We start from the raw sequence: 57,671 nt of genomic DNA on the forward strand, positions 1-57,671 counted from the left end.
GAATGGACGGCATGGCTAGCAGGTATGATCGCTGCTACGCCAGCTCACATTTCTCTGAGTGCACAGCTAGTGCCGATGAAAAAGGCGGCAAAGGATTGGGGACACACCGAAATTCAAAACGCGCTTAACTCTGGTACATTGATTGCCGTTCGTGATGGTGATGTGTACCTGATTGAAAGTGCGGTCAACACCTTAACGACATTAAAAGCAGCAGAGCGTGAGGATTTTGGCAAAATTCGCGTCTCTATGACCCTTGACCAAATTGTTAATGACATTACCTCTGTTGGCAAAAAGTATAAAGGCAAATTGGACAATAACGATATTGGCGGTGCGACGTTCGTTGGAGCGGTTAAGACCTATCTCGAAGTGCGTGAAGCGCAAGGAGCTATTGATAAAGGCTGGATTTTTGAAGATAAGAAAAATGGAATTGGTGACAAACGCGGATTCCGCTTAGCCGCCAAGCCACTAGATGCTATTGAGCTTTTCGATATTGAATGGGAGGTGCTGTAAGCATGCGTCAAAGTGATATTAAATTAAAAAATTGTCAGGTATATGATGAAAATGGTGATCCAATCTACGGTACATTGGAAGGAAAGGCCGTCTTAAAAACAGAGTATGGCGATGTAAAGCGTCTGCAAAAGGGCTCGGTGCAAACGATTGACTCTTGGCATGTAGAGGTTACTTTAAAGGTATCATCTGTTAACGCTCTGCTCAAATATTTTTGCGTGGACCAAATTACAGAGGGTAAAACTCCTGTCATTCCACAGCTTTTGGGCGAAATGGTCGATAAGGAAAACGGCAATACAGAACGTGTTCGTTTAACGGATATTTATTTAAACCCAGAAGAAATCACATTATGGGAAGCAAAGGCAGATGGAACCGATAACGCAACTTATGAAATTAAAGGCCGCAGTAACAAGAAGCCAGATTATCTTGATAAATTACCAGAATATACAGAAGAATAGGGGGTCTTTTCATGGGGAAATTAGAAAAATTCTTAGCGCAAGCAAATGAAACAACACCACGTCATGAGGTAGAAGTCAGCATTGATGGCGAAGTATGGAAGGTACGTCAGCTAACCTTAATGGAAAGTCGGATTTGTGAGCGTGAAGCTGATAAAGGTGATAAATTCGACTGGTATCGCTACAATGACGCTCGCATTGTGAAGGCGACTGAACACGATTTTAATTGGAACGATCCAGAGCTAAAGAAAGCCTACAAAGCAGGGGACAAATTTGAGCTTCCTGGCAAATTATTTGATCGCAACCCAGACGCATATGCACTCCTTATAGAAACCGTGCGCAAAGCAAATCAGGGTCAGACAGAAGAAGAAGCGATTGAAGAAGCAAAAAACTAATTCAATCCGACGCGGAGGCTTGGCATGTAGCGAAGGCTTATCTGCATGGCAGAGGTCTCCCGGCGGAAATCGTAGAGTACGAAGTAGATAGTTATAAGCAAAAATTATTTATTATCGCATGTCAGATCATTGAATTAGAGGCGGGGGAGAAATGATATCCTCCGCCGTTTTTTTGATGAAGAAAAGATATAGCATGAACGGAGGTGAATGCAATGGGCAACGATATGGTTGTTGAGCTACTTTCTGTCCAGAAAGAGATGTTTAAGGTAAGGCAGGGCATGCTGGAATGGAAAAGAGACTCGGATTCGTTGCAAGTAGCTCTGGGACAACTGGGACGCGGATTTTTACAAGAAGCTGATAGGATGGAACGGCGCATTAAAGAGGTACGTTCTCAATTACAACAACTGGGAACCTCCGTACAAGCCAAGCTTCGTGTAAAAATAGACGATCAGGCGACACAAAAAATTTCGCAAATGCGCAGGCAATTTAGTCAACCCGTGGGGGTGAGTGGTAGAGGAGATGACGGCGGCTCTGCTAGCCCCTTTGTTGACCTCGCAGGGCAGGGGGTGAGCTGGTACAAAAACTCAATCCCTGAATCTCAAACTGCGGCAAAAGAACGCGGATTATTTATTGCCAAAGGAAAAACGGATGCCGAGGTCCAAGATTTAGATCGTAGTGTTGAGAAAATCATCCAAATCAACCCGAAACTAAGTAAGACAGAAGCTATAAACATCTATAACAAAAGTGACGATGTAAATGCAAAGGATAAGGCTGCATTTGCCGAATATGCTACCAAATTAAGTATGACTACAGGGTTTTCTTCTGACCAGAGCTTAAAAATGATGGCTCTATTACGCGACAGCACAGGAGTTACTGATCCTGAGCGACTGGCAAATTCTCTTCAATATATGAGTAACAATATGAAGGATTTTAGCGGTGATTTTGTACCCTCTATGATCAAATATACCTCCCAGCTAGGGATGGTAATGGATACACCAGAGAAAATGGCGATGATGGTCGGCGAAATTGGCAACATGGGTATTCCATCAAATGACATGCCGCTAGGCGCGTTAAAAGATATTGCCTTAAAAATGTCTTCTCAGGGTGAGCTGAGTAAAGTATTACAAAAAGGCTATGAGGCGGACGGGAAAAGTCCTGAGGAAGCCAAACGGCTAGCTGACATAGAGGCCATTCAAGTAACCCAGCTCTTGCATTCAGATAATAAAAGCGATAATCAGCAGGCGATGGGACGTATTTTTATGAATCTTGCTTCTATTAAAGATGATAATGTACGTCAAGAGATGCTAAATGCAGTAGGCTCAGGCTCTGGTAAGGAGCTATTACAGCATCTAGTGCCGCTGATGGAGAAAACAGGTAAAATTTCTGCTGGCGAAGTGGAAAATAAAGTGGCTAATAACGAAGCAAATAAATCCTATAAGGCTGCAATTGACCAAAATCCTTGGTTTGAATATATGCAAGCCCAAAGTGAAGCCAAGGCAGCCATGGTGGACTTAACAGCTACAGTAGCCAAGGATTTAACACCGGTCATAAAAACGTTAGCTGGTATATTGACTTTCTGTATCAAAACTTTTAATGAATTACCAGAGTTGGCTAGATATACCATAGAGGCGATAGGTATCTATACTCTTGCTAAAATGGCGAAGGGAAAGTCAGAGGAAGAAGAAGATTCAGATGACAGTCCAGATGCAGGTGGGGAAGAACGTAAGAAGCGTAAGGGCTCGAAGAAAAAAAGAGGAGGCAAAAAGGGGAAAAGAAAGCTAGGGCCCTTTACTTTCGGTGGAAAAAACACGGGAGGACCCAGCAAATCAACCAAAAATAATCCAAGTAGCCCAAGTAATAAGAAAAAAACTACGAAACCAAAAGCTAAACCCAAACCAGCCAAGCCAGTTACTCCTAAGTCTAAACCTCCTACTACAGTCCCCAAAAAAGCTGGCAAGCCCACTACCGGATTCGGCAAATTAAAGGACATTGGTGGTAAAGCTTTTGAAGGGATAAAAAGCTTTGGTGGTGCCGCGTGGGACGGATTAAAGAATCTGGGCGGCAAAGGTTTTGGTGGGGTGAAATCCTTTGGAAAAGGTCTGTTGAAAAAAATTCCTTTTGTAGGAGAAGCAATGGGCCTCGCCTCATTGGTTACCTCTGACAACAAACCGATGGAGCTATTAAAGCTTGGTGGAAGTGCCGGGATGAAAGCGGCAGGTACTATGATTGGTGCTACAGTTGGCTCGATTGTGCCAGGATTAGGCACAGCGGTTGGCGGAGTAGTGGGTGGATTTTTAGGTTCGGTTGGTGGAGACTTCCTCATGGAAAAATTGCCTGATTGGTTCGGATGGGGCAAAGAAAAGCCAGAGACACCACCCGCACCAGTACCTCCAGCACCCGCACCGACTCCAGCTAGTAGTGATGCTAGCCCTAGTCAAATCAAGCCTGCGAGCAGTAAGCCACAAGATACGTTAACGACGACACCAGCACCACAAGTAACGCCGGCAGCTACTAATGCCGCAAATAAGAAGGATACAGCTCAAAATCTATCGGTAACGGTCTCTTCCATGCCTATCACGCTACATGCAGATGGTGTGCTTCAGGATGTTGTAGGTATGATTCGATTATTGAAGGACCCTACTGTTACGAATGAAATTAAACGTATCATCGAGACTGCTTTCGTCAATGCATTAGAGACTAGAGGTGGAAAAGCATGATTCGTATGCAGGGAAAGTATCGGCTGACGTTTCCCGTAACCCCAGCAGAGGTGCAAATAAAAGGCTACGGAAATGATGCAGAAACATCTACCAGTATTTCGCTTGTTACCAAAAACAGACTATCTGCTAATCGAGCGAAGTCAATTTCCTTTGAGTTTTGGCTTCCAGGCGATATAGAATCTCCTTTAATCGAAGTGCAAGGCTATCAGGGACCACGTGAATGGTTAGCCGGTCTAGATCGTATCTCAGGGAAAGAGGTTCTGCTTACAATTGACGAGTTAAATTTAGCATGGAATGTCTTAATCGGCCCTGTGGATGGCACGTTTAAAGGAATGAATGTAGATTATTACGGGTCCATTGAATTACCGATTTTTATTAAAGATGAGTTCGTAGAGTGGTCTAGCAATAAGGAGCTTCTACAGCCACCTGTGATCATGGCTAAGCAACAAAAGGCTCGTGCCAATACGACAGGAAAAACCGCAAAGAAACAGCAATCATCCCCATATCTTTTAACACCAGCCAAAAACATGATTCATCAGGATAGAGAGATACGTAGCAAACAGCTTACTCGTATCCAAAAGAAAAATGCTGAATATAAAAGCAAAGCCTAGGAGGGAGCGGCTATGCGTGTGATTTATGGAAAAGATGCTACCCGACTTGATGTAACACCAGCCGTGACGGATGTTTCTTGGTCCTCATCCAGAGGACAGATTGCCCAGGTGTGTCAGATTCAGCTACGTAATCCTCCTGTATTAGCTGCTGCTGGCTATCTCATGATGTTTCCTAATGAAGCCAAGGAAAGCGAACAGCTCTTTCACGGCCCCTTAGTCGAATGGAATCGGGACGAAAAAACGAAGGAGCTGAGCGGAACTGCTTACGAGCTGTCATGGTATTTACAAAAAAATGATTGCTCAAGGCCCTATTTGAAAGGCGATGCAGGGAAGGAGATGGAGAGGATTATCCAGGGAGCAGGCATTTCGTTTCAATGCCCAGCCTTTGGATTTACGGTAAAGGAACGGCTCCCTTCCCAGCCGTACACCTCGTTGTTTACAGATATAGCGGAGAGAGCCTTTGAACGGACAGGACTTCGCTATTTTATCCAGCACCAACGGGATAAGCTGATTGTGCTAGCAGAGGGAAACAATCCCTATGTCCCCGTGTTTCAGGCTACTATGCTGGAGGCTAGCTCTACTGGGGAAAGCTTGGAGGAGGTGTACACGGCTGTAACAGTAGAACGCTATGAAGGAGATCGGGTAGCAGGCAGAGTCACGAGGGAACATCATGATTTGATGAAAAAGATCGGACGGATGCAAAAAATCATTGATGCAGGCGAGGAGAAGAATCTCGCCTCTTTGGCGTCCAAACAGCTTGCTACGTTAGCTAAAATACCGCGAACACGCTCCATAACCGTTCGTCACACAAATTCACTCATTGCTAGATTGCGGGCAGGCTGGCTGGTGAAAATTCAGGAGATAAATGGTCAACAAAGCAGTTGGATCGTAACCTCCTGCAATACCCGATGGAAAAACAGGGAATTTGTGATGGACTTACAATTGGAATGGAGAGGATAGGATGCAACAAGCGATTAATAGATTGTTTACCCAAGCAAGAAGTGGCATTAGTGATACGCAGATCGAATTTGGCACGCTACAAAATTATGCCCCGGTGGTCATTAAACTAGATCAGGACCCAACGCCCCTAAAAGAGGTAGAGGATGATCTAGTATTCTTTAAAGATGAGCTATTTACAGAGCCTCAACTAGGAGCTACCTATGCTCTAATGAGATGTTCTTCGGGGCAATATCTGGTGCTGGGTGAGGTGAAATAAATGTTTCCTACTTTAGAAAGTAATCGAGAGTTAACAGATACTCCTTCCCCGATACCCTGGACTTATAAATTGGATTGGACTACGTTTCAATTTATCAAAGGAACAGATGGCCGACATGTAAAGACTAGTAATTATGCTGAGTATTTGGAAGAGATTGCGAAAAAAATCCTGCATACCAAACGATTTCAATATGCGATTTACAGTGATCGGATTGGGGTAGATTTTTTTGAGCATATTGGCAAGCTCCCTAAGCATGTACCGTTAGCCCTGATTAAGCGGGATATAGAGGATGCGCTGGAGGCTCATTCAGAGATTGAGCGAGCAGAGGTTATGGATATTCGATATCAGGAGAATCGAATAGGTCTGAGACTAGAGATTGAAGGGGTACGGGGAAAGACTAAGGTGGTGGTAGATATATGGAAACGATAGAGAAACCGAAAATGCCTATTCTTCAAGAAAGCCCAGATCATATTTATCAGCGAATAGCCAATCGTGCAATTGACTATGCAAGAGAAAATGGACAATCTCCTCCTGCTACGGAAGAAGGTGAGATTTTTTATGATTTTTGGTATCCGTTAGCAAAAGAAATTTCGGAACAACAACAATTATCTCAATATAGTCTTTTACAGGCATTTGTGGTTTGGAGTGATGGAGAGTTTCTAGATGCACATGGATATGCAGAAGGAGTAGACCGTAAAGAGGGAGAGGAAACAGAAGCTTATCGGCAACGAATTCTCCAAAAAAAAAGAACCGAGGAGGGAAGTGGACGCGCAGAGGACTATATAAGATGGGCTTTAGAAATAGAGGGAGTTGGTGGCGCAGTTGCCATTGAACACGAGCGTCATGATGTATCGATTGATTTATATCTGACTGATTTGCAGGGTCAGCCTGTTACATTAGAGTTTGCTTCTTTCATACAGAATCAGCTTGAGACAAAGCGTATTGCAGGTCATGATCTGAAATGTTTTCCTGCTGAAATTTTCAACCTTAATGTTAGGGTAAAGCTCCAATTAGCTGATGAATCGAAGAAATCGGAGATAGCTTCACTTATTACAAGTCGAATTCAAGAATATATAAAGGGCAGCACTTGCATTGTTTATCATTTGCTAGGTGCACTATTTTGGGTTGATGGCGTAAAGGACTATTCAAACTATACCCTAAATGACGGAAGAGAAAATCTGAGTAAACCTATAAAGGCTGTTCCGTGTGTTAATTTGGTGGTTGAACTATGATCCCTTTTCGATATCGCCGGCAATTACCGCCCTATTGGTATGATAACGAAGTAGCTAGGCTCCACTTGATGTCAACTGAAGAAGAGACTTTGTTTCAAACAAAGAAAATAAATGAGCTGGGAAATCAGTATCTTTTGCCTTATGCTACTACCTTTGGATTAGATATATGGGATTGGATATATTTTGGAGGCAAACGGAACGGTACAATAGAAGAAAGAAGAGAAGAGATACGTAAAAAGAATGTAGCAAAAGCCAGTTTTACATTAGATACATTATACTTATTAGGCAGAATGGCAGGAGATCTAAAGAAAGTTACAGAGGATTTCACTAATAAGGAAATCATATTTGAATTCTCGAGTTATCAATCAATAAATTTAATGCAGCTAGCAGTTGATTTTGAAAAAATACGACCTGTCCACGTTCTGAAAGAGAAAATTATTGCAAGTAGTCATGGAGGAATTATCTTTACATCAGGTCCGCCAAAGTTCTATGAAACACAAAAAAGGGATTGTGGTGCTTTTTTCAGCGGAGGAGAGAATGATTTATGCTAACTGACCATCTATTTGAAGTGCAAGCAAATGTCCTAGAATCTGCTTTTAATTCGGCAGAGATAGAACTAAATGATAAAATCGTTCCCGTTAGTTTGTTGAAAATACGACAAAGTGTTAATAAGGTTATTTTTCTGATTCGTCTCTCAGCTTCCATGACAGGAATAGTAACGAAATGTATTGTGAAAGATGTCAATGGACAGGCAGTTTGGGAAGGTCACTTGCAAATGGAGAAGCCTAACCGTGAAATAACTTTGAGCATACCGATTGAACTGCAATGGAAGGCAGGTGAATGATATTGGCGTATGAAAAACAACTGCATGTTAACCGTTTGGTGGATCGACCTAACACGTATACCCTGCAACAAAATACAGACGGCACAGTTTCCATTGTGCCTGCATGGGAGCAAATTGCAGGTACTCCTGTAGATGAAATTCGATTGAACCACATTGAGGATGGGATTTATAATGCCCACTTTTTAATCGAAAAAGCGAGTCGCCGTATTTCACGTATTGAAGCACATTTAGACATTGATAGCCGAGGAGTCTCAGGAGCACAGGCAAGATTTGCAGATACCTATGATGGGCAGACTGACCCAGTTTTACAATTGGATGAAACAAAAACCTATGCCACAGCGGCACTATCCCCTAGTACAACTGCTGTAGCTATTTCTGTTGCTTCTATAACAGGTTTCGTGGTTGGCCAAGAAGTTACGATTTGTGATGATGTAGCTTTTGAGAACCAAACGATTACAGCAATTGGATCAGGGAAGCTAACCCTTTCTAAGCTGGTCAACAGCTACAAAAAAGGAGCCATGATCGCACGATCAACGGTGAATCTGGATACATCTGCTCAAAAGATGCGAATCGGTGGCTGGAATACACATACGATTACGATAAAACAGGCATAAAGGAGGGATACCATGGCCAATTTGCTCACACCTAATCAATCGTCCGGCGCAACCGGTACTGAAGGATTAGCAGCCATTGCTCTATATTCTCAGTTAGCAAGAGTAACAGATGCTGGAGTTACTGGAGGAACTGCTGTAAGGTGCAGTTCTAGGGGTAAAATAGATGGGTTTGCAGCAGAGATTAGATCTACCAAAATACCTGTCATTCAAGGGAAAGAGTATGAGTTTATTGTTTGGCTAAAAAAATCCGAACTAGTAGGTAGGTTAGAATCCCGCATCTACTGGTATAAATTTAAAGAAGACTCTTGGGGGGAAAAAATCGGGACGACCTACGGAGTAAACCAATCCTCTGGAAATGACAAAGGAATCTACTACAAATTTATAGCAAGAGGTGTGGCGCCACCAGGTGCTTCTTATGCCGAGGTTTCGGGAGAACAGTACGCTGGCACTTATCAAACCAGTTATGATTTTTATTGGTCCGAAGCATATTTTGGTGTAACAAATACGAAACCTACAATTTCTGTTACAACTCAGAACAATCAATCTTTAACAGAAAGTAAAACACTCACATTACAAGGAACTACGATTGACATTGACAACGGTAATGTCGTCACAGTCAAATACCAAATCAATACAGGAACGGCAAGGGCGGCGCAATCCGGAGTATCAAACGGTAGCACGCCTCTTTCTTTTTCCAAGGTACTAACTTACCGGGGTGGAAGACTGTACGACGGCTCCATAGATGTCTCAGGATTACTGGCAGAGGGAACCAATTACACGGTAACTATATGGGCAGAAGATGACCAAGGTGGTAAATCCGATGTCGTCACCCGTACTTTTACCGTTAAGCACAATAAGGCTCCTATTATTACTGTTGGTACTTTCCCTGCTGTACAATCTGGTTTGATACCACCCGATTCTATTACTCTCTCAGGTACAGCGTCCGATCCAGACGGAAATACCCTCACGGTAAAGGCAAAGCTCAACAGCAGCACAGATCAAACGTTATTTAATGGTGTTACATGTGGCAACTGGTCTTATACATGTAAAGTTAGTGATCTTAAAACTGGAGCTAACACCATAACCATAACGGCAACAGACCAGTTTGGGTTATCGACAGTTAAGACCTTCAATGTAACCAACGCCGTAACAGAAACACCTATGAAGAAGTCTGTTGCCCGTTATAAAATCCTAGCACCGAAAGGATCAGCTAGAGAAATACTAGCTTGGCTAAAGAGAGAAAAGGGCAATTTAGTCGTTGATGCTGAAGCTTCTTTTGTAGATAAAGGACTGCCTGAACAATATACAGCAATGACCAAGGAAAGTGTTGATCTTACTACTTCTATCACAGAAGATGAGTTGATTAGTACGGTAGCAACAGCAAAGTCAGACGTTACATTCAAGCTGACATTGAGCAAGACCAATGTAAGTGCAAAAGAAGCAGCTGTCATGCTAGTGGGGGTGCTTAGCTAGTGGAATATATAAAAAGAAACCCGGACGGAAAGCTTGGCAAGGTTGTAGAAACTCCAGGGCATCAAATTCTATTACCGGAGGAATTGATATCTATTTTGGAAGCAATTGTACAGTTGGACAAGCAGAACGTATCGTCACAAGAGACAATAAAACAGCTAAATGATCGAATTTTAGCTTTAGAAGACGAAGGGAAATCAATGAAAGGTGACAAATAAAACATGGTAAAACCATACATGATCCCTGTCTATGCATACCTAGTAAAATCAGGCGAATGGACAATAGAAACGGTGAAAAACGCAAAAAAAAATTCTCCCAGAAGCATACAGACTGCCAATTGCAGAATTCTTAGCAGATCAAGTTAATAAGAAGTAGGAATCGCCTCTCGTGTAGATGAGTAGGCGTTTTTTCATGGGAGAGCCGGACTATACGGCTCTCCAATTACAAAGGCGGTGACAGAGATGCCAGAAGTAAAAAAACCAGACATGCCGCTGTTACGCGAAACAGCCGAAGAGATTTACCAACGGATGTATAATCGAGCGAGTGAACTTGCTAAGGCCCGTGGTGAGATGCCACCTTCCCCAGAAGAAGGCGAAATTTTTTACGATTTTCACTATCCACTCGCATTAGAAATATCTGAGCAACAACAATTGGACGAATATCGCTTTTTGCAATGGTATCTACCTTGGGCAGACGGGGAATTTTTGGACGCGTGGGGAGTGTTTTTAGGTGTGAAGAGAAAAAAGGCTGAGCCCGATGAGCTGTATCGCCAACGCTTGATTGCTAAAGCGGGGGAAGAGGAGGGATCAGGGGCTGAGTACGATTACAGGCGGTGGGTAAAAGAAGTGCCCAATGTAGGAGAGCTGTTTATCTGGGGTGAGGCACCAAACACAGTGCATATTGCGTTAACCGACCAAACAGGGCAACCAGCCGATGAAACTTTAGTAGAAGCAGTAACAAAGCATCTAGCACAGCCAAATAAGCATAGTTTAAACGACAAGCTAGTGGTTCAGGCAGCAAAAGCATTGGAAGTGACTGTCAGCGGAGAATTGCTGGAGTGGGAGTCCTCTGCATCTGTTGACGAAATAAAACAGCAAATACAAGCTGAGATTGTGGAATATATCAATAAGCAGAGTGAAAAGATTCTTTATTCTGAAATCTACTGCTTGTTTAAGGTAGCTGGTGTGATTGATTATCGGAATGTTTTGCTAAATAATGCTCAGGAAAATATTGATCTCACCTTTTCAACCATACCGATTGTGAAAAATGTGACGGTGAGTACGCCATGACGATGATTCCAGAAAAATATCGGACGATGCTGCCACCCTATTGGTATGAGAATCTGGCAGCAGTGCATCATTTTGAGGCAGGAGAAGCTGAGAGAGAGCATCAACAGGCTCGCAAACTAGACTTAGAGCGGCAAATGATGATCACAACGGCTACATGGGGACTGCCCTATTGGGAGGATATGTTTCGAGTTACCCCCAAGCAAGGTGATTCTTATGAGACACGACGTGCACGTGTGATGGCAAAGTATCGGGAGCGTTTACCCTTTACGCCAGCGTTGGCAGAGAGTATTACCAGACTTTTTATCAAAGAACAGGCAGCTGATCACGTTCTCTTAGAGGAAAACCCAGATACAGGCTATTTCTATATCTCGGTTCCCCTATGGTCAATTTATGACGTAGCCTCGTGGGTGCATGATATTCATAAGCGAAAGCGAGTCCCACATGTGTTTATGCCGCAGTTGGCAGTATCAGACGAGATGGTGTTTCATGAAAGAATTACAATCAACCAGAAACGTTACCACAGGGTACATGAGTTTCGAGCTGGTATGACTCCTCTTAAAGATCAAGACGAGGTGGTGATTTAATGGATAAAGCTTATTTGGCACGAGTTGTGGAGGACTTATCAACTCGTGCCGCAAGTCTGATCGTAAATAATCAAACGGTGCAATTGAGGTCTGCCAAAAGAGAGGGAAGAAAGCTTGTAGTCATAACGGAGCCGGTTAGCGGAATCACAAACGTATCTTCCCTAAAACTACTAGATGAGGCAGGCAATCTTATTACGGAAAGAACGGCTAATGTAGATGTGTTAAGTGATCAATCATTAGAATTTCGGTTTGAATTTGAAGTGAGAGGAGCGAACGACTGATGCCTTATAATCCTAAACTAGATTGGAACTATGATGATCCTGTCACGGAAACGGATATCAATAGGTGGGAAAAAGGAATAGACGATGCGCACAAGCTACTGGAACAGCATACAGTGGCTATTTCGGCTTTGCAGATTGATGTGAAGACGATAAAAGATGCGGTGTTTAATAACTTTACGGCTAATGTTTTTTTTGAAAATTTTTCTACCTTAAACGATATCACACTAACAGATGGCTGGTATGACGAGGCTAACAAAAGGTTGGTGATTTTGTAGATGGCAGCCATAAAACAGCAAGTAAAACAATTCAACGAATCGACATCCAGTTCGCAAACGCACACTTTAACCATACCGGGATTGAATAGCGTTAAGTCTGTAGTAGTTAATACGGGGACCGTTTCATATAAAGTTAGTGGTAACACTGTGACGTTTACATTCTCTAGTGGTTCCTACACAAGGAGGGTACAAACTGGAGGCTCATATGAATCATCCCAAACCAAAGTGGTAACCACTTCTAAGACAAGCGCGTCAAATTCCTTTCCAAGCAGTACTTCCTATAATAGTGATGGTTTTAGTGGTACGTTATATAAAGACGGCAGTCCAACACAAGCGCTAATAAGTAGCACCCCCGGCAGAACTAAGACCGTCTCCACTGAAAGAAATGTAACGAGTCCCGGCGGTAATTCTTGTGAGGAAGCATACAATTATGTAGTGAACGCTTTGCCTAACAGCATATCATACAATCAAGATGGATACAGTGGAACCTTACAACTTAGTTCTAGGTCTATCGGTACTTGCAAAAGGCGAGTGGACTATCGTTGGATAGATGCAACTGGCTATTATTCTGGTACAGTCTCCGAACCCTCAACAAACGTGTATAACTATACTCAAAACTACCGTGGCTCTGTTACGAAGCCGGGAAGTGATTCGAGAACCTATTCCTATTACTATCGGTATGAGGTAACTATCGAGTATTCCGATAACTCTAATCCGACTATCGTACTCACGTCCCCAACCGACAACCAAACCCTAACCGAAAACGCTACGTTAAACATCCAAGGCACAGCCTCCGACACCGACAAAGACAACGTAGTCACAATAAAATACCGCATCAACAACGGCACCACAAGGGCGTTGCAATCCGGAGTATCCAACGGCAGCACGCCTATTTCTTTTGCCAAAACCCTAACATTCCGAGCTAAACGTCTCTATGACGGCACCACCGATCTCACAGGCTCTGACCTAGCCGAAAACACCGATCACACCCTAACCATCTGGGCAGAGGACGACCAAGGCGGTAAATCAACCGAGATGACCCGCAAGTTCCGAGTTGTCCACAATCGCCCTCCTGTTATCAATGGTCAAAACGTAGACCTCGGTGTATTAAACGCTATCCCGTCGAAAACATACACCGTCACAGAGCCAGAGGGTGACGCATTTACCATCACAGAAAAAATCAACGGCAAAGTGATCCGCACGTTCGCTGGAACTGACAGCAAAGAAAACACTGCAACAATCCCACTGGACACATGGTTACGCCTCTCCTTGACAGCGGTACACACCCTTACAATCGAGGCAACCGACAGCAAAGGGATGACCTCGACTCGATCGTATACCTTCCGGCGATCAGCCGACAAGATAGCGTTTGCTCTAAGGAACCCATTCGGTACCGACATAGCTGCCAAACGCATCCTAGTGACAATCGACGCGACGATTCCTGCCGGTGCCGATTACAAAGCCGAGGTATGTAACAACGCATTCGACGAGTTACCGACATGGGAAGACGCGAGCAACCATGTCAAATTCAACCGAGGCTTCATCTTCACCAACAAGGAAAAAACAGCAGAAAAATGGGGCGTTAGCGTACGCTTTTCATTCACCAAAGGAACAGCAACTGAGCCTATTATCGTAAGAGGATTCGGAGGTGCATTCGATTGATCCTGACTAAACCAAAAGCATTATCTAAGATCCAAGCTGACCGTGAGCAAAAGGAAATGTCTTTAGAGCTGGTAATAGCCTATGAAGCGATTGCACAGCTGTATGAAAAAATGACTGCTCTTGAGCAAGCGCTTGAAGAATGGAAAGGGGGTGAATAGAAATGGTCAGAGAATACATGATTCCCGTTTATAGCTTGCTTGTTAAAGCGAAACGACGTACCATCGACTCGCTCCCAAAAGATTATCAAATTCCTGTAGCCGAGTATCTAGCGAAACAAAATGAGGAATAAGGGAACGCCTGCTCATGTTGAGTGAGGCGTTTTTGTTTTCATCAATTAGAAAAAACTCACACATTCCGGGCATCTTCAATCATGAAGATGCCTTTTCTTTTACACAAAACCTGCCAAGGAGGGAAAAATGGCATGGAAGAGAGCGTAATGAACGCGTTGCTTCAGCAAGGTCCGTTTGCTGCTCTATTTGTCTGGCTGTTATTCTCTACCAAAAAAGAGGGGAGAGATCGCGAGGCTCTTTTGGTTAAACAAGCTCAAACACGGGAAGCAAAGCTGATGGAACACAATGAACGCATGGTGATTCAATTGGAGCGAAATACGTCAACCCTACAGCAGATTGAACGAAGTCTATCGGGGTTGGAAATGGAACTGCAAGAATTAAAAGAAAAGGTAGAATAAAAGGAGGATAGGCATATGGCAAAGCCGATTTTAATAATTGATGCAGGGCATGGGGGAGTTGATCCGGGAGCAATTGGGAATCAGATGCAGGAGAAGGTTTTGACGCTACAAATTAGCTTGTACCAGCTACAAAGGTGCAGAGAGTTAAACCTTCCTGCTGCGATCACTCGGACGACAGATACCACACTTACCCCATCTCAGCGCACTACGCTCGTCAAACAAAGCGAGGCCACCTACTGTATTTCCAACCACATCAACTCAGGTGGCGGGGAAGGTGTGGAAGCGATTCATTCTATCTTCACTACCAATCAGCTAGCAAATGCTCTAGCACAAGCCGTAGCTGCCGAGGGACAAAAGTTCCGTAGAGTCTATACACGAGTAGGTGCTGACGGGCGAGACTATTATTTTATGCATCGTGAAACAGGTGCAGTAGACACGATCATTATGGAATATGGATTTATTGATCATGCTTTAGATTCACAAAAACTAAAAAATAATTGGAAACGCTATGCTGAAGCAGTGATCAAGGCGTTTTGCGGTCATATTGGCCATCCGTACTCTCCTGCTGTAGAAGCGCCTAACGACGATTTTGAATTAGCTGTGGATGCTCTTGTTCAGGCAAAGATCATTACCTCTCCTGACTATTGGAAACAGAATGCTGTCTCTACTAGAACGGTGGCTGGTGAGTATGCTGCTCAATTGATTAAAAATATGGCAAAGTATCTGAAAGCAGGTGCGTGAGTGAAGGAACAGGGAAATATACCACTACTAGTTGCTGGAATAATCGGTTCCATAAAGCTACTAGCCGATACACTAGGCTACCAAATCATTACAGACGATCAGGTGAATGCCATTTCAAACGGGGTTTCGGCTGTCGTGACTATCCTTGCTGTGCTTTTAAATAACAGACAAGCAAAGCAACAATAGTATTTATGCACTCTATCATAATTTCTTTATCATCATGAATTGAGTTAACCTAAGCCTTCCAGCAATTTTGTAAGCTGGGAGGTTTTTTTGTTTTGTTACAGGTACGATTAGTACTAAAAGTAAGTAAGTTTTTTCCAGGACGAAAGAAGTTAGCCCTTCTGAAAAACTTGCATCTATCCTTTATCTTTTGTAAAATAAAAATAAGAACATACATTCTGTTGTGTCATATCATTCACTATCGAGAGGTACTTATGCACATAAGACAAGCACATCCCTTAATGACTCAAGAAATTGTTCAGTTCTTCCAAAAATATATTGCTGAAAATTCTGATTCGATTGCTAATCGTGAATACATCTGTCCAGATGGTACTAGAGCTGCAGTCCGTAGAAATCAAATACTTGTGGCGCTTGATGGAGATGTGATTGTAGCAGCACTTCGATTTTATCCTAAAAAGTCTACACAAACCATCTCACTTTATCAATTTGCAGTGGCCAAGATCTATCGGGGCAAGGGAGTATTGTATACCATGCTACAATACCTCAGTGAGTATCCTATCGAAGTGCTTTGTCCAATTCATGCCAGTTTAAATACCTACTTTTCTAAGACTGGTTGGCAGCATACAGGTCAGTTTAAAGGCTGTAACCGTTGGGAGTGGAGCGTGGGAGACAGATGCAGATAGGATGCTAAAGCACTCTGCTTGTCCAGGTTTTATCACTGTAGATTTATTGTATAACTGCTTCCTAATTTTATACCGAAACATATTCGCCATGCTTGATAGCAGTAACAGCTATGGCCTACTTCCCCATCCTTTTCGCGAGGAATTTTCTAAGCGACTATGCTAGTCATTCCACCAGTCAATCCGCAAATTCAATATACTGTAATAGCAAAGTTATGTTCATTTACCTTCCACATTTCAACTACATGAGACACATAAAAATTATTTCTTCGTTTCTACTCGTCTTTTCTTTCACCCAACAGCTCCAGTACGATTTGCCACTTTCCAAGCTTGTCCTGCATGTTTTTTATGTAACGACTAGGTGTAGGACTTGTTGAAGGCAATGTCAAATAGAGACGACCGTCAGAAAATCCGCGATATTTTTTATAGCTTTGATATGCTTTTGTTCCATTAAATAAGACAGCTTGGATAGCTGGATATTGTTCATATAAGCTGTCAAAATCATTAATCTTCTCATATTTGATCGCTGAGTCGAGACTGCCTTCCCGCTCGCAATTTTGTATAACATCCCAGAGGGCAATCCTTTTATTTAATAAAAATGCTAGACGTTGTTCATATGATTCTGCAATAGGCTCATGAAATAGTGCATACATAATGGGCCAAAAATGATTACGTAGATTTCCGTAATACTCATGTTTACGTAATGAGACGGCGCCGGGCATACTGCCAAGGATTAAGATTGTACAGGATTTGTTAATAACAGGTGGAAATGATTGAAGCATGAGACAAAATCCTTTCTGTAGGAATGTAAAAAGATCAGTCTTCTTTTTCCTATTATAAATTAATTCAGGATCCAACTCCTAAGAGACAAGAAAAACCTCGGTTTCTATATTGTAAATGTAAAGTACCAAAATAATCGTTTCCCTACCATGATTATTGCTTCTACATAGAAAAATTACATAGGAAATAGTTGGACATCCAGAATGATCGTCTTCAAAGTAGCCTATCAGAAAGATGCTGCTGAAAATAAAGATTAAATAGCCATGCTCGATTCCCTTGGCGATTAAGGAGGTACATCGATCCACTGTTGATTCGTGGAGAGCTTTTATCAAAGAAACTCAGTTGTTAAATGGAGTAAACCAGATCAATGCTTCTTTGCTCAAACAGTTACTATCCTGAAGGTTTCCATTTTCTAGCTTTTAGTTTTGAAGAAGAGTACCCCTAGTATGGCTTTTTTACAATCTACAAGGAGATGAAACACCGAGCATTAGGAGGAGTAATAAATCACATAAAAAAATCTAAAAGCGTCAAAAGCATTTAAATTCCACAAAAGGATAAAATTAATTTTTATGCAAATAAAATCTCCAGTAAACAACTATTTACAAGTGAAGAAAAAATCTACATAATCAATTCTTGGGGTTTCTTGTCACTTGTCGAATTGTTAGGGGAATACTCTGTTTTTATTCCGTTTTGAGGAAAAAACACTGCATTTGTAAAAATGTAAAATCGTAAATTTTTTGTAACGATTTACTGGTAAGAGCGTCTTATAATCATGGTAGTTATTGTTGTTTGATCAGGAGGGAATGGGGCATCAGAATAGCGTAGGCCCATCATATAGAGAACCATTTTTTTGTTGGTTTTTGGCTGTTTGTTTGTCTACATATGAGTGCTGTTTTTGTCTACATAAGGCGAATGAAGACGCTGAATACAACGAACGAAATGAAGTAAGAGATCAGAAACCAGTATGATTTGGATAGTGAAAGGGTAGTGTGCATCATGGGCATCTGGACAGGTAAGATCGTAGACAGAAGTAGAGAATGGATAGAAAAAGCGAATAACATAACGCCAAAAACAACACAAATCAACACATCCGCAATGAAGGAAAAACAGTACGGCATTGGGGGTGGATGTAATGCCTAAACCGCTTCAAGGTCATGGCCGTTATATGCCGGGACTAGATGGCTTACGTGCCCTTGCCGTATTTGCTGTCATTCTTTATCACCTCAATGTCAATTGGGCACCAGGAGGCTTGCTGGGTGTTGGAGTTTTTTTTGTACTATCTGGATACCTGATTACGGATATATTGATATCACAGTGGAAACAGAGAGGAAAAATTGATTTAAAGGATTTTTGGATCCGTCGAGCGAAACGATTGCTACCGGCTATGATAGTCATGCTGATAGCAGTAGTGGTTTGGTTAGCGCTATTTGATCGAGCTCAGCTACAGGCATTGCGAGGAGAAATTGTAGCAGCGCTTCTCTATGTAAGCAACTGGTGGTTGGTTTTTCACGAGGTGTCTTACTTTGAAAGCTTTGGTCCAGCTTCACCTTTTGGTCATTTCTGGTCTTTGGCAGTTGAAGAGCAATTTTATCTTATTTGGCCCTTATTATTACTCTTGGGGCTGCGCAATACGCCACGTCGAGGCAAGCTGCTAGGTTTAACGTTAGCTGGAGTGGTTGTATCCGCTTTCGCAATGGCTCTATTATATGAGCCAGGTGTTGACCCGAGTCGTATTTATTATGGAACAGATACGAGAGCGTTTGGTCTATTGATTGGAGCGGCACTTGCAATGGTCTGGCCCAGCTCTAGGCTTTCTGAAACGGTTTCACTTCCTGCACGCATTACGCTTGAGGTTTTAGGGATAGCAGGACTGGCAACCATTCTTTGGATGATTTGGTATACCAATCAATATGAGGACTTTTTGTATCAAGGCGGTCTTGTATTGTTGTCGATTGCTACAGCAGTAGTCGTAGCAGTGATTGCTCATCCAGCGAGTAGTTTTGGTAAGCTGATGGGAGCTAAGCCCCTGCGTTGGATCGGTGTTCGTTCGTATGGAATGTATTTATGGCACTACCCGATTATTGTCCTAAGTACGCCCGCCATACATACTAATGGAACAGACATTCCTAAGGCCATATTTCAAATAGGAGCAACCATTGCGCTTGCTGGTTTATCCTTGCGCTTGGTTGAGGAACCAATTCGTCGCGGTTCATTTGCAAAGCCTGCAAAATACCGCAGAATGCAAGATGGGCGCTGGAGATTTGTTTTGTTTGGTCGTTGGGTTGTTTCTATGGTTGCTATTTTGGTTTTTAGCTCCACTTGCATTGCGATAGGAGGATGGGGAGGGAATGTGACAGCCAGCTCTATTCCAGTAGCTAGTACGGTAAATACTGAGTCGAAGCAGCAGATTGAACAACCGAATGCTGAGGAAGCTAATTTGTTTATACCGAAAAAAGAAGATGTCGCTTTAGGAGAAACACCTGATAGAACTGAGGAAAAGATAAAAGAAGCAGACAAAACAAAAACAACAGCATCATCAACACAAAAAAATAACTCTTCACAGCAGGAGCTGGCAAAACAAGACACAAGCGGAAAGCATAATGCTACACAATCTGTTGCTGATGGAGAGCAGAAGCCGGCAAAGTCAGAGGAAAAACAATCTGAAACCACAACAGAGGGCGATGAAGCTGAGCAAACAAAATCCTCTAAGGAAAACGAAAGCGGCTCCTCTGCTCGAGAAACAGATAAAGATGATTCTACTGCTCATCAATCGAAAGAAAACAGCTCAAAAGCAGAGAAGCCTTCTAAGACAGATACAGAAGAAAAGGCTACTCCTTCTACGAAAGCTGGTAAAGGCATCACCGTGTTTGGAGATTCCATTATGCTAGACGTAGCTCCACACCTGCAAAAGCTACTGCCAGGGATCACGATCGACGCCAAAGTTGGTAGACAATTGCGTCAAACTCCTGAGCTAGTAGCCCAATATAAAAAGAGAGGGAAGCTTGGAAGTCGGATTGTTCTTGAGCTTGGTACAAACGGAGCGTTTACCAAGATACAATTGGAGAGCTTATTAAAATCGCTTGGAGATGAAAAACAGATTATTCTCGTCAATACTCGCGTTCCGCGTCCGTGGGAGAGCGTAGTAAACGCTACACTGGCAGAGGTAGCGAACAGTCATCCCAATACTCTACTAGTAGATTGGTACACGGCAAGCGCTGGGAAAGACTCTTATTTCTCACGAGATGGTGTTCATCTGGAGCCAGAAGGAGCAAAGGCATTTGCCGCTTTACTCTCTGGTGTACTCAAATAAATCTTTATAAGGCAAAAAAGCCTCTTTTTCTAAACGGGAATCAAAGAGTTGTTACCGGTAGATGAAAGGAGGCTTTTTTGTACCATCCAGAATTTTGCATGAGCAGGAGGAGTGTTGTGCGACTGGAAAAAAACTTTCTATGATTTAGAAAGGCTTTTGTGCGATGGAGAAACTTCTATGATTAGAAAGACTTTTGTGCGATGGAAAAACTTCTATGATTTAGAAAGGCTTTTGTGGGATGGAGAAACTTCTATGATTAGAAAGGCTTTTGTGCGATGGAAAAACTTCTATGATTAGAAAGGCTTTTGTGCGATGGAAAAACTTCTATGATTTAGAAAGGCTTTTGTGCGATGGAAAAAACTCCTATGATTAGAAGGGCTTTTGTACGATGGAAAAAACTTCTATGATTAGAAAGGCTTTTGTGCGATGGAAAAACTTCTATGATTTAGAAAGGCTTTTGTACGATGGAAAAAACTTTCTATGATTAGAAAGGCTTTTGTGCGATGGAAAAAACTTTTTATGATTAGAAAGGCTTTTATACGACCGCAAAAACTTCTATGATTTAGAAAGGCTTTTGTACGACCAGAAAAAACTTCCCATGATCAGAAAGGCTTTTGTACAATCAGGACAAATCCTACATGTATTAACCTGTATAGAATGAAGGAATCTTTCACAAATAGAAGGGGAGCAATACTATTCCTCCAACAAGGAATTTTATCCGCTTTCCTACTAGGATGAATGTAATCAATTTTATGCCGGTAGATTTATTTTTCCTCCTTTTAAACAGGAAAACAAGGTTATGACTTCTAATAAGTATTGTGACTATCACTTTTACCTTTGCGCAAAGGGAGGCGAAGCAGTGGAGACGATCTATAGTCAGCTACACAAGCTGGGATTTTCCCAATATGAGAGCAAGGCCTACGTTAGTTTGATACAGCAAGCGCCGGCTACTGGATATGAAGTGAGCAAACGTTCAGGGGTTCCGCGTTCGATGATTTATGAAGTATTAGGCAAATTAATCGACAGAGGAGCCGCTTATTTGGTACCGACTGACCCAGTTAAATATGCGCCTGTTCCTGCTAAACAGATGCTGGAGCGTTTAAGAAATAATATGGAGGAAACGATTCATTATCTGGAGCATTCGTTAGAAACATTGGAGAAAGATCCTGCTATTGATGTGATTATGCATCTGAGTGGGTATGATCACGTGATACAAGAGCTGTCAGATACGATATATCAGGCGAAAAGTGAGCTGTGGTTGTCCATTTGGGAGCCACAGGTAGGCGAACTATATGAGCAAATTCAACAGGCAGTCAATCGGAATATTTCGGTATTTTCGATAGTGTTTGGTGCTGAGGGAGTTAGTCTTGGCTACACCTTTCCCCATAACTATATGTCACCAGAGGTTGTACAAGAGCGAATGGGAGGACAATTAACGATTGCAGCAAGAGATGGGGAAGAGGTTATTATAGCCAACTTTAATGAACGTGGTGTGCCATGGGCTATTAAAACAAGGAATCCAGCACTTGTACTTGTAGCCACCGAATATGTAAGACACGACATCATGATTGAAGAGGTTACACGAGAATACGGGGCTGATAAGGTAGAGCGGCTCTGGCGTAATCGGCCTGACCTGTCTCATGTAGTAACAGGCTATAAAGGAGGAGGTACGCTATGAAACCAGGAGATATATTAACATGGACAAGAACCTTTACAGAGGAAGAAACGCTCCATTTTGCAGAGATTACGGGGGATAAAGGCAGGCATCATATGGAGCGTGATGAACAAGGTAGACTTATGGTGCATGGTTTATTAACTGCAAGCATTGGAACCAAAATAGGCGGCGATCTCCATTACATTGCGAGGGAGTTTAACAACGAATTTTTGCGTCCGGTGTTTACGGGGGATACGATCACCTGTGAGGTAACAATTAAAGAGATTACACCCATGGAGGGCTTTGACAAGGTAGCGTTATCGTTTGTCTATTACAATCAAGCAGAGAAAGAGGTATTAATCGGAACCAGTCACGGCATTATTCGAAAGGAGGCAGAATGAGACCAAAGTAAAAAAGCAGGCACGAATGAGCAGGAGGGCTACTCACGTGTCTGCTTGAGCTTTTATTGGCCAGGAGCCTCAACTGCTATATATATTTCAACAATGGCGTCATTGGGATTGCTAGCTCGCTCATCATAGTGTTCAAAATCGCCTGTGAAGGTGCGGGAAAGCTCACTATTCATAGACCATGCCCAGATGAATTGCCAAGCCTCTATGACCACCTCAGATAAAGGGCCACGTCTGGAAGTGAAGACAGCGTATTGAGCGGCGGGTAGCGTGATTGTGGTGATGCTTGGACTAGCAATCGCCGACTTGTCCGCTACTCTATTCCCAATTAGACTGGTATATTCCCCAATGGCCCCATTCTCGTACTCTGCATATACACCATAGATCTTCTGGGATAGACTATGCTGAGCTAGCTGTTTTGCTATATTTTCAGAGAAATACCGATTCCACAGCCCACTGATGACACCATTTCCAGAGAGCTCGCGAGCATTGGTTGTACGGGCAGAAATTCCCGCAATCGTGAACTCTTCAAGACGAACGAGTCTAGGTTCCTCAAGGGGGTGCTGGGAACTAGCTGTGTGATTTTCCTGTGCCCAACGTTTTAATTGAGGGAATAGTCCTGTTAACATGGTACGGGCCTGTTGCTCACTCATTCCATCTCCTACCATGTGAGGAATACATATTTCTATCATTTGTTCCATTGTGCAGTCGGGTGCAGTAAACGCTCCCTGATCATAGCAGTATGAGCAGTATTCCTGTGATTTGCTGTTGTCCTTCTCTGTACCTAGCACTTCTTCATGAAGCGGCATGCTACAGCTTTGGCAAAAGGTAATGGTCATTTCTATCACTCCTTCTTGGTTTACTAACAGTATAAGAAGCAAAACCTGACAACTCTCTGTCAGGTTTCCAAGAATCATTTTTATACATATTTTTCAACAATGGCGGCTGCTAATGTTTTTATTTTAGCTTTAATCGACTCGGGCTCTATTACCTCTACGGAGGGCCCAAAACTAAGAATAAAACCGTAAAGCCAATTATCCTCGGGAAAACTGGCGGATACGGTTACATATCCTCCCTCTTGCTCAAACAATTCCTCTACACCAAACCACTCTTCCGCTATATGACGAGAATCTGGGGCAAAACGTAAGACCAGATGAACCATCGTAGCAGAATCATTCCATTTCTGTACCCATGGGAGCTCGTCAGCTTGAATATTTCGCCTGATAAAAGTTGTATCAAGCACAGTAAGCTTCTTCATGCGATATAGCTTAAACAAGCGAAAATCGAGCTTGTTTTGACAGAACCCGTACAAGTACCAGGAACGTCCCTTTACAAGCAGAATATGAGGCTCAACAATTCGGTCACTCTGTTCCCCTCGTGCATTAGAATAGACGAAGCGTAGCAATTTATTTGCTTCGATAGCCTGTTTAACCGTTAAAATAGATTCTTCCAATCTTTCATTTTGCCCCCAAGGGGAGAGATCAACGAGAAATTGCTGCGTTTTCCATTGAAATTGTTCCTTTTGAGCATGTGGAATAATGCTATTAATTTTTTCCACTAAAAACTGATGACTTTCACTTTTATCCATGGTCGAGATACTTTGTAACGAGGTGACGATCGTGGCGAGATCATTATTCGTCAGCAATTGACGATCGAGTCGATACCCTTCAGCAAGACCAATACCTCCGTTTGCACCCTGATAGGTAACGATCGGAATACCCGCTTGATTAATCGTTTCAATATCACGATAAATGGTCCGAATAGACACCTCAAATTGCTCAGCTAAGTCCTTCGCTTGTACAAGATTACGGTTTAGCAAAATAATAATGATGGAAAGTAAGCGGTCTATTTTCAATGTACATTCTCCATTTCTACAAAAAATGATAGGTGGAAAAAATTTATGTGTACTGTCTGAGGAAGGGAAATCCTTCGTAGCCAATTGATTTCTTACTCATGTTCGGTATGCAAAGAATCGCTTTCCTTGTAGCTTTTTCCTATAATCAGCTTACCATAGTGCCATATGAAGAGGAAAAAGCATGCTCACAGCTTACGAGTAAGAGTGAACATGCTTTTTCATATAGAAATTATTTCATTTTTCGTACCAATAGAAATGATACCTAGACTAGATTTGTCTTTGTAAATCAGCAAGACGCACTTCTTCGGCTATTGCTTTCTTTTCTTCCTCTGATAGCACAAGGCTTACCAATGGAAAAATATAATGATCTTCTTTCTCAATATGCTTTTTCAATAGGTAAGCTAAGAAGTTCATTTTTTGCAGTAACAATTCACTGCATTCCTTTACTTGCTCTTGCTCAAACAGCTCCTTCGCTTCGTTATAATGCTTACGAATGATCACATGGTCCTGTACTAATTTTGCGATGGGGCCTACTTCTGTTTCAGCGATATGGTTCTGTAGCTTGCCTAAAATGAATGTTTCCTCATATAAAAAATGATGCTCCAGCTCCTCTTTTATCTCTTGTAGAGCGAGGCGATATACTTCTAAATCGTAACCTTCTCGTACCTTATCCATCAGATTTTCCAGCATGGCATGCTCAGCAACAAAAGAGTGTAGATGTGGATCGATGATCGAGGTCAGCTTGTTGTATTTATCCTGATCTGATTTAGTCCAATCTGTCATGTCCAACTGTGGTTTGTATATAGGAGTAGTCATAAGCGTATCAACTCATCTTTCGTTCTGATTTCCTACAATAGTAAATCTATCGAAACAAATGGACGAAAGGTGTGATTCAGATCACGTATTTTTCAAAAAATTCGAGAAGATAACGTCCCTGAGTGGTAAATCATGTAGAAATAGTGCCGGAACTAGACTATTTGATCTTACGTAAGTAGCCTGTTTTTACACAAATAACGCTGTTTTTTTATTATTTGCAGAAAATTTGTTACAATAGAAATGTTTACAGGTTCGGATTTGTAAGTGAGCAAGATTTTAATCGATGGAAAGAGGGCTGAATCGAATGAATAACGAGTACATAGTAGGGTGGGGAACGCTCGCTCTCATTAATGCTGGACTTGCACAAGGGAAAAATCGATCGGGACTTATCTGGTTTCTCTTGTCCTTGCTAGGAGGGCCGATTGCTACGTTCATTCTAGTTGTTTTACCAAAGGAATAAGGCATGCATCATTTTCTGAAAAGCGAAGGAGACAGCTAACATGGAAATCAAAATGGCATCAAAAGAGGATATGAAATTTTTATATGAAAAGACACCCCAAGCACTACAGGAAGGAACCCTGGGTTATATTAACGTGGATTTCGAAAGCATTGAGGAACCCATTCACCAATTGCTGGAGAAAGGGGCTTGGTATCTGGTAGGTAAGCAGAACGAGCAAATCGTTGGCTGGGTACTAGCGGGTAGCATCACCGAGCAGTTTACGAATAAAGAGCTCGGTTATATTTTCGAGCTCTATGTCATGCCCGAGTCACGTGGAAAGGGATATGCGAAACCACTAATGGAAGGGGCCATTCAGAGGCTAAAAGAACAGGGATATGCTGAAATCAGACTAAATGTTTATGTAGCTAATCGAGCAAAGGTGCTTTATGAAAAGCTTGGGTTTCAGGAACGCAATGTGATTATGAGCTTGAAGTAAACAGCAAAAAGTATCAAATTTTTTTATTTCCTCCTCGCTATAATGACAATACATCACATGTTACATATGAGGAGGAAATGTTATGCAAACCAGACAAGGCTACTTTACGTATCTAGAAGGTACAAATAAAGAGGTTGGTGAGCAGCAAGCTGAGATGCTACACCATATCCCGTACTTGTATCAGGTTTATTTTGTAGAGGAGACAGATGCAATTTCAGATCAGCGCCTTTGGAGTCAGCAGCAGATGCTTCAGCAGTATTCCCCGGGTATTTGGGAGGAGCTTGAAGCCTTTTGCAGCCAAGCGAAGATGCCGATGAATCGTTTGCGCTATCTACAGGAAAGCTGTATTGTGTCGGGATGCAGTCACTCTGTCGTACTTCCTAATAAGATGCGGGATGGCCATCTGTATGTTTTGCGAAATTACGAATTTACCCCTGACCTAGACGACATGACACTATGCTCAACTCGCGTACAGGGAACGTATGCACATACGGGCTTTAGCGGCTTATCATTTGGACGACATGAGGGTATGAACGATCAGGGACTCTGCATCACAATGTCATCCTGCGGTCTGCCAGTAGGAATTCATCCAGGCTTGCGTTCTCCAAAGGGAGAGGGTCTGCAATTCTGGACGGCGATTCGAGCCATATTGGAGCACTGTCGCAATGTAGACGAAGCGTTACAGCAATTGCGTGAAATGCCCATCGTATCAAACGTGAACCTGTTAGTAGCAGATCCGAGTGAAGACGCGGCTTTAGTCGAAATGATGGATGGTGAAATCGCGAGTACGAAAATAGGAGAGAAGAGCGACACTTCTTACCTGATTGCTACCAACCATGTGTTATTTTCAGAATTGGAGCATCTATCTACACACCGCATGCATAACTCGCTCATTCGTCAACAGCTAGTAGAGAGTGTACTTCAAGGCGATGAGCGATTAGAGAAAGCAGATTTGCTCGCTTTAATGAACCGGGAATATCCACAGGGCTTAAGCACGCATTACTATCAGGAGTATTTTGGGACGCTGCGTTCCATGCTCTTTGACGTAACAGCAAAAACGATAGAGGTCTGCTATGGCTCCCCGCTTCACAACGGCTGGCATACGTTGTCTGTGGGGGAAAAGCTTGCTTTTTCAGACATTGAGGTAGCTCTTCCGCAAGGGATTGTTCCCGCTCAATTTTGGTAGAAAAAATAATGTGATTGAGAGGAGAACGAGGCTTGGCATCCTATGGCAAAGAAATTGAAACGGCCATTGACTACATAGAACAGCATCTCGATAAACCCTTACAGGCAGATGAGGTGGCCCTCCTAGTAAACTTCTCGTACTATCACTTTCATCGAATTTTTTACGAATGCACGGGTGAGACAATCGGTGATTATATTCGGAAGCGAAGACTAACAGAAGCGGCCATCTGCCTTTTACAAACAGAGCGATCTATTTTCGAAATTTCACTAGACTACCAGTTTGATTCTCAGGCTTCATTTAGTCGTTCCTTTAAGAAGCAGTTTGGTATGTCACCGTATTTTTTTCGCAAACAAAGGCGACAGCCGATTTCCCTACAAAAAATGCCACTTGTCGATAAGCGCTTAAAGCATCGTTTGCAGCAGATCAGTCTACAGCCCAGCTTTGAACGAATTGAGACAGAGCGTTTCGTTATTGGTGTGAAGGATAGTAATAATCTGCATCAAAATCAGTTACACAAATATGGCAACGCTATTTCCTCCGAGAAAGGGAGATAGGGGAAAAGCAAATGATTTGCAATCCTGATATAAGATACGGAATTTGCACGGCTGAGATGCCCCTTTCCCTCCAGCAGTTGACAGAGCTAACTGCCTTTTATGGAATAGCAGCTATAGAGGTAAAGGAGATTGTAGAGGTTCCAAAAGGGATGGTTACTCACACGATTCAGCCTGGGGAGTATGCTGTTTTTCGTCATCAAGGGACCGGCAGTGAGCTTAGAACCACCTACGACTATATCTGGGGGACATGGTTTGCGAGTGTTGATTATGAGCTTGATGCACGAGACAATTTTGAGGTATATGGGACGGAATTTACTCATATAGCAGACAAAGACTCTATCATTTTGATTTATATTCCGATAAAAAAAAGATAAAGTCCCCTATGACAAAAGAAGAAAACAATCCAATGATGGAAATCGCAGGCAGTTGCTTGCGATTTTTTTGTTGGGAAAATACATGGAGCGTTTTACTAGTTTTAGGCAAAATGAAAGTCATTGCATTTTAGTAAAAATCAAGCATAATTCACCTACTTCATCCATAATTTGTTAGTAATCATGACGAATCATCAGTTGGTGAATCAGCATTATTTTCGATAACAGGCAAGTTACCTAGGAAATGTGGAGAATAAACAGTCTGTTTGATCGGCATGTTTAAATCTGAACAGACTTGCAAGCTAATTTTGATTAGGAAAAATATCTAAACCTGTTGGACAATGAAAGAGGAGGTTTAACATAGCAGGTGGTGAAAGGAGCAGATCGCATGCCAAAAATAAAAAAATGGGTAGTGGATAAAAGCAAAAGCTGGATAAAGCCAATTCTAATGGGAGTGGTACTAATCTCGCTTGTAGGTTGTTCTTCTCAAGCAGGGACAGATGCTTCGGCTCCAACAAGGGGGGCGGTGACAAAGCAGGGCTCCCAACAGCAGCTAGTAATTTACACGGGACGGGATAAGAGCGTTGTAGACTACGTTATTCCGAAATTTGAAGCTACTCATCCTGATATAAAAGTGGATGTTTTAACAATTGGGGCGCAGGAAATCCTAGAGCGAATTCGAGGAGAAAAGAGCAATCCTCAGGCTGATTTTTGGTGGGGAGGCACACAATCGAGCTTACGGACTGCCGCTTTGGAAGGATTGCTGGAGAGCTACAAACCTTCCTTTGGTGATCAGATTCCAGCCATGTATAAAGACGCACAAGATCGCTGGTATGGGGAAATGCTATTGCCTGAGGTCATTATGTACAATCCACAGATGCTCCCAAAAGCAGAAGCGCCAAAGGACTGGGACGATCTACTTGATCCGAAATATAAGGATAAAATTATTATTCGTGGCGTTTTAAAATCAGGTACAATGCGCACAATCTATTCGGCTATGATGTATCGACAGGGTGCAGCAGCTCCGGAGAAGGGTTATGAATGGCTGGCGAAATTAGACGCCAATACAAAGGAATATGCACAAGACCCTACCAGCTTATATCTAAAGCTAGCCCGACAAGAGGCAGCCATTTCTTTATGGAATTTACAGGATATCCTGATTCAAAAGGAAGCCAAAAAGCAACCGTTTGACTACATTTATCCTGCCAGCGGCGCCCCCATTCTAGTAGATGGCGTGGCGATTGTAAAGGGTACGAAAAACATAGCCCCGGCTAAGAAATTCTATGACTTCTTATATGATGAAAAACTCCGAATTGAACTGGCGGAGAAGTTCTATCAAATTCCCGCCCTCTCTACTAGTAGCAAAGAAAATCTACCGACCTGGCTACAAGCTATTGAGCTAAAACCATTGGAGATGGATTGGCAGGTTCTAGCAGATAAAGAAAAAGAGTGGATGCAATATTGGGATGAAAATATAAAAGGAAAGGGCTACAAATAGTTACTAGAAGTAATACAGAAATGAGTGACGACCTTTTGTTCTGCATGTTGCATGACATGAGAGGAGGAACAGAGTTGAGTGGGGTCACGTTAGAGCATGTAACGAAATCTTTTGGTAGCTCAAAAGGGATCGAAAACGTTCACATTGAGATTAAACAGGGGGAATTTTTCACATTTCTTGGACCAAGCGGATGTGGGAAAACTACTATTTTACGCATGATCGCGGGTTTTTACTATCCCACCAAGGGGCGTATTTTATTTATGAATGCTGATATGACATACGTTCCGCCACACAAACGAAATACAGGTATGGTGTTTCAAAATTATGCTCTGTTCCCTCATATGACAGTGTTTGAAAATATAGCCTTTGGTTTGCAGGTACGCAAGCTTACTAAAGCGCAGATCAAAGAAAAAGTAGAGCAGGCACAGAGACTTCTACGTTTGGACGGATTTGGAAATAGGCGAATGGATCAATTATCTGGGGGACAACAACAGCGTGTGGCTCTGGCAAGAGCTTTAGTTATAGAACCCTCCATTCTCTTATTAGACGAACCATTGTCCAACCTGGATGCGAAGTTGCGAGAAGAGACACGCATCGAGATAAAACGGCTGCAATTGGAACTGGGTATTACCACCATCTATGTGACCCATGATCAGGCTGAAGCAATGTCGATGTCTGATCGCATTATGGTGATGCAAAATGGAGAAGTGCAACAGATTGGTATACCAGAAGATATTTATAATCGACCGTCTACTCCGTTTGTTGCTTCTTTTATCGGAGAAACAAATGTATGGGAAGGCGAGGTTGTCCAGATAAATGGAGAGGAAGCTACTGTGCAAGTTGAGCCTGGTTTACTTGTAATAGGGTATCGTGATTATGCATCAAATAGCGAGGGGATCAAAGTGGGTGCCAAGGTCTCTCTCTGTATTCGTCCAGAAGCTGTACAGATTGTAAATGATCAGCAAAGAGCTCGGGATATCAATCCTGAACAACGACATGTCTACGAACCGAACCGATGGCATGGCCAAATCAGCCTCTCTGAATTTACTGGGGCTAGTGTGACATATGTTTGTAAAGTCGGTGATAAACAAACGTTGAGAGTCTTGTCTATCCATACGGGCAATCCAATCAAACAGCGCAAAGAAATGGTTACCTTAGTTATTCCGAAAGCCAATGTTTATTTTATTTCTAAAAGAGAGCCTGACTAATGAATTCGTGCCGTTTTACAGGCACCGCGAGCAAGCGGTTTAGCTTTTCACCTAGTTTTCTTGACGGATAGGGGAGGTACTAGATGGATACTCGACCGAAAGCATCGCAAACTGAGCATGTACCCCAAATCACTACACATCGCCACCTTAAGCTTTTGAACTCCAACTCTTTTGTCTACGTGTTAGTTTCTCCTTTATTTCTTATCCTGCTTGCCTATGTTATTTATCCGTTAGGGCAGACCTTTCTGCAAAGTCTGAGAATAGATAAACAGTTTACACTTGCTAATTATGCTCATTTTTTTAGCTTGGAGCATACGGCAAATCTGGAAGCTCTTTGGACCAGCTTATACATCTCAGTGCTTAGTGTGATTACATGTGGCATCGTAGGAGTAAGTCTAGCATTTCTATTAGAACGCTATGATTTTCCAGGGCGTAAAATTCTGTCTGTACTAGCCATGGTTCCGATGGCACTCCCCCCTTTGATTGGGGTGCTTTCCTTTACTTTTTTATATGGAGAAAGCGGAATTATTCCCCGAGGCTTACAAGCATTCTTTCAGCTTCAGCAGGTACCTTTTTCACTAAAAGGCATTTGGGGCGTACTGATTGTTCATACTTTTACGATGTACACGTATTTTTACATGACCATCACGGCTACATTGAAAGGATTAGATCCTTCTCATGAAGAAGCAGCAGCCAATCTTGGCGCTACTCGATTCGTCGTCTGGAAGCGTGTCATTTTGCCTATGCTAACGCCAGCCATTGTAGCGTCATCCTTGCTGGTATTTATGATTGCGATGGCCTCCTATACGGCTCCGCTTATCTTTGGAATTGATCGCACTATGACGATGCAAATCTATTTATCTCGCATCAACGGCAATCTGGAGATGGCAGCAACACAATCTACGATATTATCGATCGTCTCCATCTTGTTTTTGTTATTGATGCGCTGGTATCAAGGTGTGCGTAATTATCAGAATCAGAGCAAAGGGATTAGCGTACATCGTACAGAGGTCAAAAGTAAGGCAGGTCGGTATACAGCAATGGTGCTCTCTACGATTGGTGTTGTCATTCTTCTGCTGCCGATCCTTGTGCTTGTGCTCTTATCCTTCTCAGTAGATGCTAGCTGGACAGTACAGATATTACCGCCAGCTTATACATTTTCTCATTATCTTGACTTGTTTACAGATAGTAAGACATGGAGGCCGATTTTTACAAGCTTTGAGATGAGTTTTTTTGCTACCCTTGGCAATGTGATCTTTGGAGTAGCGGCAGCTTATGCTATGATTCGTCTGAAATTCAGAGGGAAAGCTTTACTAGATATCCTGATTATGCTGCCATGGGCATTGCCTGGCACCGTTGTGGGTGTTAACCTATTGGCTGCTTTTAGCCAGCCGCATCTATTTGGTTTTTATCAGGTTTTGGTGGGAACGATTTGGATTTTACCCTTGGCTTATTTTGTACGTCACCTACCGTTAGTCTTTCGATCTACTTCAGCTACATTGATGCAGACTGATCATTCCGTAGAGGAAGCGGCACGTAATCTGGGAGCTTCCTGGTGGTATAGCTTTCGACGTGTCGTATTTCCTATGGCGTTACGTGGTATTTTAGCAGGGACGTTACTTGCCTTTGTGCAAGGAATCGGGGAATTTGTGGCTTCTATCTTGCTGTTTACGACCAACAGCACGCCAATTTCTGTAGAGATATATAAGCGCATGTATTCTTTTGAATTTGGTACAGCTTGCGCATATGGTGTTTTGCAGATCGTGTTCATTATCATCGTTTTGTTTCTTACTACTAAATGGACGAAGGATCAAGCTGGCTCAGCAGTTTAGGGCTAAGGAGACGGATGAGAAGCAATAATAGCCAATAGGAGGCTGTTTTGAAGAATGAAATCCACCTAGGCTTTCATGAAAAAGCATCCTTAGCGTGTTTCTTTTCCATAAACATGACCTCATATAAGGGGGAAATCCAGTGAGAAAAAGAATGCTATCTCATCGAATGTTCGTTACATGGTGTGCAGGACTCATCAGCCTAGCTGTGATTACCTCATTCGTCATGCTGTCTGCTATACAGACCGTCCATGCTGATCGGGGGATTGTTGACTTATGGAAAGCAATTCTGCCGGTAACTACAGTGGCTAGTGCGATGAATACGGGCGCACATCCAGATGACGAGCACAGTGCTACGCTTGCCTATCTTAGTTTAGGCAGAGGAATAGAGACAACCAGCCTTATCGCTAATCGTGGAGAAGGTGGGCAAAATGAGATTGGCAACGAGCTTGGTCATTCGTTAGGAATCATTCGTACGCGGGAATTACAAGAGGCATCCAAAATTAGCAACGTAAATCTAATCAATCTCAGTGAACAAATCAATGATCCTATTTATGACTTTGGCTTCTCGAAAAGTCCTGATGAAACCTTAGAAAAATGGGGTGAACAACACACCTATGAACGCTTGATTCGCCATATCCGTCAAGTGCGTCCAGACATCGTGATTCCTGCTTTTCTCAATGAAGAGTCTACTCATGGTCATCATCGGGCGATGAATGTGATTACAGTGAGAGCGTTTGAAGATGCCGCCAACCCATCTATATTTCCTGAACAAATAAAAGCAGGATTATCACCCTGGCAGGTGAAAAAGCTATATGTACCAGCAAATGCTAAGGATTATACGGTTCGAATTCCAATAGGGGATTACGATCAACGATACGGAGCTTCTTACAAGCAGTTGGGAGAAGAATCACGTTTCATGCACAAAAGCCAGGGCATGGGTCGACACTATGACGAAGGGCCGGACTTTGTGTACTACAAGCTAGCAAAATCAGTTGGGCCCATTAAGCAAAAGGAAGCAGACCTGTTTGAGGGAATTTCCTTTACCTTTGAGGAGTGGGCAAAAGAGCTGGCTCGGCAGAAGCAAGCAGGTCGTTTATCTCAAAAAATTCACCAACTGCAAAACGATGCAACACAGATTCTCCATGCCTATCCAGATTTCTTACAGGTAGCGAAGAGCATTCATCGTATGAAAAAGAATGTAACAGACACGATCAGGGAGGCTAAGTCCGCTGATCTAACTGCAGAAAGCAGGGTGGATGTGCTTCACCGATTACAGATAAAAGAGCATCAATTAGATAAAGCGAGTGTAAAGGCATTGTCACTCGTGGGTAAAGTAACATCCTCTGGCAATGAGCTGATCCCCGGGCAAACAGCCAAAGTAACAGTCACAGCATATAATGGCAGTCAGGTCGCTATTAAAAATGTAAGGATAACGCTGAGGACACCAGATGGATGGAAGGTAAAACCCACAGGACCTACAACGTTTGGGCAGGTGAGCTACAATCAGAGAGTATCAGTGACATATGACGTACATATCCCAAAAGATGCGGACAAATTCCATCCGTACCGCTTACCCATCCTCTCTAGCGATATAACCTACAATGCTTTTGGAGAGGACGCGACATTACATGCTGTACCGCAAGCTACAGTGGGGATTTTGCCACCATTTTCCCTATCGCTTAATCCGAATGCTACCGTGTTAAACACCCTACAGCAAAACCAAGAGATTCCCATTCAAGTTACGGTAAAAAACTATACACCAGGTGCTAGCCAGCCAACGATTTCGCTTATGTTGCCAGCGGGTTGGACTGTTAAGCCAGCTTCAAGTAAACTCAGCTTTGCTCAGAAAGGGGAAACGAAAAGCATTTCTTTTCGCGTAACCCCGTCCCCAAAAGTAAAAAACGGTACCTACGAGATTACAGCAAAAGCTAGTGCAACAGGATTAGGGAGTCATGAAAATGTGCAGGTCATTACATATCCACACATTGGAACCACCTATTACATCCATCCTGCTACCCTTGCCATTCAAGCTTTTGATCTAAGGATAGAAAAAAATAGAAAGGTAGGATATATTTCTAGTGGATTTGATCAAATCGACCACTATCTGCGGCAAGTAGGGATAAACGTGGTTAATTTGGATGCAAAGGCAGTAGAATCAGGTGATTTACAGCAATATGACACAATTGTGCTGGGGATACGTGCGTACGGATTCCGACCAGAGCTGATCCCAAGTAATAAACGTCTACTCCAATACGTTGAAAATGGCGGTAATCTAATCGTTCAGTACCATAAACCGGAGGATAAATGGACACCTGATCTGGCTCCTTATCCCATTACCATTGGGCAACCGCTGATAAAGTGGCGTGTTACTGATGAAAATTCCAAGGTGACCATGCTACAACCCGCACACCCTTTATTTACAACTCCCAACAAAATAACTGCACAGGACTGGAAGGACTGGGTTCAGGATCGTTCTGCCTACAATCCGTCTGCTTGGGGGAAGGAGTACACAGAGCTGATAAGCCATGGTGATCCTAATGAGAAGGAGTTCACAGGTACCTATTTAACTGCCAAATATGGCAAAGGAACCTACACGTACAGCTCCTTGGTCTGGTATCGACAACTACCCAATTTAGTCCCAGGAGCCATTCGCATGTTTGTTAATATGATCAGTTTGAAGCAATAAGGCAGTCTATTTAGCTACATCCGTGAGGGGTCTCCATCTTACAGGGACCCTCTGCACGGATGTATGGAAGGCAAGGTCCATAAAAATAGACAAGGAGGCATCCCGCATGAAATTTCAAGCTCGACAAGCGAGAATGTACAATCAGGAAGGAACAAGCTTCCCAGGGAAAACCTATGCCAAGGTGGTTTTGGAGCCAGCTTATGAAGAGGCAAAGGCCCACCTATTAGCTCCCATGCTGGCTATCAATAAGGCCCACCTAATCATGTTAAAAGAGCAGGGATTGCTTTCTAAGGAGGAAGCAAGACAAATCGCAGATGCATTACAGAAGCTAGATGTAGACGCTTTGCGAAAGTCTGGTTACACCGGTGAATATGAGGACTTATTTTTTCAGGTGGAAAATCAATTGCTAGAGCAAGCAGGTGACATTTCCGGCAATTTACATTTGGCTCGTAGCCGCAATGATATGGGTATTTGCATGTATCGAATGGTGCTAAGGGAGAAGCTGCTTGCGACTTATTCAACGGGAGTGCTTCTGCATGAATATTTACTGCAAGTAGCCGAAGAGCACATCGATACTATCATGCTTGGTTACACACATACCCAACAGGCACAACCAACCACCCTTGCTCACTATGTAATGGCGATGGCAGATTCTCTGGAACGCGATCTGCGCCGACTACGCTCTGCTTATGACAATTGTAATAAAAGTCCAATGGGCGCGGCGGCACTGACCACCTCGGGCTTTACGATCAGTCGTGCTCACATGCAAGAATTATTAGGCTTTGATGAAATGGTGGAAAATTCCTACGATGCCATTAGCGGTGCAGATTATCTTGGCGAGGCGATGCTGGCAGTTCAATTAGCGGCGATTAATCTTGGGCGATCAGTGCAGGATTTTCTGCTGTGGTGCACGCAAGAATTTAACGCTGTGAGAGTGGCCGATCCCTATGTGCAAGTCAGCTCCATTATGCCGCAAAAGCGCAATCCCGTTTCCTTGGAGCATATGCGTTCCTTATTATCCAGCTGCGTAGGCACGACTAATACAGTGCTTTCGATGATGCATAACACACCGTTTGGTGATATTGTGGATACAGAAGATGACATGCAACCGTATGTATGGAAAAGCTTGTCCATTTTAGATAACATGTATCATTTACTAATTGCTGTCATTACAACGATGCAAATCAATAAAGAGGTGCTCTCGGCACGTGTTAAGGGAAGCTTTGCCACAGTGACAGAATTAGCGGATACATTAGTACGTACAGATAAGCTATCTTTTAGAACCTCGCATCGTATTGTCAGCGATGTGGTACAACAGGCGATCAAGCAGAAAATAACAGCCGATCACATAACACTTCACATGGTAAATGAGGCAGCCCAACATGTGATTCATAGAGAAGTGGTACTTACTGAGGCAGAGCTTGCTGAAGCGCTTGATCCTGTACATTTTGTCACCATCCGTTCTTTACCGGGAGGTCCTAGCCCCAGAGAAATGATGCGCATGATTGAAACGCGAAAATCAACACAGGAGCTGATGCACAACTGGTGGCAGACAGCAGCATTGCGTTGTCAATCCGCCTTGTCACAATTGGATGAAATCTTGTCAACATGGAGTGATAACACATGAATCAATGGCATATTCCTCTTCTTGCGGTAGATGGAGGAGGCACAAAAAGCTTGGCGATGTTCGTGAATTACAACCAGCAGGTACTGGGAACAGGAATGGCTGGATCATGTAACTATCATGGAAAGGGAGTGGAGTCAGCTACATATGAGTTGAAATTGGCGATTCAAAGAGCAATCACTGAAGCCATGCCTACACAGGTACAGAATCATTCTCAAATAAATGCTCCACTACAAGTAGACTGCGCTGTTTTTGGCATAGCTGGTCTAGATACTTCCTATGATCGAGCTATCATAGGAAAGCTAGTGAACCAAGTGCTATTTGGTTTGAACATTCAAATAAAGAAGCTAATTGTTGAAAACGATTGTGTTGCTGCCCTTCTAGGTGCCACACGTGGTAAGCCTGGCATATTGGCCATTGCCGGCACGGGGTCCATTGTTTGTGGGATAGGTAAGGATGGAAAGAGAAGCAGAGTTGGCGGCTGGGGACATCTAGTAGGTGATGAAGGCAGTGGCTATAGGATCGGCAAACAAGCGTTAACGGCTATATTTCAAGCATCAGATGGACGCTCGGATGCTACATTGCTTGCAGAGGAAGTCCTTACCTATTTGCAAATAGAAGATGTAGAACAGCTTTTTCACTGGGTCTATAATGAAAAAACGTATTCAGTGGACAGAGTAGGTGAACTATCCCGTCTTGTAAGTAGAGCAGTGTACAAAGGAGATCAAACAGCACACCGGATTTTAGAAAAAGCTGCAGATGAATTGTTTGCAGGTATAAAAACAGTCATGGATCAGCTTGACTTACAAGAGTTAGCTTGTCAGGTTATTTTACAAGGAGGCGTGCTGAAGCATGAGCCACTCGTAAGACAAAGGCTTATTCAATCAATTAGTGAATATGCTCCGCAAGCAATCGTGGACGATAATGAGCAAGAACCCATTCAAGGAGTAATTGCTATGGGGCTTTTTGCCATGAGTAGTTCTTAAGCCTCTACTGTCAACCTAATAAATTCAAGGCACAAAGGGAGGGAGTAGCATGTGGAAAGCAAGCGAGAATGCTCAAGTAAGGCGTCTGCTGTTTCTTTTTCCACATCCCGATGATGAATCGTTTGCCTGCGCAGGAACCATGGCAAAATACAGCGAATTAGGACAGCTAATTTATTTGGTGACAGCTACTTCAGGAGATAAAGGAAAGTGCGGACCCTATTCGATCACCTGTCAAAAGCAGCTGGCTGTCTTGCGTGAGCGCGAATTAAGCAGTGCCCTCAGCGTCTTGGGAGTAGCCGAATTGCTGTTATATCGCTTTCCAGACGGCGGGCTGGCCCAGATGGACCAAAGCGTGCTCACCGAACGCGTACTTCAGACGCTCCTGTCTATTAACCCTCAGATCATCATCACCTTTCCACCAGATGGCGTTACAGGTCATCCCGACCATATTGCGCTTTCTCATGCGGTAGAAACAGCGGTGAAACGTTATGAAGAACAACTACCCCAACAGGAATATCCTGATTTGTATTATGTCTCCATTCCCCATTATTACGATCATTGTAAGGAGCGTCCTCCACAAGCAACGTTCCCTATCACAGCAAAAGTTGATATTTCAAACTATAAGGCTCACAAGGGGAAGGCATTGCAGGCCTACAAGAGCCAGGAATATTCAGTTAATAAAGCATTCCCTGGAGTGCTACAGGGTGATTTTTCCGTAATAAACCCTTATGAATATTACACACGGGTTCGTTCAAGGGGACGAAATGAATTTCAAGATGAGCATGGTCGCAAGCTACAGACTGCGAATATCCCGACTTTTTGCTTTTTAGAAGGGTTGGAGTAAGCCGGCACTGCTACTATTGTAATCGGGATGACATCTAAGAAGTCTGCTTGTATGCTTCTTTTGTTGGTATTTTTGTTTTGGGAAAGTTACCTCTTTTCTGAATAAACCTTGTCACCCTCTTTTAGCTCATGTAAGGTAATATAATGGAAACAAAAACTCCCTATACCGTAGACAGATAAAGGAAGTGAGACAGCATGAAACGTACACTGGTAATGAGCGATATTCATGGAGAATTGGATAAAATGGAACAATTATTAGCGAAAGCGAATTACCATGCAGACAAGGATCAGCTCATCTTGTTAGGCGATTACGTAGATCGTGGCCCCAATTCCAAGGGAGTTATCGCGAAAGTAAAGGAACTGACTCAGGCAGGAGCTATTGCCTTAAAAGGAAATCATGAGGATATGATGATCAAGGCCTTAACTATTGCCAATGAATTTTGGATGGGCAGGTGGATGCGTAACAATGCGCCTACAACATTGCGCCTCTATGGATTGGAATTGCCTTTAACAGAAGAAGAAGCCTTTCAACAGGTGATCAGACCAGAACCAGGCTCAAATGAACCACCTAAAATATTGCCTAAGAAGGATGCGCCGGGGATTAAGCTGGAATTACCCGCCCAGCTACTAGAGGACATTCGATTTTTAGAACAATTACCGCTCTATTATGAGACAGAGGAATACATCTTCATTCATGCAGGGGTGCATCCAGACAAATCTTTGGACGAAATGGACGAGCAGGAAATGCTCTGGATACGTGAAGAATTTCATAATGGATATGCGGGAGAAAAGACTGTCATTTTTGGACATACATCTACAAACTATTTACATGCAGATGGCAGTACAGATGTTTATTTTGGTAAAAATAAAATTATCGGCATTGACGGAGGCTGTGTTTACGGAGGTAAATTACACTGTCTGGAGTTACCAAGTCGAAAGGTTTATACAATTTAATCGCTCTGTGACAATAGAGAGGCTGTTTTCCTAAGCGGGAGAGCAGCCTTTTTTTGATGAAAAACCCTCGAACTATCAGCTTCCGCAATCCATTTAAGGAGGAAATGTAATCCAAGTAGACAGCTAATCCTCATACTCTAGCCTCTTCTTTTAGACTTAGCTTCTTGAAAGGAAAAAATTTGAAAATGACGAATATGTATCCAGAGAACGTAATAGAAGTAGGTTTCCTATTACAGTGGAGGTGTCGAGTAATTGGAGGAACGAAAGCAAGACCTACTTGAGTGGCAAAAAGAGAATCGCAAAAAGCTAAATGAGCATTTCCCGAGCTTGTTTCATCAAGGAATTTTGGTAAGGAGTGAATGGTTAAAGCTGTTTGGCGAGGATACCTTACATGATGATAGATATGGGTTGTTTTGGCCGAGTAAGAGGACTGCAATACAGGAGGCATCACTGAAATCAGCTATCCCCACTCCCACGCTTCATGCAGCATGCTCTAAGAATGCCAGTGAAACAGAAAATCTGTATATAGAAGGGGACAATTTAGATGGATTGCGACTTCTATGTAGCACACATACAGGTAAAATACAATGCATCTACATAGACCCACCTTATAATACCGGTAAAAACTTCATTTATAAAGATAACTACCACAGTAAAATGAAGAGCAAAATCCTGCATAAACACTCTTCTGCATTTGATCAGCAATGGCGAGAAAACATGCATAACGATTGGCTTACGATGATGTATCCCCGCTTGGCAATTGCACGACAGCTACTGACAGAGGATGGCGTTATCCTCATTAGTATTGATTCAAAGGAATTTGCAAATCTGCGCCTTATCTGTGATGAGCTTTATGGTGAGCAAAATTATGTAGGTGAGTTTATTTGGAGCGGAGGCAGAAAAAATGACGCCAAGTTTATATCGATCTCGCATGAATTTATTTTGGTATATGGAAAAAATGTAAGCTATCTGCAACAACACCGAAAAGTTTGGCGTGAGAAAAAAACAGGCCTGGCGGAAATTTACAAGCAAGGTAAGCATCTTGCTAAAAAATATAACGGACAATATCGTGAGGCGAGTCAGGAATTAAAAAAATGGTTTCGCACATTGCCAGAGAACCACCCCTCTAAGCAGCACAGCCATTATGCCGCAATTGATGAAAAAGGAGTTTACTTTCCGGGAGACATCTCTTGGCCGGGCGGTGGGGGACCTGTCTATGATGTCTTGCATCCCGTTACTAAAAAGCCTGTTAAGGTTCCGGCGAGAGGCTGGGCTTATACCGAACAACGCATGAAAGAATTCCTACAGGCAGATTTGATCCATTTTGGTATAGATGAAACAACGATCCCCTGTATAAAGCGATATCTCCATGACACAGAGCATCAGGTTCCATACAGCGTGTTTTATCATGATGGCAGAAGGGCGATGAAACGCTTGCGAAAGCTCATGGATGGTCAACTTTTTCCCTTTCCAAAGGACGAACGCTTAATGAAAAAGGTGCTGGAGATTGTCACGCAAAAAGAATCCATTGTTTTAGATTTTTTTGCAGGGTCTTCTACTACCGCCCATGCTGTTATGCAGCTTAATGCAGAAGATGGGGGAAAACGTAAATTTATCATGATTCAGCTACCAGAAGCCATACCAGCTACTTCTACAGCCTATCATCAAGGCTACCGAACCATTTGTGAGCTAGGCCAGGAACGAATCAGACGAGCGGGAGAACAAATTTTCCAGGAAACAGGAAGCCAGCAGACTGATTATGGATTTCGAGTCATTACGCTTAGCGGTGCTGATAAAGATACAGCAGTCGATTAAGGGACTCTTGCTTGCCCTGTGGATGGTAATCGCCATAGCAGATGAGACTGTGTAGATAACTTTGTTCCGCTTGCAAAAACTTACCTAACTGCTGATAATATTGACCTAGTAAACGATAAAAATGACCGTAGCTTCTTTTTTCAAGATAAGTTTTGGGTTGGATGCTCCAAAGATCTTTATCCTCAAGTAAAGAGGAAATATTCGAAATGTGGCCATAATCTAAGTATATCTCCATGAGCTGATTGACCACTGCAAGAATGGTTTTACGGCTAGCATGCGTTAGACATTTTTTAAACTGCCGAATAGCGGTTGCTTTATTACCTATTCGATACTCAAGCAATGCTCTCATTAGTCTGTAATGCTCAGAGGAGGAAGTGCGGGAGATTTGACTATAGCAAATAAAAGCCTCTTTTGCTCCCTGGAAATCCTCCAATGCATACGATGAGTAAAATAAGGTGCGGTAAGCCTCTATCGTGTCAGCAGGCTTGCGTTGAGCAATTTGCAATAGCTCCTTACTATACAAGATGGATTCGTCGTAGCGGCCTAATAGATAGGCATGCATGCTAATGTGCTGGTATAGCTGGATTTGTTGCTCAGCAGGCAGGAGATCAGCATAAAATAAAACGTTTTTTCCTAGGTAAAAGGCGGATTCGAAGTCCGCTTCTTTTTGTTGTGCCATTACATATAATTGGAGAAAAAGCTGGGCCAAATGCTGAAGCAAGCCGTGGTCTCTCGCATACTGAGCCATGAGATCGTACAGCGTTTGTTTTAACACACTGTCTTTTACTAGTTGAGTTTGTTCATATAACCTATTGAGCAGGCGGTCGGTCTCTTCCTGAGGAGACTTTAAATAACTAAGTGCAACTTTGCGCACGAGCTGTATATTGCCAATGAGGAGGGCATCCTCCAACAGCTCCTCAACTATTTCAAGCCGTGGTTCCACCAATAAATACGCTTCGATAATTTCTGCATAGGGGATGTGCAGGTGTTCGACGAGGGGTTTTAATGTTTTTAATTCTGGACGCTTCGTATCAGCATTTTCAATTTTGGAGATGACGCCCTTACTAATCCCAGTCATGTAGGCAAGCTGTGTGATTGAAAGGTTGGCTTGTTGCCGATAATTGCGAATGATTTCGCCGATAGTGACGTAATGCATACTATCTTGAAATAAAGTGCTCATGAGTTGACCCCTTCTTTCCTCACAGATTTTTACCAAAAAGTAGCCCAAATAAGGTATACAATCCTTAAATTTGTTTATAACAAGGCTATGAAAGTAGATAGAGGAGGTATGAAAACGTTGCGTGGATTCTGGATAAAGCTAATTCTGACTCCTTTTTTATTCCTGCTACTAGATAATGTGTATGGTGGCATTTATTATCCTTATTGGTGGGAACCTGTAGTAGCAGGTGTAGTGGTAGCACTCCTTGGTCAGTTAATGGAAGTAATGTTTTTGCAGCCAGGTACATTATGGTTAACGACTTTTCTTGATATGCTCATGTGTTTGGTTGTCGTCTTCTTTACTAAATTTATCTTTAGTGGAACAAAAATGGGGATGGATGGTATTTTCTTTTTCGCTGTTTTTTTCGGTCTAACCGAGTATTTCTTGCATCTGTGGCTTATACGCAGTGGCCGCGTGGAGAAAGTATGAGCTAAAAAACTGAGGCGCGTAGTACTCGGTAGCGATCTTGTGCTAGCCAGCCAAGATCGCTTTTTTCATTGCGAAAGGGGATAGGAATATATGTTCTGTTAGGTGATAAAAGAAAGGCCTGACAAACATCAGGCAATAACAAGGTATGGCTACGAACCAAAGGCCACTAATAAAGTTCCAACGGCAATTAGTCCAATGCCGATACCGCCAATGAGGCTAACGCGTTCGCCAAGAAATACAAAAGCTAAACCAACAGCCAGCACGACACTTAATTTATCAATGGGCCCAACCTGAGCGACCTTTCCATATTTTAAGGCCACAAAGTAAAATAACCATGATAATGCTCCAGCTACACCGCTTAGCACGATGAAGGAAAGAGCCTTTTTGTTGGCAATAACTTCGCCAAAGGCACTCCATTTTCCTTCAAAAAGAACCACACCAAGTAAAAATAAAGCCATAATAACAGCTCGAATAGCAGTTGCCGTATTTGCATCCACTTGACTTAACCCAATTTTTCCGAAAATAGATACCAATGCTGCCATCAGGGCAGATAATAATGCAAAAAGCAACCAAGCCTGCATAAAAAGAACCACCTTTGTATGTAAGAAATGTGTATTACTTATAGATAGCACTTAGGTTGTTTGACGCTCAAAGGTCTGAAGCATGTGCTCTAAAAGGTAAATAAATTCTGCTTTTTTACAATAATAGCATTGATCGAGCCAAAATGGATGAAGATTATGCCAAACTGTTGGCTCCGCTACATGACGAAAGCGTCCAAATAGCTGACGCGGGTAGGATGCATGCGTAAATGATATTTCATATTGATCATTTGCATAACGGGTTTGTTCTTTGGTTGATTCACGTACGAATCCGCGAGCTGCCAAAGGTGGATCTGCAATCTCGATCAAGAGATCACGGGATGAAAATAACTCCAGATTTCCATCAATTTGCTGGAAGAAAGCGGGACCATATTCCAAAAATAAATGGAGCACCTCATATAAACATTCCGACAGCTCTTGTTCATCTGCATAGCTTTTCCATTGGGCTACGCCGTGTGTACGACCCCATTTTCCTTCAGACCAGGTCCATAGATCAATACTGCCGTAGCTCTCATGCTGCAATGAAGCAGTGAACCTCCGTTGCCTTTTATGAAACGATAAGAGCAAGCCGGTATTCGTGATAGCAGGAGTCGTACAATAAAAAGCAAACTGTTCGAGGGCTCTGCTACCTGTTTTTGCAACTGCTTCAGTTGGGGGAAAGACGGCTTCAGACAGAATAAAACCAGCTTTAAGCAATTGCTTCTGCAAGCAAGCCCTGACCATTTTATTTACTCGAACTGGTGAACGCCGACACTTATTTACAAGGATGCGATGCTGTTGCAGAAATTGAGCTGTTTGGCTGGATAAGAATGCGTAGGAACAGCCTTCCACACCAGTTATATCGAAGGCTTGAAGAAAGAGTGTCCTAGCTTTTTCATGTGTGTTCTGCTCTTGTTCATGTAATAGCATGTAGTTCAGAAACCTCTCAAAGCTTGTCGAGCATGCCACCCAATCAGACAAAGCCGATAAGGTACCTTCCAAATGCCTCTCAGGAGTGAAATCATTATAAGGAACGAACAAAGAAACCAAAGCTTCACCGTTCACATAGCTGGAAAATCCCCAGGCCTGATCGGGCAAATGAACCACATAGATACTGAATTGCCCCGTAATTTCCGAGATGTAAGCAGCGAATTCATCACTTCCCTCTTCTTCCTCAGCTAGCATGACTGCGGTCCAATTTTGGTTTATTGGATAAAGAAAGGATTTGATGTTATGCTGCTTTACAATCGTTTGCACATGATCTTTATCTATCTGATAAAGCAATGTGGCATAAGTAGTGTAACCCATGCCGTCATTCCCTCCTGTCTTTTTACACAAGTTCTCTATCGGAAATCGTACCATATGAAATCATGTGGTTTCCAGCTAACAATTCCTTTTAGAGAATGGGTTTAGTAAGCGCATTTGCTTGTGTTTCAATTTCGGATTGCGTTACACTACAAAATAAAAGAACATCCATGAATCATGTAAATGAGACATTGCTCAATTATGATGCGGTAAGAGGGAAAGGAGACTGTCATGACAAGATATCAATTAGCGGAACGAAAAGTAGACGATTACATAACATATGTCCTAACTGATGCAGAATATCCAGCGGAAGCTCATCTAGTTCCAGGGCTTGGAAATAATTTATTTCGTTTTTCAGTGAATAATCAAGAGGTATTTGTATCACCTGAAAAAATTTCCATGATCAGGGATGCTTCTGCCCGTTTTGGAAATCCGATTTTGTTTCCGCCCAATAAAATTAGACATGGAAGCTTTTCCTTTAACGGAAAGAAATACCAACTCGGATTAAACAAAGGGGAGCATCATTCTCACGGAGAATTACGTGTACGCGCTTGGAACGTGATAGATCGCGGTGCAAAAGCTGATCGTGGTGCGTTCGTCGTATCCGAGTTTGATTTTGCCGATCACCCTGATTTATTGGAGGCATTTCAGGCACGTCTGGTGTTTCGCTTTACCTATGTTTTACAAGATGGCGTTCTACGTCTGGAAGGGGAAGTGAAGAACGAGAGCGAAGTGGCGGCTCCGTTTATGTTAGGATTCCATCCTTATTTCCATGTGAAGCAGGGGCACGAACAGCAAACAATCATGCAGGTTTCTTCAAAACTAGAGTGGCCCGTAAATGAGGAAGGGTTCGTAGATGGTTCACCGACCTCAACTGATTTGTGTCAGCAATTAACCAAGGGGCTAGCCTATCCTGACATGCCAAAAGGACGAGATCATGCTTTTGTTACAGTAGAGGATGGAACCACCAGTTGCGAACTGATTGACCAGCAAGAAAGTCATAAAATTGTTTATGAATTTGGAGATCAATTCCCATTCATGCTAGTCTTCCAACCAAGCTGGAATAACAGTGTGTCTCTTGAGCCATACACGGCTGTCACAGATGCTTTTAATTTAGATGTAGCAGCAGAGCAGACGGGGGCTCGTGGTCTGGAGCCGGGGGAACAATTCGTCTTTACACATACTTTCCGTGTAGAAAAGCTGTAAGCCGAAAATAACGATAGCGCAGTATTTCTTGCTTTTATAGCAGAAGGGAAGTAACAACAAAAAGGGGGAATAAACATGCCTCAATTATTATTGCGTGGGATTTCCACCGAACAGGCATGCAAGATGAGCGAGCCTTTGCTTTGCGAGCTAGCAGAGATTTGTGACTGTGGAACAGATAATTTTATCATGGAGTGCATACCAACGATCTCTGTCTTTGAAGGAAAGCAAGTAGAGACCTATCCTTTTATCCACGTGTATTGGTTTGAGCGAGGAACAGAGGTAAGGGATCGTTTTGCGGAATGTGTGTCCAGACACGTTTTGGCGCAGGGTATATCGGAAGTAGAGATCGCTTTTAGTGTGTTTGAGACGAATAGCTATTATGTCAATGGAAAAAGATGCTTTGATTAAGCACTATAGTCAAAAGCCTGCGGAAGATGATATTCCTCAGGCTTTTTGATTTGTAGAGCAATCGTTATGTAGCGAACTATTTCTGTAGCATTCGCATCAAAAATCCATTCTGCTCACCTATATTCATAAGATCAGCTCCGAAGTATCCAATGACCATAGCAAGCCCCGTCCATGCAACAAGACTAATACCGATCCACAACAACATTTTTTGTCGGGTTGCCCCAAAAGACATTCCCATTATCGCAGTAAGATGACTTCCGACTAGAGCAGGGCCTAAAATACTTAGCCCAGGCAATCCATACTTTTTAAAGAGCTGCCTTGCACGCTGCTGACGTTTGCTTGGTTCCCTGTCACCGCGTTTTTTTTGTAACCATATTTGTACTTTTTCCATTAGTAAAATAAGTAGAAAAACAGTAATGGCATTACCCACTAGCGCTACCAAGGAAACTAAAATGGGATTCAGCCCAGCAAAAATTCCAATCGGAATCATTGCTATAACCTCAAACATGGGAGTAGCGGCAAACAGGAAAATGATCAAATAAGGCCAAAGTAGATTCATAGTTGAGAGTTCCTCCTGAGTTTGTTCATCATCTGATATTTCGTGCTTTGTCTGATCTTACCATCAATACCGATAAGGCTTCATTTTTGCTTCGGCTAGCATTTGTAAGAAGTGCTAGAATGCACTAAGCTAAGCGAGAGGAGTTACTAGATCTAGGACAACCACGCAAGCAGATAGTACGGGGCTGTGCTAATACGACCTACATAAACACGACAACAACCAAATTCTGCCGAGACCGTCTCAGACGAGCACGATGACCCCAATCCTTTTTTAACATTCAGAAAATCACTTCTGTTTGAAATCTTATGTTTAAAGTAAATAATCTATCGCATGATGTCAACGATCAGTTACAGATTGGTTATGTTTTCTTGTCATAAGAAGTCAGATATCCACTTAAAAGGACAACGGGATTTGATACGCATGAGACGTACTACATGTTACGATGAATGCTTTCATGCTGGTGAGGTATATGTAGGCAGCAAAGGATTGCTTTCTATGTTTGGATGCTATTATTGGAATAAATATGGAAGATAAAAGTTTTTCTCTGTCAAAAATAAAGCTAAAAACCTTAATATTTACAACGTTCTTACCGATATAAAGAAATGGGTATGTTTTTCTTTGAGGAGAAACACACAGTAAAATTAGAGGAGGGGAACGAATGACCAGAAGGATATTGCATGCACTGTTGGCCTTAGTCATGATGCTGACCGTGATCCCGTTTTATCCGATGGGCGCAGGTGCAGCTGGTAGCGGGAATAACTTTATATTTGAAAATCTCCCTGAGATTGTTAATGACAAATATCTATCTCTTGAGGGATCTTTAAATCAGGTTTCTCCCATAGGCATTAGTTATACGGTAACACCGAAAAACGGAAAAGAAGGTCCACAGAAGACAACGGGAGTTATCGTTTCAGATGACGGAAGACGGATTCGTGTTGCAAACATTGAATTGTTCCCAGGTGAAAATACAATTACGTTTCGCGGGAAGAATGGTGCTTCCGAGATAACTTCTTCGATTAAAGTGACCTATATTGATACGCCACTTTTGTATAACCTACAGTTCAAATCAGGTGCACAAAAGCTACCTTTGAATGAACAAAGTGCCACAGTTGTAACACAGCGTTTTACAAGTGGTAATGGCATTTTTACAATTGAGGGGAACGCTCCTAACGTTACAAAGGTAATCGTGGAAAGCGACGGAGAGTCACGTTCAGCATTTGTAAATGAATCAGCAGATAACTACTTTATTATCAGTCAGTTGAATTTGAAAAAAGGAAAGAACGTCCTTACATTCAAATTGACCAATAAAGATCAGGTTATTGAATCAAAACGAGAAGTTATTTACTTTGACGGAACGGCTACTTTTTTTGATACAAAGGTATCCGTAAATGGCTCAGCAACTGAGTATGATTTAAAAGATTTTCCAATGCTCTTGTCTAAAGGTACACCAAATGCTGCTGACTTTACCTTCTCAGGTGATTTGATGATCCCTGTGGACAGTAATTTTACTCCAGCTGCAAGTACAGTAGAAATCATGAAGGTTCGCTTCTTTGAAGGTAGCCTATCTGGTACTGCAAAGGCGAATATCACGTTCAAGCATGCAGAGTTAATCAAGCAGCCAGACGGTGCTGAGTATCATCATTACCGCTATAGCTTTAAAGGTGATAAGTTACTTGATGGAAATCCACCTGATGATCCAACAGCACCAAAGCCAGGAGTACCAGCAGTATTCCCATTTGAGATTGGGAAACGCTATACGGTGGCGATGGATGGATTTAATCCAGTGCAGTCAACTAAAGAAGCTTCTAGCGTATACGATACAAACAGCGATTTTGGCTACACCATCAAGGATGACAGCAAGTTCCAAATTACAGGTGCAGAGTATATCCAATCGGACAAAATACCGGCTGGAAATGAAGAAGGCAATAAATTTGATGCGAATACTACCATTAATAAATTGCCATTCTCTATTGCTCTACTAACGAAAAATACAGGTACTGTAAACAAAATCACCGTTCATGCGATTGGACAAGGCGGTGGCAAGATTCCTGTTACCGTTAGTCCTGCTACTGGAACCGTTCGCGGTGAGCGTCTCTGGTTCACCATTAGGGAACTTCCAGTTAATGGAACACAAAAGCTAGAGTTTGAGGTTGAAAGCTCCACTGGTAAAGATGACTATTCTCTACAAATTACATCAGCTTCTGGACCAGTTCAAGAATTTGCCAAGATCAAAGACGGTCAGGTTTTTGATTATGATCCAACGATTACTGACTACGAGAAAAAGCTTGTTACTAGCATGGGAGAATTTGAGGGTACTGTTAGCAATGTGGAGCTTGAGGCAGCTAGCTATACAAACGGTACGATCAAGCTGACTTTGAATAACAGCGATATTCCATTAGAACCAAAAGGTGACAACTATCACTTTAAAATGAAATCCGGTACAAAGGTTAATTTTATTGAAGGTCAAAACACCTTGGTTTTCAGATACAAAAAAGGTAACGTTCTGTACGAAAAAACGTACAAAATTTCGTTACTGTCCAACAACTACCCTGAAGTTCCAAAAGGCGGCACAGAAGGAATTTATCCGTATGCAACAGAGAAGCCTTCTAAGGACAACCGCTTTACTGGAAAAGACGGAGTGTATACAACCAAAGAAAAGAAAATGAATGTCTTTGGTACCTTTGATTTTATTGATCTGCCAGATTCAACTTCCGCTATCGAAGGAAGACTTAACGATATGAAGAAAGATATTGAGGCTGGTAATGAGCCAAAATATGTACTTGAAATCAAGTCTTCTGATGATAAGTATGATAAAAAATGGATTTTAGGTAAAAACAAATTGTTAATTGATGGAAAAGACACTTGGGGAAGCCAAGAGGTCGACAATTTGGAAGTGAAGTATCTGAAGGACAAAAAATACTTTACCTTCATTCTTTCCAACATTGAATTACCTAAAGATGGTTCAAAACTAGTTTATACCTTTACCGTTTACAATAACGGGGTAAACGGCTCTTCCAAATCAACTTCTCGTTTGGAAGTTCGTGCGCCAGGCTTAATGTACGACATTGTTCGTCCTATTTTGCCGCGTCAAGCTACCTTGAATCAAAACTTTGTTGAAGTAATCATTGATGCACCAGGTGCGGACAGCATTACATTCGGCAAAAATAATGTTGCGACAAAAGTAGACTACGACGGCGATATGGACGGGAAAATTGATTACCCGAACGCCTTTAGAGCGGTCATTACAGATCTGAAACCTAACAAGGCGAACAAAATTAGCTTTACGGTGAAGAGTGCTAACGGCGATGTCGTAAATGATTCGTTCGAGGTATTCTATGCACTAAGTACTATCCCAGGCGCGCAACATATGGCACCAATGACTGCGAAAACGAATATTTTCGAAAAGCAGTTAAACCTGACATTCCCGAAAGATACGTATCTGGTTCGCTACGATTATAACGTACCAGAGAATTTGAGAGGTCAAGTCTTCAAGGGCCATAACATCCTATACGGAATTGCTAACAAAGAGGATGGCGTTGTTGATCGTTTTGATTATCTACAAGAAAGACCGAAAAACTTTGATGATTTGATTAAGGACTTGGGTCGTGATTTCGAGCATTCCTTTGATACACATTTTGTAAAAGCATCGAATGTATTCTGGATGGATGCAGGTTTAGCTGATGATCCAGGTACAAAGGAAGACTATGATCCGTATCCATATGGTATGCTGCCAATCATGCCACGTGCGTTAACAGATAGTCTGAAGCTTTATAACTTCAACGATGTTCCTGTGAATCGCGTGCTTGTACCAAACAAACGCGGTACGCTAGAGCTTGCATACGATGCGAATGTTGTTTCGGATGCAGCTAATCATCTAACCGTAATGAGATATGACCCGAACAAGTTCTTCTGGGAAAATCTTGGCGGTAAGGTAAATGTGAGCAAGAAAACGATCACTGTTCCATTTGATAAGTTTGGCTATTATGTAGTAGCTAAGCTAAACGATTCCTTTGTAGACGTTGTGACTCATCAATATGCACGCAACCAAGTAGAAGCAATGTTTGCTAAGGGAGTTATTAAAGCGGATAACGAAGTGGAATTTAAGCCAGATACAGAAACGACACGCGGTGAATTTACAGCGATGATCGTGCGTGCCTTGCAGCTTCCATTAGTAGATAATCCGCCAAGTCAGTCGTTTGTGGATGTACCGTTTGATTACAATGGTACTCAGAAGTACGACTACCGTCACATTGAAACAGCAGCGCGTTTGGGAATCGTTCGCGGTAAAGAACCAAAGATTTTCGAACCAAATAGTAAAATTACTCGTGAAGAGGTCGCCGTTATTTTAGCGCGTGCGTTGAAATTAAAAACGGAAACCAATGCAGCAAAAACAACTGCAAACTTAACAAAATTGTTCAAGGATGCACCATTGGTTGACCGATATGCAGCTCCTGCTGTAGTGGAAATCGCCAAGAAAAAACTGATCATCGGTTCTCCAGTAGATCCGAATGACCCGAAACAAGGCTATATATTTGAGCCAAAAGCTAACATGCTTCGCGGTGATGCAGCGATCTTAATGGCTCGTGTCATGGCAATGCAAAAATTGATTCCGGCTGTTGCTGAAGTCAAGTAGGAACTGGATGAAATAAAAGCGAAAACCTTCCTGGCCATTCTGGTTACAAGGAAGGTTTTCTGCTAATCACAGGGGAGGACGTTGTATGAAAGGATTGAAGTTAGTTGCCTTATCTGCCGCATTGCTTGCGATTGGAGGCACAACCGTTTTCGCGGCAGCTCAAGTAGTGAGTCCATATGGGCAAGAGGGAAACTACCAAAAGGTAGCCTTGACGGTAGATCGTTCCCCCATTAACGAGCGTGGAATTGTAATAGACGGCAAGGTATATATTCCGGTTGAACCGTTGCAAAATTTACGTAAATTAGCTTACATGAAGGATGATGCCTCTTTTGTCACACATCTGTTCTTTGGGGGAACAGGGGGTTCCTCGGCTCTTACTCAGGAAGCCCAACGCGTAATGGGGAATAAAGATGTTCTAAACACCTTAATGCAAAGCATTCCCTACGAATCAAAGAATTATCATTCAGGCATGATGCTTCAGGATATACAGAACATTGCCTCGCTAGCATCCCAGATGAAAAAGACAACGGATACGTTAAATAAAGCGATCTACAGTAAATTAAATCAAAACGTCACTCCTAATGTGGGAATGCTAAAGCAGACGTACACGTATGCTACAGTTCCGATCGAAATTATGAGAGATCGGATGGAGGCTTTATCTGATGAAATGGGTGATAAAGTAAGCAAAAGTGACAGACGTAGAATGGATGACGTTATTGAACTGCTCAATGATGCAGTAAAATATAAACAAAAATCATTACGCACTTTTGAGGATTGGCTAGAAAGCTCTGATGAAGATGATTTAGAAGACATCCGTGATTATGAAAAGGATGCCAATAAATATATTGATGAAGCCATCAAGTATCTAAATGGGTTTGATGCGAAAAAGCCAGGCCAAAAATATACGAAAAATCTGCGAGATAGCGTACTGGAATGGATTCGAAAATCAAATAAATAAGCAACAAAGGCGCTTCTTTTAACGAGTAGCGCCTTTGTTATTATCACGTATGAAACTCATTTGCAACACCTCTTCTATATCCCCGACCTGAAGTACGAACTGTCTAATCTCCTGATGATCAACGCCATGCCGTTCAGCCTGTTCCTTCAAGGCTCTGAGATTAATCCCGAACTTTCCGGGCTTCTTAGGATGAACCATTAATTCTCCTACCGTGACTGTAAGCCCTAATAAGTCTGGATCGAAGTCTTCTGCATCCTTTCTTTGAAAAGGGGCTGTGATCGGTATATAAGCTCGCTCCTTGTTCCAATCAAGCTCGGTTTCCCGAAAGGTAATGACATACCAGAGGGGGGCTAACCGATTTTCCAAGTAGTCGTAATATACGTTGATTTTCATGATGTACCAATCATCCTTTCCCGGGAAAAGCTTCACATTTTTCCGCGTAAACGTCTATCTTATGAGGGTGATCGCTTCTTTTATAAAGCTTAGAAGATAATACCCTTGCGTAGTGAACCACCCTGTTAACTAAAATGCATTTATCTGATGGGTTCAGTCGATGTTGAGTGAAAACGAACTGGTTTACTGGTGAGCTATATGAGAGCGTGATTTCATACTACACGATTTGTACATGCTGTAGATCAACTGCGATTAAAATGAACTATTTTTGCCTTAAAGGAGTAAGGAAGACAGGCATATCTGCTAAAACAAATCAGTGATCATTTATCACGTAAGGCACGGATTCCATTCCCCTTTAACTATATCACCCGGCTGTTAAAGAGCGTAGTGCATTCCTTTTCTGTGTTCATCATCGAACAGATTTCATTTACACCCAATAAAAAATTTCCGAAAAAACAGGCAAACTCTATAACAAAGAGGCAGTCTATATTCTTAAGAGTAATAGTTAGCCAGTCTTACCTGAACCAATTGTAAAAATTATGAAAAATAAATTAGAATATTTTTACAATTATCTAATATAAGCTTAGTCTAAAATTCACATCATTATTTTATACTAACAGTGAGAATGATCATAAAAGTTGCATTTCTTGAAAAAATCCTACTAAATGATCATGTAAAAATTGAAACTCTACCATATAGTGAAAATGCCAGAATACTTTTTCCTATTTTTCTGAAATAGGGAATATACTGGCAGGTCTCATTTTCGTTCTTTTTCAAAAAATTACGTAAAAAGGAGTGACTGAATTGTCGCAACGAAAAAGGTATCTAAAATGGTTGAATGTTTTCATGATTCTCTGTATGGTATGTTCATTTAGCCTACCTGTAGTTGTACAAGCGGCAGAAACATCGGAAGTTCAAGAAACATTAACGCCACAAGAAGCATTAGCACCACAAGAAGCATTAGCACCACAAGAAGCATTAACACCACAAGAAACATCAGCACCACAAGACGTGTCTCAGCGTGTAAAACAAAAGAAGCTAAAAGTGCAGGACGTATCTGCGGTCAATGGAGAGGTAACCATTACGTTATCTGACATTCCAGAGGATACACCAGAACCAGAGGATTTTCAGCTTTCAGTCAAAGGGGGTCTATTAGAAGGATGGTCTTCACTAGAAGCAACTGATTTCGCTTGGGATGAATCAAGTAAAACCGCTCGTATCCAATTTGAACCAATCAAAGGTGGAGAGCTGGATAAACGGGTAACTGTACGCGTGGATGCGTACGGCTCGAAAAAAACAGCAAAATCATTTCTGGTACAGGCTACTTCTAGCAAAGTGTTTGCTGTAAAGATAGAAAACCTAGCAGACGATAATATCCTAGAAATCGATTCTGCTTTAGATGGAAGCCTAACTTTGAAAGCGGTTGCATATGATATCCGCGGAAGAGAGGTGGAAGGTAAAGCCGTAAATTGGAGTTCTTCTGATAGACGAGTCGCTTCAGTGAATGAGGAGGGTGTTGTTACAGCTAAAGCAATTGGGCTAGCCATTATCCAAGCGGAAGTGGATCATCGGATAGCACTGTTCCCAGTCCTTGTAAAGAAGCCTGGCCCATCACTAAGCTTGTCCGTTAGTAGCTTACATGAATCGGATGCTAATGATGGGGGGATTTCTGACTCACTTCTAGTGGAGCTTCATCATGCCAAGTTTTTGCCTCTGTTTTTGAAATCAAGCATACAAGTCAAAGGATTACCAGAGGGACTCAGCTACACAGCTAAGCTGGAGAGCGAGGATCGACTTAGAATCACTTTCTTGGGAAAAGCAGTGAAACATGAGGCGAAAGACAGCGTTGATCATGTGTACGTAATCGTGAAGCATGATATGGTATTTGGCGCTCTTTCTCACTTAGTTTCACCAGAATTTTCCATAAATTTCAAAGATTCCAAAAACACGAAAGCACCTGTGTATTTGGATGCGAAGTTAGATGAAGACAATAAGCGAATTACCTTACGTTTTGATGACGAAATTGCCTTGGCGGTTTCTGAAGAAGCACTGCGCGACGCGATCCAAATAGCTAGGAACGGCAGTGACTTCATTTCTCTTACGGAAGGCGATCTAGTTTCCATTAAAGGACAGTCACTAATCGTTACATTGGCTCAAGGGCTACGTGGAAACGATAATAAGATACGTTTACAAGCCAATACGATTCAAAATACAGCCGGTAACCTGTTAACAGAGACAGTTGTTTCGGAGTCATTAGCGGCTAGTATCGCTTCCATTGCAGACTTGAAACAACGAGTAAATGAAGTCGTAACGCTTCAAGGGATCATCACGGCGGATAACACCTCGCTTGGCGGTGGAAAGCTGTCTACGTATATACAGGATGAGACAGCAGGGATTAATTTGTTTGCAAGTAAATGGACCAGTTATCCAGATCTAAAAGAGGGAGATTTGGTTCAAGTAACAGGAAAGATTGTTGTTTATAAAAATTTGACAGAAATCATTCCGGAAACATCAGAAGATATCGTCGTGGTAAGTACGGGGAATCAGGTGCCTGAGGCAAAATTCTTGACAGTAGTCCAATTAAACCAAGCGGCACTAGCAGAAAAATATGAAGGAATGCTAATCTCCTCGCAGGCATTCTTACTATCTGTTCCAAGCAGTGAATCAGGCGGTGGCTATAACCTACGGATGATTGATGAGCATTTCCAAGGCATGACAGTCCGTGTTATGAAAGAGAGCATTGACGTAGCACAGCTTACGGCAGGTAAGTGGTATCAGGTAGAGGGTGTTTTAGCACAATATAATGATCTGTATCAAATACTTCCGCGTAAACAAACGGATTTGCTCCTGTTACAGGACCAACTGCCAACCCCTCAGCCTAAAGAAGCTTACCCTTCCATTGTGAAGGATGTGGTGGATGGCGATACGATTCATTTATCTCAGCCAGTTCTTGGGGTAGATACGGTTCGATTTGTCAATATGGATACGGCGGAAACCTATCATATAAAAGATCCTAATTTTGACTATACCCAGGTATACAACGGTACGGACAATAGCAGTAAAGATAAAAACCAAAAAGCTCATGGCGAACGTGCCAAACAGCATCTAAAAAAATTAATAGCTCCAGGAGATTCGATTACGATTAAACCAGCTTCCACACCTATTGATGCATACGGTCGCCTTTTAGCAGAAGTAATTCTTCCAGATGGCCGTAACGTTAATTTGGAAATGGTGAAAGACGGATATGCCAGCATGTATATCATCTGGCCAGTCAAGGATGAGACATTTAAGCAATACGCGAAAGCCGTCAAGGAAGCGAAGCAAGCAGGAATTGGAATTTGGAATGCCCAAGACCCATTGAGTGAATTGCCGTTTGAATTCCGGGCTCGTGAACAGAAAAAGGTACTAAGCCGTCCTGTTGGGGATGCTGGTACAAAATTCTATGTACAGCCTCTCGAATTTCAAAAGGTTGCTGTAGAAAATCGTGTGTTCTTTAACAGCACACAAGAGGCTGAACAAGCTGGTTATACGTTAGCGCCTACTGAAGAAAAGCATGGCTTGTCAACCATACGGCAATTGCCAGACAAAACCCCGATCGTAACAGCTACAGGGGTAGTAAGTACAGTCTCGGACAGTCGGAATAGCTTTTATATTCAAGATGACAAAGCAGGTATTCTGGTATTCCAACCTACTACACAAACACAGGTGAAGCCAGGAGATGTGATTACCATTACAAAAGGCTTGAAAGATACGTACAACGGAGAAGTAGAAATTATGCAAGCCGAATTCTCGATTACAGGTACGGTCAATGAACCTCAAGCTATTTCTGTAGAGGCAAGCCAGCTAATCAAGAAGCAAGGAATGCTGATTCGCTTGGCGGAAGCAACGGTTTCACAGGTCACTTCTAGTAAGCTTGTAGCGGAGACCTCGACGGGCTCGATTGAAGTTTTTTTAGGGAAGTATGGGGTTAGCCTGCCGGAATTACGTGAAAAAGATGTGGTGGATGTAACTGGAATAGCTTCTATTTTTAAAGGCTCGGCTCAGGTTTATCCACGATCTGTAAAAGATATTGTTATTTTACGCAGTGGACTTACCGATGCAGATCGGGTGGCAGCAGATAAAGCAGCTCTTTTTGTAGGGGATGAGAGTGGCACAGCTCGGACTGATCTGACTTTGCCTACCAACGGTGCTTATGGCTCGACAATTGCCTGGGTATCCGATCAAC

The 57,671-nt window shown here is 42.4% G+C and carries 59 protein-coding genes (2 of these 59 only partly in view); 50 read left to right on the forward strand and 9 right to left on the reverse strand.

Features of this window, described 5'->3' with window-relative positions; translation table 11 throughout:
- The 26 genes from O0550_RS09530 to O0550_RS09655 all read left to right on the forward strand — a co-directional run.
- Nucleotides 1-510: the 3' end of a phage tail sheath subtilisin-like domain-containing protein gene (locus O0550_RS09530; RefSeq protein WP_258426137.1), read on the forward strand. 828 nt of this gene lie to the left of the window's left edge; 510 of the gene's 1,338 nt are visible here — the last part of the coding sequence; its start codon lies beyond the left edge, outside the window; it ends in the stop codon at nt 508-510.
- A gap of 2 nt (nt 511-512) precedes the next feature.
- Entirely contained in the window at nt 513-965 is a 453-nt protein-coding gene (locus O0550_RS09535; protein WP_003336524.1) for a hypothetical protein, read from the forward strand.
- Nucleotides 966-976: 11 nt separating this feature from the next.
- Nucleotides 977-1,357, forward strand: a complete 381-nt coding sequence (locus O0550_RS09540) for a hypothetical protein (protein ID WP_003336525.1) — start codon at nt 977-979, stop codon at nt 1,355-1,357.
- A gap of 212 nt (nt 1,358-1,569) precedes the next feature.
- Nucleotides 1,570-4,074, forward strand: a complete 2,505-nt coding sequence (locus O0550_RS09545; protein WP_258426138.1) for a phage tail tape measure protein — start codon at nt 1,570-1,572, stop codon at nt 4,072-4,074.
- Nucleotides 4,071-4,685: a hypothetical protein gene (locus O0550_RS09550; protein ID WP_258426139.1), complete on the forward strand. Its 615-nt coding sequence runs from the start codon at nt 4,071-4,073 to the stop codon at nt 4,683-4,685. Before O0550_RS09545 ends, O0550_RS09550 begins: the two co-directional genes overlap by 4 nt.
- A 12-nt stretch (nt 4,686-4,697) precedes the next feature.
- A complete protein-coding gene (locus O0550_RS09555) occupies nt 4,698-5,645 on the forward strand; it encodes an XkdQ/YqbQ family protein (RefSeq protein ID WP_258426140.1) in 948 nt (315 codons plus the stop codon).
- Between the two features lies 1 nt (nt 5,646).
- Nucleotides 5,647-5,901: a hypothetical protein gene (locus O0550_RS09560; protein ID WP_003339721.1), complete on the forward strand. Its 255-nt coding sequence runs from the start codon at nt 5,647-5,649 to the stop codon at nt 5,899-5,901.
- The gene (locus O0550_RS09565) at nt 5,902-6,330 is read left to right on the forward strand and encodes a DUF2634 domain-containing protein (RefSeq protein WP_258426141.1); all 429 of its coding nucleotides are present in this window, start codon (nt 5,902-5,904) and stop codon (nt 6,328-6,330) included. It abuts the gene before it with no gap.
- The gene (locus O0550_RS09570; RefSeq protein WP_258426142.1) at nt 6,318-7,133 is read left to right on the forward strand and encodes a baseplate J/gp47 family protein; all 816 of its coding nucleotides are present in this window, start codon (nt 6,318-6,320) and stop codon (nt 7,131-7,133) included. The genes O0550_RS09565 and O0550_RS09570 overlap by 13 nt, the downstream gene beginning before the upstream one ends.
- Before the next feature lie 68 nt (nt 7,134-7,201).
- Nucleotides 7,202-7,684, forward strand: coding sequence for a hypothetical protein (locus O0550_RS09575; protein ID WP_258426143.1), 483 nt, complete (start codon nt 7,202-7,204; stop codon nt 7,682-7,684).
- Nucleotides 7,678-7,977, forward strand: coding sequence for a hypothetical protein (locus tag O0550_RS09580; RefSeq protein ID WP_258426145.1), 300 nt, complete (start codon nt 7,678-7,680; stop codon nt 7,975-7,977). Before O0550_RS09575 ends, O0550_RS09580 begins: the two co-directional genes overlap by 7 nt.
- Before the next feature lie 2 nt (nt 7,978-7,979).
- Nucleotides 7,980-8,591 carry an integrase gene (locus tag O0550_RS09585; protein ID WP_258426146.1) on the forward strand — a complete coding sequence of 204 codons (612 nt, stop codon included), beginning with the start codon at nt 7,980-7,982 and terminating at the stop codon, nt 8,589-8,591.
- A gap of 12 nt (nt 8,592-8,603) precedes the next feature.
- The gene (locus O0550_RS09590; protein WP_258426147.1) at nt 8,604-10,064 is read left to right on the forward strand and encodes an Ig-like domain-containing protein; all 1,461 of its coding nucleotides are present in this window, start codon (nt 8,604-8,606) and stop codon (nt 10,062-10,064) included.
- Nucleotides 10,064-10,279: a hypothetical protein gene (locus tag O0550_RS09595; protein ID WP_258426148.1), complete on the forward strand. Its 216-nt coding sequence runs from the start codon at nt 10,064-10,066 to the stop codon at nt 10,277-10,279. The genes O0550_RS09590 and O0550_RS09595 overlap by 1 nt, the downstream gene beginning before the upstream one ends.
- A gap of 18 nt (nt 10,280-10,297) precedes the next feature.
- A complete protein-coding gene (locus tag O0550_RS09600; protein ID WP_258426176.1) occupies nt 10,298-10,426 on the forward strand; it encodes a CD1375 family protein in 129 nt (42 codons plus the stop codon).
- 96 nt (nt 10,427-10,522) lie between these two features.
- The gene (locus O0550_RS09605; protein WP_258426149.1) at nt 10,523-11,350 is read left to right on the forward strand and encodes a baseplate J/gp47 family protein; all 828 of its coding nucleotides are present in this window, start codon (nt 10,523-10,525) and stop codon (nt 11,348-11,350) included.
- Nucleotides 11,347-11,934, forward strand: coding sequence for a YmfQ family protein (locus O0550_RS09610; RefSeq protein ID WP_258426150.1), 588 nt, complete (start codon nt 11,347-11,349; stop codon nt 11,932-11,934). The genes O0550_RS09605 and O0550_RS09610 overlap by 4 nt, the downstream gene beginning before the upstream one ends.
- Nucleotides 11,934-12,215 carry a hypothetical protein gene (locus O0550_RS09615; protein WP_258426151.1) on the forward strand — a complete coding sequence of 94 codons (282 nt, stop codon included), beginning with the start codon at nt 11,934-11,936 and terminating at the stop codon, nt 12,213-12,215. The genes O0550_RS09610 and O0550_RS09615 overlap by 1 nt, the downstream gene beginning before the upstream one ends.
- On the forward strand, nt 12,215-12,490 hold the full coding sequence (locus O0550_RS09620) for a hypothetical protein (protein WP_181748608.1): 276 nt from the start codon (nt 12,215-12,217) through the stop codon (nt 12,488-12,490). Before O0550_RS09615 ends, O0550_RS09620 begins: the two co-directional genes overlap by 1 nt.
- 81 nt (nt 12,491-12,571) lie before the next feature.
- Nucleotides 12,572-14,152, forward strand: a complete 1,581-nt coding sequence (locus O0550_RS09625) for an Ig-like domain-containing protein (RefSeq protein WP_258426152.1) — start codon at nt 12,572-12,574, stop codon at nt 14,150-14,152.
- Nucleotides 14,149-14,310: a hypothetical protein gene (locus tag O0550_RS09630; protein WP_003336537.1), complete on the forward strand. Its 162-nt coding sequence runs from the start codon at nt 14,149-14,151 to the stop codon at nt 14,308-14,310. The genes O0550_RS09625 and O0550_RS09630 overlap by 4 nt, the downstream gene beginning before the upstream one ends.
- Nucleotides 14,311-14,312: 2 nt before the next feature.
- Nucleotides 14,313-14,441: a CD1375 family protein gene (locus O0550_RS09635; protein ID WP_255253148.1), complete on the forward strand. Its 129-nt coding sequence runs from the start codon at nt 14,313-14,315 to the stop codon at nt 14,439-14,441.
- Between the two features lie 132 nt (nt 14,442-14,573).
- A complete protein-coding gene (locus tag O0550_RS09640) occupies nt 14,574-14,840 on the forward strand; it encodes a BhlA/UviB family holin-like peptide (protein ID WP_003336539.1) in 267 nt (88 codons plus the stop codon).
- A gap of 15 nt (nt 14,841-14,855) precedes the next feature.
- A complete protein-coding gene (locus O0550_RS09645) occupies nt 14,856-15,581 on the forward strand; it encodes an N-acetylmuramoyl-L-alanine amidase (RefSeq protein WP_258426153.1) in 726 nt (241 codons plus the stop codon).
- Nucleotides 15,582-15,767: a hypothetical protein gene (locus O0550_RS09650; RefSeq protein ID WP_096887421.1), complete on the forward strand. Its 186-nt coding sequence runs from the start codon at nt 15,582-15,584 to the stop codon at nt 15,765-15,767.
- Nucleotides 15,768-15,859: 92 nt separating this feature from the next.
- Nucleotides 15,860-16,447, forward strand: a complete 588-nt coding sequence (locus O0550_RS09655) for a GNAT family N-acetyltransferase (protein ID WP_258426154.1) — start codon at nt 15,860-15,862, stop codon at nt 16,445-16,447.
- A gap of 272 nt (nt 16,448-16,719) precedes the next feature.
- On the opposite strand, the gene O0550_RS09660 is transcribed toward O0550_RS09655, so the two are convergent.
- Nucleotides 16,720-17,226, reverse strand: a complete 507-nt coding sequence (locus O0550_RS09660) for a DNA-deoxyinosine glycosylase (RefSeq protein ID WP_003339703.1) — start codon at nt 17,224-17,226, stop codon at nt 16,720-16,722.
- A gap of 994 nt (nt 17,227-18,220) precedes the next feature.
- Between O0550_RS09660 and O0550_RS09665 the strand changes: the two genes are divergently transcribed.
- The 4 genes from O0550_RS09665 to O0550_RS09680 all read left to right on the forward strand — a co-directional run bounded on the left by O0550_RS09665 (nt 18,221) and on the right by O0550_RS09680 (nt 22,589).
- Nucleotides 18,221-18,364: a hypothetical protein gene (locus O0550_RS09665; protein WP_003336545.1), complete on the forward strand. Its 144-nt coding sequence runs from the start codon at nt 18,221-18,223 to the stop codon at nt 18,362-18,364.
- Nucleotides 18,357-20,534, forward strand: a complete 2,178-nt coding sequence (locus O0550_RS09670) for an acyltransferase family protein (protein WP_258426155.1) — start codon at nt 18,357-18,359, stop codon at nt 20,532-20,534. Before O0550_RS09665 ends, O0550_RS09670 begins: the two co-directional genes overlap by 8 nt.
- An 859-nt stretch (nt 20,535-21,393) precedes the next feature.
- On the forward strand, nt 21,394-22,212 hold the full coding sequence (locus O0550_RS09675; RefSeq protein ID WP_003339696.1) for a TrmB family transcriptional regulator: 819 nt from the start codon (nt 21,394-21,396) through the stop codon (nt 22,210-22,212).
- Nucleotides 22,209-22,589: a hotdog family protein gene (locus tag O0550_RS09680; RefSeq protein WP_003339694.1), complete on the forward strand. Its 381-nt coding sequence runs from the start codon at nt 22,209-22,211 to the stop codon at nt 22,587-22,589. Before O0550_RS09675 ends, O0550_RS09680 begins: the two co-directional genes overlap by 4 nt.
- 62 nt (nt 22,590-22,651) lie before the next feature.
- On the opposite strand, the gene O0550_RS09685 is transcribed toward O0550_RS09680, so the two are convergent.
- The 3 genes from O0550_RS09685 to O0550_RS09695 all read right to left on the reverse strand — a co-directional run bounded on the left by O0550_RS09685 (nt 22,652) and on the right by O0550_RS09695 (nt 25,266).
- Entirely contained in the window at nt 22,652-23,434 is a 783-nt protein-coding gene (locus tag O0550_RS09685; protein ID WP_003339691.1) for a zinc ribbon domain-containing protein, read from the reverse strand.
- A gap of 80 nt (nt 23,435-23,514) precedes the next feature.
- The gene (locus tag O0550_RS09690; RefSeq protein ID WP_258426156.1) at nt 23,515-24,450 is read right to left on the reverse strand and encodes a helix-turn-helix transcriptional regulator; all 936 of its coding nucleotides are present in this window, start codon (nt 24,448-24,450) and stop codon (nt 23,515-23,517) included.
- Between the two features lie 267 nt (nt 24,451-24,717).
- Entirely contained in the window at nt 24,718-25,266 is a 549-nt protein-coding gene (locus tag O0550_RS09695; RefSeq protein ID WP_163245494.1) for a hemerythrin domain-containing protein, read from the reverse strand.
- Between the two features lie 304 nt (nt 25,267-25,570).
- Between O0550_RS09695 and O0550_RS09700 the strand changes: the two genes are divergently transcribed.
- The 14 genes from O0550_RS09700 to O0550_RS09765 all read left to right on the forward strand — a co-directional run bounded on the left by O0550_RS09700 (nt 25,571) and on the right by O0550_RS09765 (nt 41,758).
- Nucleotides 25,571-25,726, forward strand: coding sequence for a hypothetical protein (locus tag O0550_RS09700; RefSeq protein WP_003339682.1), 156 nt, complete (start codon nt 25,571-25,573; stop codon nt 25,724-25,726).
- A 40-nt stretch (nt 25,727-25,766) separates the two neighbouring features.
- Nucleotides 25,767-26,201: a GNAT family N-acetyltransferase gene (locus tag O0550_RS09705; RefSeq protein WP_101668804.1), complete on the forward strand. Its 435-nt coding sequence runs from the start codon at nt 25,767-25,769 to the stop codon at nt 26,199-26,201.
- A gap of 82 nt (nt 26,202-26,283) precedes the next feature.
- Complete coding sequence (locus O0550_RS09710; RefSeq protein WP_258426157.1) at nt 26,284-27,387, forward strand: C45 family autoproteolytic acyltransferase/hydrolase; 1,104 nt, start codon at nt 26,284-26,286, stop codon at nt 27,385-27,387.
- 32 nt (nt 27,388-27,419) lie between these two features.
- Nucleotides 27,420-27,941 carry a helix-turn-helix domain-containing protein gene (locus tag O0550_RS09715; protein WP_258426158.1) on the forward strand — a complete coding sequence of 174 codons (522 nt, stop codon included), beginning with the start codon at nt 27,420-27,422 and terminating at the stop codon, nt 27,939-27,941.
- Nucleotides 27,938-28,315 (forward strand): GyrI-like domain-containing protein, encoded by a 378-nt coding sequence (locus tag O0550_RS09720; RefSeq protein WP_346659909.1) that lies wholly within the window; start codon nt 27,938-27,940, stop codon nt 28,313-28,315. The genes O0550_RS09715 and O0550_RS09720 overlap by 4 nt, the downstream gene beginning before the upstream one ends.
- Before the next feature lie 385 nt (nt 28,316-28,700).
- Complete coding sequence (locus O0550_RS09725) at nt 28,701-29,810, forward strand: extracellular solute-binding protein (RefSeq protein ID WP_258426160.1); 1,110 nt, start codon at nt 28,701-28,703, stop codon at nt 29,808-29,810.
- A 74-nt stretch (nt 29,811-29,884) separates the two neighbouring features.
- The gene (locus O0550_RS09730; RefSeq protein ID WP_258426161.1) at nt 29,885-31,018 is read left to right on the forward strand and encodes an ABC transporter ATP-binding protein; all 1,134 of its coding nucleotides are present in this window, start codon (nt 29,885-29,887) and stop codon (nt 31,016-31,018) included.
- A gap of 83 nt (nt 31,019-31,101) precedes the next feature.
- The gene (locus O0550_RS09735; RefSeq protein ID WP_258426162.1) at nt 31,102-32,850 is read left to right on the forward strand and encodes an ABC transporter permease; all 1,749 of its coding nucleotides are present in this window, start codon (nt 31,102-31,104) and stop codon (nt 32,848-32,850) included.
- A 151-nt stretch (nt 32,851-33,001) separates the two neighbouring features.
- Nucleotides 33,002-35,536 carry an NEW3 domain-containing protein gene (locus tag O0550_RS09740; RefSeq protein ID WP_396125763.1) on the forward strand — a complete coding sequence of 845 codons (2,535 nt, stop codon included), beginning with the start codon at nt 33,002-33,004 and terminating at the stop codon, nt 35,534-35,536.
- Nucleotides 35,537-35,642: 106 nt separating this feature from the next.
- Nucleotides 35,643-37,163: an argininosuccinate lyase gene (gene argH / locus O0550_RS09745; protein WP_258426163.1), complete on the forward strand. Its 1,521-nt coding sequence runs from the start codon at nt 35,643-35,645 to the stop codon at nt 37,161-37,163.
- Complete coding sequence (locus O0550_RS09750) at nt 37,160-38,146, forward strand: N-acetylglucosamine kinase (protein ID WP_258426164.1); 987 nt, start codon at nt 37,160-37,162, stop codon at nt 38,144-38,146. The genes argH and O0550_RS09750 overlap by 4 nt, the downstream gene beginning before the upstream one ends.
- A 49-nt stretch (nt 38,147-38,195) precedes the next feature.
- Complete coding sequence (locus tag O0550_RS09755; protein WP_258426165.1) at nt 38,196-38,990, forward strand: PIG-L deacetylase family protein; 795 nt, start codon at nt 38,196-38,198, stop codon at nt 38,988-38,990.
- A 194-nt stretch (nt 38,991-39,184) separates the two neighbouring features.
- A complete protein-coding gene (locus O0550_RS09760) occupies nt 39,185-39,943 on the forward strand; it encodes a metallophosphoesterase family protein (RefSeq protein WP_003339660.1) in 759 nt (252 codons plus the stop codon).
- A gap of 252 nt (nt 39,944-40,195) precedes the next feature.
- The gene (locus tag O0550_RS09765; protein WP_003339656.1) at nt 40,196-41,758 is read left to right on the forward strand and encodes a site-specific DNA-methyltransferase; all 1,563 of its coding nucleotides are present in this window, start codon (nt 40,196-40,198) and stop codon (nt 41,756-41,758) included.
- Here O0550_RS09765 and O0550_RS09770 read toward each other — a convergent pair.
- Entirely contained in the window at nt 41,724-42,938 is a 1,215-nt protein-coding gene (locus O0550_RS09770) for a helix-turn-helix domain-containing protein (RefSeq protein ID WP_258426166.1), read from the reverse strand. The genes O0550_RS09765 and O0550_RS09770 overlap by 35 nt on opposite strands.
- Nucleotides 42,939-43,046: 108 nt before the next feature.
- Between O0550_RS09770 and O0550_RS09775 the strand changes: the two genes are divergently transcribed.
- On the forward strand, nt 43,047-43,406 hold the full coding sequence (locus tag O0550_RS09775; RefSeq protein ID WP_003336571.1) for a hypothetical protein: 360 nt from the start codon (nt 43,047-43,049) through the stop codon (nt 43,404-43,406).
- Nucleotides 43,407-43,555: 149 nt separating this feature from the next.
- Here the strand turns inward: O0550_RS09775 and O0550_RS09780 are convergent, their stop codons facing one another.
- Entirely contained in the window at nt 43,556-43,987 is a 432-nt protein-coding gene (locus tag O0550_RS09780; protein WP_003336572.1) for an EamA family transporter, read from the reverse strand.
- A gap of 51 nt (nt 43,988-44,038) precedes the next feature.
- Nucleotides 44,039-45,292 carry a hypothetical protein gene (locus O0550_RS09785; RefSeq protein WP_258426167.1) on the reverse strand — a complete coding sequence of 418 codons (1,254 nt, stop codon included), beginning with the start codon at nt 45,290-45,292 and terminating at the stop codon, nt 44,039-44,041.
- A 228-nt stretch (nt 45,293-45,520) separates the two neighbouring features.
- Between O0550_RS09785 and O0550_RS09790 the strand changes: the two genes are divergently transcribed.
- Both O0550_RS09790 and O0550_RS09795 read left to right on the forward strand, forming a co-directional pair.
- Nucleotides 45,521-46,495 carry an aldose 1-epimerase gene (locus O0550_RS09790; RefSeq protein ID WP_003339646.1) on the forward strand — a complete coding sequence of 325 codons (975 nt, stop codon included), beginning with the start codon at nt 45,521-45,523 and terminating at the stop codon, nt 46,493-46,495.
- Nucleotides 46,496-46,570: 75 nt separating this feature from the next.
- Complete coding sequence (locus tag O0550_RS09795; protein WP_003339643.1) at nt 46,571-46,903, forward strand: DUF1904 family protein; 333 nt, start codon at nt 46,571-46,573, stop codon at nt 46,901-46,903.
- A 76-nt stretch (nt 46,904-46,979) separates the two neighbouring features.
- On the opposite strand, the gene O0550_RS09800 is transcribed toward O0550_RS09795, so the two are convergent.
- Complete coding sequence (locus tag O0550_RS09800) at nt 46,980-47,462, reverse strand: small multi-drug export protein (protein WP_003339640.1); 483 nt, start codon at nt 47,460-47,462, stop codon at nt 46,980-46,982.
- A gap of 658 nt (nt 47,463-48,120) precedes the next feature.
- On the opposite strand from O0550_RS09800, the gene O0550_RS09805 reads away from it, so the two are divergent.
- Nucleotides 48,121-52,095: an S-layer homology domain-containing protein gene (locus O0550_RS09805; protein WP_003339636.1), complete on the forward strand. Its 3,975-nt coding sequence runs from the start codon at nt 48,121-48,123 to the stop codon at nt 52,093-52,095.
- An 85-nt stretch (nt 52,096-52,180) separates the two neighbouring features.
- Complete coding sequence (locus O0550_RS09810; RefSeq protein ID WP_003339634.1) at nt 52,181-53,053, forward strand: hypothetical protein; 873 nt, start codon at nt 52,181-52,183, stop codon at nt 53,051-53,053.
- Nucleotides 53,054-53,071: 18 nt separating this feature from the next.
- On the opposite strand, the gene O0550_RS09815 is transcribed toward O0550_RS09810, so the two are convergent.
- Nucleotides 53,072-53,446: a hypothetical protein gene (locus O0550_RS09815; protein ID WP_258426170.1), complete on the reverse strand. Its 375-nt coding sequence runs from the start codon at nt 53,444-53,446 to the stop codon at nt 53,072-53,074.
- A 795-nt stretch (nt 53,447-54,241) separates the two neighbouring features.
- Between O0550_RS09815 and O0550_RS09820 the strand changes: the two genes are divergently transcribed.
- Nucleotides 54,242-57,671, forward strand: the 5' portion of a protein-coding gene (locus O0550_RS09820) for an immunoglobulin-like domain-containing protein (RefSeq protein WP_258426171.1). 1,211 nt of this gene lie beyond the right edge of the window; only the first 3,430 of its 4,641 coding nucleotides appear in the window; its start codon is at nt 54,242-54,244; its stop codon lies off the right edge, out of view.

This window comes from Brevibacillus halotolerans, assembly GCF_026891775.1.
GTDB lineage: Bacteria > Bacillota > Bacilli > Brevibacillales > Brevibacillaceae > Brevibacillus_B > Brevibacillus_B halotolerans.

Bases quoted from the DNA above. Each gene is read 5' to 3' on its own strand.
- O0550_RS09535 (WP_003336524.1), top strand. From the start codon at position 513: ATGCGTCAAAGTGATATTAAATTAAAAAATTGTCAGGTATATGATGAA.
- O0550_RS09540 (WP_003336525.1), top strand. From the start codon at position 977: ATGGGGAAATTAGAAAAATTCTTAGCGCAAGCAAATGAAACAACACCA.
- O0550_RS09545 (WP_258426138.1), top strand. From the start codon at position 1,570: ATGGGCAACGATATGGTTGTTGAGCTACTTTCTGTCCAGAAAGAGATG.
- O0550_RS09550 (WP_258426139.1), top strand. From the start codon at position 4,071: ATGATTCGTATGCAGGGAAAGTATCGGCTGACGTTTCCCGTAACCCCA.
- O0550_RS09555 (WP_258426140.1), top strand. From the start codon at position 4,698: ATGCGTGTGATTTATGGAAAAGATGCTACCCGACTTGATGTAACACCA.
- O0550_RS09560 (WP_003339721.1), top strand. From the start codon at position 5,647: ATGCAACAAGCGATTAATAGATTGTTTACCCAAGCAAGAAGTGGCATT.
- O0550_RS09565 (WP_258426141.1), top strand. From the start codon at position 5,902: ATGTTTCCTACTTTAGAAAGTAATCGAGAGTTAACAGATACTCCTTCC.
- O0550_RS09570 (WP_258426142.1), top strand. From the start codon at position 6,318: ATGGAAACGATAGAGAAACCGAAAATGCCTATTCTTCAAGAAAGCCCA.
- O0550_RS09575 (WP_258426143.1), top strand. From the start codon at position 7,202: ATGTCAACTGAAGAAGAGACTTTGTTTCAAACAAAGAAAATAAATGAG.
- O0550_RS09580 (WP_258426145.1), top strand. From the start codon at position 7,678: ATGCTAACTGACCATCTATTTGAAGTGCAAGCAAATGTCCTAGAATCT.
- O0550_RS09590 (WP_258426147.1), top strand. From the start codon at position 8,604: ATGGCCAATTTGCTCACACCTAATCAATCGTCCGGCGCAACCGGTACT.
- O0550_RS09600 (WP_258426176.1), top strand. From the start codon at position 10,298: ATGATCCCTGTCTATGCATACCTAGTAAAATCAGGCGAATGGACAATA.
- O0550_RS09605 (WP_258426149.1), top strand. From the start codon at position 10,523: ATGCCAGAAGTAAAAAAACCAGACATGCCGCTGTTACGCGAAACAGCC.
- O0550_RS09610 (WP_258426150.1), top strand. From the start codon at position 11,347: ATGACGATGATTCCAGAAAAATATCGGACGATGCTGCCACCCTATTGG.
- O0550_RS09615 (WP_258426151.1), top strand. From the start codon at position 11,934: ATGGATAAAGCTTATTTGGCACGAGTTGTGGAGGACTTATCAACTCGT.
- O0550_RS09620 (WP_181748608.1), top strand. From the start codon at position 12,215: ATGCCTTATAATCCTAAACTAGATTGGAACTATGATGATCCTGTCACG.
- O0550_RS09635 (WP_255253148.1), top strand. From the start codon at position 14,313: ATGGTCAGAGAATACATGATTCCCGTTTATAGCTTGCTTGTTAAAGCG.
- O0550_RS09640 (WP_003336539.1), top strand. From the start codon at position 14,574: ATGGAAGAGAGCGTAATGAACGCGTTGCTTCAGCAAGGTCCGTTTGCT.
- O0550_RS09645 (WP_258426153.1), top strand. From the start codon at position 14,856: ATGGCAAAGCCGATTTTAATAATTGATGCAGGGCATGGGGGAGTTGAT.
- O0550_RS09660 (WP_003339703.1), bottom strand. From the start codon at position 17,226: ATGCTTCAATCATTTCCACCTGTTATTAACAAATCCTGTACAATCTTA.
- O0550_RS09665 (WP_003336545.1), top strand. From the start codon at position 18,221: ATGGGCATCTGGACAGGTAAGATCGTAGACAGAAGTAGAGAATGGATA.
- O0550_RS09670 (WP_258426155.1), top strand. From the start codon at position 18,357: ATGCCTAAACCGCTTCAAGGTCATGGCCGTTATATGCCGGGACTAGAT.
- O0550_RS09680 (WP_003339694.1), top strand. From the start codon at position 22,209: ATGAAACCAGGAGATATATTAACATGGACAAGAACCTTTACAGAGGAA.
- O0550_RS09685 (WP_003339691.1), bottom strand. From the start codon at position 23,434: ATGACCATTACCTTTTGCCAAAGCTGTAGCATGCCGCTTCATGAAGAA.
- O0550_RS09695 (WP_163245494.1), bottom strand. From the start codon at position 25,266: ATGACTACTCCTATATACAAACCACAGTTGGACATGACAGATTGGACT.
- O0550_RS09700 (WP_003339682.1), top strand. From the start codon at position 25,571: ATGAATAACGAGTACATAGTAGGGTGGGGAACGCTCGCTCTCATTAAT.
- O0550_RS09705 (WP_101668804.1), top strand. From the start codon at position 25,767: ATGGAAATCAAAATGGCATCAAAAGAGGATATGAAATTTTTATATGAA.
- O0550_RS09710 (WP_258426157.1), top strand. From the start codon at position 26,284: ATGCAAACCAGACAAGGCTACTTTACGTATCTAGAAGGTACAAATAAA.
- O0550_RS09725 (WP_258426160.1), top strand. From the start codon at position 28,701: ATGCCAAAAATAAAAAAATGGGTAGTGGATAAAAGCAAAAGCTGGATA.
- O0550_RS09735 (WP_258426162.1), top strand. From the start codon at position 31,102: ATGGATACTCGACCGAAAGCATCGCAAACTGAGCATGTACCCCAAATC.
- O0550_RS09740 (WP_396125763.1), top strand. From the start codon at position 33,002: ATGCTATCTCATCGAATGTTCGTTACATGGTGTGCAGGACTCATCAGC.
- argH (WP_258426163.1), top strand. From the start codon at position 35,643: ATGAAATTTCAAGCTCGACAAGCGAGAATGTACAATCAGGAAGGAACA.
- O0550_RS09750 (WP_258426164.1), top strand. From the start codon at position 37,160: ATGAATCAATGGCATATTCCTCTTCTTGCGGTAGATGGAGGAGGCACA.
- O0550_RS09755 (WP_258426165.1), top strand. From the start codon at position 38,196: ATGTGGAAAGCAAGCGAGAATGCTCAAGTAAGGCGTCTGCTGTTTCTT.
- O0550_RS09760 (WP_003339660.1), top strand. From the start codon at position 39,185: ATGAAACGTACACTGGTAATGAGCGATATTCATGGAGAATTGGATAAA.
- O0550_RS09770 (WP_258426166.1), bottom strand. From the start codon at position 42,938: ATGAGCACTTTATTTCAAGATAGTATGCATTACGTCACTATCGGCGAA.
- O0550_RS09775 (WP_003336571.1), top strand. From the start codon at position 43,047: ATGAAAACGTTGCGTGGATTCTGGATAAAGCTAATTCTGACTCCTTTT.
- O0550_RS09780 (WP_003336572.1), bottom strand. From the start codon at position 43,987: ATGCAGGCTTGGTTGCTTTTTGCATTATTATCTGCCCTGATGGCAGCA.
- O0550_RS09785 (WP_258426167.1), bottom strand. From the start codon at position 45,292: ATGGGTTACACTACTTATGCCACATTGCTTTATCAGATAGATAAAGAT.
- O0550_RS09790 (WP_003339646.1), top strand. From the start codon at position 45,521: ATGACAAGATATCAATTAGCGGAACGAAAAGTAGACGATTACATAACA.
- O0550_RS09795 (WP_003339643.1), top strand. From the start codon at position 46,571: ATGCCTCAATTATTATTGCGTGGGATTTCCACCGAACAGGCATGCAAG.
- O0550_RS09800 (WP_003339640.1), bottom strand. From the start codon at position 47,462: ATGAATCTACTTTGGCCTTATTTGATCATTTTCCTGTTTGCCGCTACT.
- O0550_RS09805 (WP_003339636.1), top strand. From the start codon at position 48,121: ATGACCAGAAGGATATTGCATGCACTGTTGGCCTTAGTCATGATGCTG.
- O0550_RS09810 (WP_003339634.1), top strand. From the start codon at position 52,181: ATGAAAGGATTGAAGTTAGTTGCCTTATCTGCCGCATTGCTTGCGATT.
- O0550_RS09815 (WP_258426170.1), bottom strand. From the start codon at position 53,446: ATGAAAATCAACGTATATTACGACTACTTGGAAAATCGGTTAGCCCCC.